This window comes from Sorangium sp. So ce176 (assembly GCF_051519835.1).
In the GTDB taxonomy this organism is placed as follows: Bacteria; Myxococcota_A; Polyangia; order Polyangiales; family Polyangiaceae; genus Sorangium; species Sorangium cellulosum_G.
The window spans coordinates 11,871,522-11,929,192 of the sequence record NZ_CP150371.1; the positions used below are offsets into that span (position 1 = coordinate 11,871,522).

The 57,671-nt window shown below is 71.1% G+C and carries 36 protein-coding genes and 1 CRISPR repeat array (2 of these 37 cut by a window edge); of the genes, 24 read left to right on the plus strand and 12 right to left on the minus strand.

Annotated elements, in window-relative coordinates; translation table 11 throughout:
* The 14 genes from cas3 to WMF42_RS44890 all read left to right on the plus strand — a co-directional run.
* A protein-coding gene (cas3, locus tag WMF42_RS44825; protein ID WP_437689422.1) for a CRISPR-associated helicase Cas3' crosses the window boundary here: on the plus strand, nt 1-2,431 show its 3' portion. 32 nt of this gene lie to the left of the window's left edge; 2,431 of the gene's 2,463 nt are visible here — the last part of the coding sequence; the start codon falls outside the window, past its left edge; it ends in the stop codon at nt 2,429-2,431.
* Nucleotides 2,416-3,969: a type I-MYXAN CRISPR-associated Cas8a1/Cmx1 gene (gene cas8a1, locus WMF42_RS44830; protein ID WP_061612232.1), complete on the plus strand. Its 1,554-nt coding sequence runs from the start codon at nt 2,416-2,418 to the stop codon at nt 3,967-3,969. The genes cas3 and cas8a1 overlap by 16 nt, the downstream gene beginning before the upstream one ends.
* A 3-nt stretch (nt 3,970-3,972) precedes the next feature.
* Nucleotides 3,973-4,989, plus strand: coding sequence for a CRISPR-associated protein (locus tag WMF42_RS44835; protein WP_061612233.1), 1,017 nt, complete (start codon nt 3,973-3,975; stop codon nt 4,987-4,989).
* Complete coding sequence (gene cas5, locus WMF42_RS44840) at nt 4,986-5,660, plus strand: type I-MYXAN CRISPR-associated protein Cas5/Cmx5/DevS (protein ID WP_437689425.1); 675 nt, start codon at nt 4,986-4,988, stop codon at nt 5,658-5,660. The genes WMF42_RS44835 and cas5 overlap by 4 nt, the downstream gene beginning before the upstream one ends.
* 148 nt (nt 5,661-5,808) lie before the next feature.
* A complete protein-coding gene (gene cas1 / locus WMF42_RS44845) occupies nt 5,809-7,545 on the plus strand; it encodes a type I-MYXAN CRISPR-associated endonuclease Cas1 (protein ID WP_437689427.1) in 1,737 nt (578 codons plus the stop codon).
* 8 nt (nt 7,546-7,553) lie between these two features.
* Nucleotides 7,554-7,850, plus strand: coding sequence for a CRISPR-associated endonuclease Cas2 (cas2, locus tag WMF42_RS44850; RefSeq protein WP_063815964.1), 297 nt, complete (start codon nt 7,554-7,556; stop codon nt 7,848-7,850).
* A gap of 247 nt (nt 7,851-8,097) precedes the next feature.
* Nucleotides 8,098-12,530: direct repeats of the CRISPR family, unit length 36 nt; unit sequence CCGATCCCCGCCGTGATGCCGGAAGGCGTTGAGCAC.
* A 479-nt stretch (nt 12,531-13,009) separates the two neighbouring features.
* On the plus strand, nt 13,010-19,738 hold the full coding sequence (locus tag WMF42_RS44855; RefSeq protein ID WP_437689429.1) for an RHS repeat-associated core domain-containing protein: 6,729 nt from the start codon (nt 13,010-13,012) through the stop codon (nt 19,736-19,738).
* Between the two features lie 4 nt (nt 19,739-19,742).
* A complete protein-coding gene (locus tag WMF42_RS44860; protein WP_061606511.1) occupies nt 19,743-19,973 on the plus strand; it encodes a hypothetical protein in 231 nt (76 codons plus the stop codon).
* A gap of 333 nt (nt 19,974-20,306) precedes the next feature.
* The gene (locus WMF42_RS44865) at nt 20,307-23,450 is read left to right on the plus strand and encodes an RHS repeat-associated core domain-containing protein (protein ID WP_437689431.1); all 3,144 of its coding nucleotides are present in this window, start codon (nt 20,307-20,309) and stop codon (nt 23,448-23,450) included.
* Nucleotides 23,451-23,463: 13 nt separating this feature from the next.
* Complete coding sequence (locus WMF42_RS44870) at nt 23,464-23,910, plus strand: SMI1/KNR4 family protein (protein ID WP_437689433.1); 447 nt, start codon at nt 23,464-23,466, stop codon at nt 23,908-23,910.
* Between the two features lie 645 nt (nt 23,911-24,555).
* Nucleotides 24,556-25,443, plus strand: a complete 888-nt coding sequence (locus WMF42_RS44875) for a PEGA domain-containing protein (RefSeq protein WP_437689435.1) — start codon at nt 24,556-24,558, stop codon at nt 25,441-25,443.
* 59 nt (nt 25,444-25,502) lie between these two features.
* Nucleotides 25,503-27,059 carry a hypothetical protein gene (locus WMF42_RS44880; protein ID WP_437689437.1) on the plus strand — a complete coding sequence of 519 codons (1,557 nt, stop codon included), beginning with the start codon at nt 25,503-25,505 and terminating at the stop codon, nt 27,057-27,059.
* A gap of 39 nt (nt 27,060-27,098) precedes the next feature.
* On the plus strand, nt 27,099-28,637 hold the full coding sequence (locus WMF42_RS44885) for a hypothetical protein (protein ID WP_437689439.1): 1,539 nt from the start codon (nt 27,099-27,101) through the stop codon (nt 28,635-28,637).
* 674 nt (nt 28,638-29,311) lie between these two features.
* Nucleotides 29,312-30,283: a DUF4142 domain-containing protein gene (locus WMF42_RS44890; protein WP_437689441.1), complete on the plus strand. Its 972-nt coding sequence runs from the start codon at nt 29,312-29,314 to the stop codon at nt 30,281-30,283.
* 83 nt (nt 30,284-30,366) lie between these two features.
* Here the strand turns inward: WMF42_RS44890 and WMF42_RS44895 are convergent, their stop codons facing one another.
* Nucleotides 30,367-31,818, minus strand: coding sequence for an aldehyde dehydrogenase family protein (locus tag WMF42_RS44895; protein ID WP_437689443.1), 1,452 nt, complete (start codon nt 31,816-31,818; stop codon nt 30,367-30,369).
* A gap of 80 nt (nt 31,819-31,898) precedes the next feature.
* Here WMF42_RS44895 and WMF42_RS44900 point away from each other — a divergent pair, with 80 nt between their 5' ends.
* From WMF42_RS44900 to WMF42_RS44930, 7 genes are all read left to right on the plus strand, one after another.
* Entirely contained in the window at nt 31,899-33,320 is a 1,422-nt protein-coding gene (locus WMF42_RS44900) for an aminotransferase class III-fold pyridoxal phosphate-dependent enzyme (RefSeq protein ID WP_437689444.1), read from the plus strand.
* Nucleotides 33,317-34,291 (plus strand): hypothetical protein, encoded by a 975-nt coding sequence (locus tag WMF42_RS44905; RefSeq protein WP_437689446.1) that lies wholly within the window; start codon nt 33,317-33,319, stop codon nt 34,289-34,291. Before WMF42_RS44900 ends, WMF42_RS44905 begins: the two co-directional genes overlap by 4 nt.
* A 147-nt stretch (nt 34,292-34,438) precedes the next feature.
* Nucleotides 34,439-35,299, plus strand: a complete 861-nt coding sequence (locus WMF42_RS44910; protein WP_437689447.1) for a formate dehydrogenase accessory sulfurtransferase FdhD — start codon at nt 34,439-34,441, stop codon at nt 35,297-35,299.
* Entirely contained in the window at nt 35,296-37,620 is a 2,325-nt protein-coding gene (locus WMF42_RS44915) for an FdhF/YdeP family oxidoreductase (protein ID WP_437689449.1), read from the plus strand. Before WMF42_RS44910 ends, WMF42_RS44915 begins: the two co-directional genes overlap by 4 nt.
* Nucleotides 37,621-37,654: 34 nt before the next feature.
* Nucleotides 37,655-39,061: an aminotransferase class III-fold pyridoxal phosphate-dependent enzyme gene (locus WMF42_RS44920; protein WP_437689451.1), complete on the plus strand. Its 1,407-nt coding sequence runs from the start codon at nt 37,655-37,657 to the stop codon at nt 39,059-39,061.
* On the plus strand, nt 39,058-40,026 hold the full coding sequence (locus WMF42_RS44925) for a histone deacetylase family protein (RefSeq protein ID WP_437689453.1): 969 nt from the start codon (nt 39,058-39,060) through the stop codon (nt 40,024-40,026). The genes WMF42_RS44920 and WMF42_RS44925 overlap by 4 nt, the downstream gene beginning before the upstream one ends.
* Before the next feature lie 117 nt (nt 40,027-40,143).
* Nucleotides 40,144-41,175: a GAF domain-containing protein gene (locus WMF42_RS44930; protein WP_061613395.1), complete on the plus strand. Its 1,032-nt coding sequence runs from the start codon at nt 40,144-40,146 to the stop codon at nt 41,173-41,175.
* Nucleotides 41,176-41,205: 30 nt separating this feature from the next.
* Here the strand turns inward: WMF42_RS44930 and WMF42_RS44935 are convergent, their stop codons facing one another.
* A complete protein-coding gene (locus tag WMF42_RS44935) occupies nt 41,206-42,630 on the minus strand; it encodes a hypothetical protein (RefSeq protein WP_437689455.1) in 1,425 nt (474 codons plus the stop codon).
* A gap of 57 nt (nt 42,631-42,687) precedes the next feature.
* On the opposite strand from WMF42_RS44935, the gene WMF42_RS44940 reads away from it, so the two are divergent.
* Nucleotides 42,688-44,040 carry an NAD(P)/FAD-dependent oxidoreductase gene (locus tag WMF42_RS44940; RefSeq protein WP_061608453.1) on the plus strand — a complete coding sequence of 451 codons (1,353 nt, stop codon included), beginning with the start codon at nt 42,688-42,690 and terminating at the stop codon, nt 44,038-44,040.
* 129 nt (nt 44,041-44,169) lie between these two features.
* On the opposite strand, the gene WMF42_RS44945 is transcribed toward WMF42_RS44940, so the two are convergent.
* Both WMF42_RS44945 and WMF42_RS44950 read right to left on the minus strand, forming a co-directional pair.
* Entirely contained in the window at nt 44,170-45,759 is a 1,590-nt protein-coding gene (locus WMF42_RS44945; protein ID WP_061608454.1) for an FAD-dependent oxidoreductase, read from the minus strand.
* A gap of 107 nt (nt 45,760-45,866) precedes the next feature.
* On the minus strand, nt 45,867-46,679 hold the full coding sequence (locus WMF42_RS44950; protein ID WP_061608455.1) for a helix-turn-helix domain-containing protein: 813 nt from the start codon (nt 46,677-46,679) through the stop codon (nt 45,867-45,869).
* Between the two features lie 97 nt (nt 46,680-46,776).
* Here WMF42_RS44950 and WMF42_RS44955 point away from each other — a divergent pair, with 97 nt between their 5' ends.
* On the plus strand, nt 46,777-47,862 hold the full coding sequence (locus tag WMF42_RS44955; protein ID WP_061608456.1) for a serine/threonine-protein kinase: 1,086 nt from the start codon (nt 46,777-46,779) through the stop codon (nt 47,860-47,862).
* A 52-nt stretch (nt 47,863-47,914) separates the two neighbouring features.
* Nucleotides 47,915-49,267, plus strand: coding sequence for a threonine synthase (gene thrC, locus WMF42_RS44960; RefSeq protein ID WP_061608457.1), 1,353 nt, complete (start codon nt 47,915-47,917; stop codon nt 49,265-49,267).
* A gap of 30 nt (nt 49,268-49,297) precedes the next feature.
* Here thrC and WMF42_RS44965 read toward each other — a convergent pair whose 3' ends face one another.
* The 8 genes in view from WMF42_RS44965 to WMF42_RS45000 are tightly spaced (at most 30 nt apart) and all read right to left on the minus strand, a layout consistent with a single transcriptional unit that may run on beyond the window.
* Nucleotides 49,298-51,139, minus strand: a complete 1,842-nt coding sequence (locus WMF42_RS44965) for an STAS domain-containing protein (protein ID WP_437689459.1) — start codon at nt 51,137-51,139, stop codon at nt 49,298-49,300.
* A 30-nt stretch (nt 51,140-51,169) separates the two neighbouring features.
* Entirely contained in the window at nt 51,170-52,471 is a 1,302-nt protein-coding gene (gene gspN, locus WMF42_RS44970; RefSeq protein ID WP_437689461.1) for a type II secretion system protein GspN, read from the minus strand.
* Entirely contained in the window at nt 52,468-53,067 is a 600-nt protein-coding gene (locus WMF42_RS44975) for a hypothetical protein (RefSeq protein WP_437689463.1), read from the minus strand. The genes gspN and WMF42_RS44975 overlap by 4 nt, the downstream gene beginning before the upstream one ends.
* Nucleotides 53,064-54,581, minus strand: a complete 1,518-nt coding sequence (gene pilM, locus WMF42_RS44980) for a type IV pilus biogenesis protein PilM (RefSeq protein ID WP_437689465.1) — start codon at nt 54,579-54,581, stop codon at nt 53,064-53,066. Before pilM ends, WMF42_RS44975 begins: the two co-directional genes overlap by 4 nt.
* Before the next feature lie 27 nt (nt 54,582-54,608).
* The gene (locus tag WMF42_RS44985) at nt 54,609-56,090 is read right to left on the minus strand and encodes a general secretion pathway protein GspK (RefSeq protein WP_437689467.1); all 1,482 of its coding nucleotides are present in this window, start codon (nt 56,088-56,090) and stop codon (nt 54,609-54,611) included.
* Nucleotides 56,087-56,812, minus strand: a complete 726-nt coding sequence (locus WMF42_RS44990) for a type II secretion system protein GspJ (protein WP_061608463.1) — start codon at nt 56,810-56,812, stop codon at nt 56,087-56,089. Before WMF42_RS44990 ends, WMF42_RS44985 begins: the two co-directional genes overlap by 4 nt.
* On the minus strand, nt 56,809-57,468 hold the full coding sequence (locus WMF42_RS44995; protein ID WP_437689469.1) for a type IV pilus modification PilV family protein: 660 nt from the start codon (nt 57,466-57,468) through the stop codon (nt 56,809-56,811). The genes WMF42_RS44990 and WMF42_RS44995 overlap by 4 nt, the downstream gene beginning before the upstream one ends.
* Nucleotides 57,468-57,671: the 3' end of a pilus assembly FimT family protein gene (locus WMF42_RS45000; protein ID WP_061608465.1), read on the minus strand. Its footprint extends 495 nt past the window's final position; only the last 204 of its 699 coding nucleotides appear in the window; its start codon lies beyond the right edge, outside the window; its stop codon occupies nt 57,468-57,470. The genes WMF42_RS44995 and WMF42_RS45000 overlap by 1 nt, the downstream gene beginning before the upstream one ends.

Here is a 57,671-nt window from a genome sequence, read left to right on the forward strand (position 1 = left end):
CCGCAAGGACTTCAAGCATGGCCCGCCTGATTTCGCGCTCCTGACCCAGCACAGCCGCGACGTGGCCGCCGCGTGCCGGGCGCTGGCCGATGCGATCGGTCCGGCCGCCCTGGAGGCGGCAGCGCTTGACGCAGGCGAGCTCGAGCGCTTCGCCACGACGCTGCGGCTGTGCGGCTGGATGCAGGACGTCGGGAAGGCCAACAGCGACTTCCAGGCGATGGTCCACGACCAGCCGCAGATCGAGCAGCTCGTGCGGCACGAGACCATCTCCGGCTTCCTCGTCTGGCTGGATCCGGCGATCCGTCGCTGGCTCGCGCCGATGGAGGAGGTCCTCATGGTCGCGACGTGGGGCGCGCTCGGTCACCACCGCAAGTTCGACGAGCAGGTTGGCATGAACCAGGGCGCCGCGCTGACCGTGCACGCTGCCCACGAGGACTTCGCCACGCTCCTCCGGGACATGGCGGCCGACCTCGGGCTGCCAGCACCGCCCAGGTTCGAGCGCGATTTCACGATCGGACGCAGCAGGCGGGACGGTGCGGATCGCGCCGCCGGGCCGATGCGACAGCAGATGGTCGACGACTTCCAGGACGCCGAGGCCGACTTCGAGGACGAGCGCCGGCGCCGCTTCGTCGCGCTGGTGAAGGGGCTCGGCATCGCCGCCGATGTGGCGGCGAGCGCAGTGGCACGGCGCCACGTCATGGCAGCGCGCTACTCCCTCCCGGAGTTCATCGCTCGCAGTTTGTCGACGCGGCTCACGCGTAGCGAGCTGACCGGACTGGTCCATCGCTGGGCGTGGAGCACCTACGACGGCCGTGCGCCGGTCGACCTCTCGCAGCTTCCACCCGGTTTCGGGTACCGGCCGTTCCAGGAGCACGTGGCGGCGTCCCCTTCGCTCGTGACGCTGGCGGAGGCGGGGTGCGGCTCCGGGAAGAGCGTCGCCGCCTACCTCTGGGCGCGCGAATGGTGCGCGCGGCGCGAGATCGCCGGCGCACCGGGCTTCCGCCTGTTCTTCTGCCTCCCGACCACCGGCACGACCACCGAGCACTTCAAGGACTACGCGCTCGAGGCGGACGTCCCGGCGGAGCTCGTCCATTCGCGAGCGTCGGTCGACCTGCACATCCTCGCGACGACCGCCGAGCAAGAGGAAGACGAGGACGCGGGACACGGCGCAGATCGTTCGAACGGCGCCGAGTCAGCGAAGAACGCGCTGAGAGCCGAGCGGGACAAGATCGAGGCGCTCGCGCTCTGGGACGCGCGCATCGCGGTGACGACCGCCGACACCGTGCTCGGGCTGATGGCGAACGCACGCCGTGCGCTGTGCGCGCTGCCGGCGATCGTGCAGTCGACGATCGTCTTCGACGAGATCCACGCGTTCGACGATCACCTGTTCGGTCACCTGCTGGTGTTCCTGAAGAACTTTCCGGGCATCCCGGTGCTCCTGATGACCGCGTCGCTGCCGGAGGCGCGCCGGCGCGCGCTGGCCGAGGTTCGCCCCGACGTCCACGTCGTGCCCGGGCCGGCCGACCTGGAGACGCTTCCGCGGTACTGCCTCGTCGAGGCCGAGAGCTCGGCGGCTTGCTGGCCAGAGATCGACGCCTGCCTGCGCGGGGGCGGCAAGGTGCTCTGGGTACGGAACCGGGTCGAGTGGGCGAACGCGGTGTACCGCGAGGCGATCGCGCGGTTCCCGGAGGTGGGCGTCGACGTGTACCACTCGCGCCTGCGGTACAGGGATCGCAGCCGCCGACACCGTCGCGTGATCGATCGCTTCAAGCGCGCGGGGACGCCGGCCTTCCTGGTCGCCACGCAGGTGGCAGAGATGTCGCTCGATCTCTCCGCGGACCTGCTGGTCACGGACGAGGCACCCGTTCCCGCGCTGATCCAGCGCCTCGGACGTCTCAACCGACGCGCCACGCCGACGTCCCCGGGGAGTCCGAAGCGGGCGCTGATCGTGCCCGTCGCGGTGAAGGAGGCGCTGCCTTACAGCGCGGAAGAGATCGAGGCGAGCCGCGTCTGGAGGAGCAACCTCGCGCAGCTCGGGCGCGCGCTGCACCAGCGCGATCTGTCGGAGCAGTTCGCCTCCCTCGACTCGGCGCATGCGATCGACTACGCCGCCGCCGAGGAGGCCGCCGTCTTCCTGGGCGTCCCGGAGCGCAGCGGCCTCTGGCGCACGCGCCCTGGTAGCACCCGCGGCGCCGGGTACACCGTCACCGTGCTGCTCGCGCGCGACGTGGGTGCGCACCGGCAGGACCATGGCGACGGCGTTCCGGCCGCCGAGTGGCTCCGCGAGCACGAGGTTGCGATCCCGATCAAGCAGGCGGTGCTCGGGTGGGCGCGCGTGGCCGGGCTGCCCGTCGCACCCGAGAACGCTGTCGTCTACGACTACGACGAATCCACCGGAGAAGGGACCGGCGCGCGATGGCGAGAGAGCTGATCTACCGGCTCACGAACCCGAACTACACCGTCTACCATCGCGCGGCGCTCGGAGGCCTTGCGTCGACGGTGCTCGCGTGGCGATCGAGGCGGGGCAGCGCCCCCGCCGGGATCGAGCACGACGTCCAGCGCGATGGTGTGAGGCTCGCGTGGGGCGACGACCTTGCCGATCAGGAGGCGCTGCAGCGGATCCTCGACGCGTCGTTCCGGCTCACCAAGGACAAGCTGATCGATCTCGTCGGCCAGGCCGTGGCTGAGGACAACGTCGAGCTGCGGGTCGCCATCCACAACGGCCTCTGCGCGACGTTCCTGCAGCACAACAAGATGCGCCCGTCGGAGAAGGAGCCGAGGCGCGTCGAGATCAGGAGCGCGGACGACGAGTCCCGCGGGTTGTTCACGTACAAGGCGATCACCTCGTACGCCCATCAGAAGGCGCAGGGGACCGGGCTGCTCGATCCGGCGAAGAAGGGCTCGGCGGCGGGGCGCTTCCCCGCGGTCGCGACGATCCCGCAGTCCGTGGTCCCGGGCGCTGTGGCGGGCATGCAGCCGCTCCAGACCGCCCCGGAGGAGGCGATCCTGCTGCTCTACCTGATGGTGGGCAGCGCGGTGTTCCTGCTGCGCCCGAGGACGTACAGGGAGAAAATGCAGGCGTGCATCGTCGTGCCGGACGTGCGCGATCTGGTCGCGTTCTCCAGGGCGCTGCGCGCCGTGGCGAGCGTCGACGTCAAGCGGCCCCGGTTGACCGGCGGTTATCTCGGACGCATTGCCGGCGGCGTCGAGGAGGCGGCGCTGCGGCTCCTCATCGATCTGACTGCGGACGACCTGCGCGACAACCCCGCCGTGGCGGGTCTCCACGCGATCGCGATGGGGAAGGTCGCGTGGGACAAGAACCAGATCAACCGGAGCGCCACGGTCCGGCTCGGGCTGACCTACGCCGAGCTCGATGTGTTCCTGCGCGCGAGCAAGCACCTCGGGAAGACGAGGATCGTTCCGGGGAGCAAGGGCGACGGCTACGCGGTGCCGATGAGCCCCGTCCCGGAGCTCGTCGCGGCGAACCTCGCCGCCGGCCGGCACTGGGCGGCGCACTTCCGCGACCTCGTCGGCGAGTCGAAGGATTTCTCCAGGATGCGCTTCGCGCGGAAAGGGCTGCAAGAGATGAAGGAGGCCATCAGGGACGGCGTCGATCAGGCCGTCATCGATATGTTCCACGAGGCGTGGCGGTGGAAGATGCGCGCGCTCGGGGAGCGGGCGCGCAGCGAAGGGGCGCCCTTCGAGTGGGCGGTCGAGCGGGAGCAGGAGCGGATCCGGAACTCGATCTTGCGCGCCAAGACCGCCGATGCGCTCGCTGGCTGGTTCCTACGTTTCTGTGCCGACGCCACGCAAGGGGGGACGCTGGCCGCGGCGAGGAAGGAGGCCGCGACGCTGCGCGAGTTCCTCTTCAACGAGCGAAACGCGAGCCGATTGCAGAACCTGCTCCTCTTCGCGCTCGTCAGCTACGCGAAGGACGACACCAAGGGGCAGACCAAGGGAGAGGCATGAACGATGGCCACGAACTATCTTTATGGCACGGTGCTGACGGGCGAGGCGGTCGCAGCCAATAACCGCGGCGAGAACATCGGCAACACGACGACCCTGCAGAAGGTCTTCCACCAGGACGACCTCCACACGAGCGTTTCCGCGGAGGCGATCCGCTTCGCGATCCGCTATCGATTCCAGCTCCAGGGGCTCCGGGTCAACCGCAGCTATGACGGCGGCTTAGGCAAGCTCGTCTATGTCGACGAGAAGCGCACCGGGTGGGATCCTTCCCGAGAGGTCTTTGTCGATGATGACCTCATGGGCTTCATGGATGCAGTGGCTGCGGCCAAGGAGCGAGAGGAAGAGGAGGGTGACGAAGCGGAGGATGACGCGGACGCCTCAGGAGCGAAGGCGACGGGCAAGAAGGGAAAGCAAGCCGCCAGGCCGAAGGCGAGGGGCAAGACCACGAAGCGCCCGAGCCCGCTCGCGGTCGGTCGGGCTGTTTCGCTGCGCCCATACCGCGGAGAGCTCTCGTACAATGCTGTCAGCGGCGACAAGACGGAGAACAAGCTCTCGCTCTACAGCGCCGAGATGCACACGACCGAGTATCAGTACTCGTTCGGCCTGAACCTCGGCGACGTTGTCGACAAGCGGAACATCGGTCACCTCGTCGACGCGATCCTCGATCCGCCGTCGGTCGCGGGCAACCACGCGCGCTTCGCGTACGATTTCTCGCCGGCGTCGATCGTCCTCCGGCTCACGCACGCGCACTCGTCCCGGATCCAGAACTGCTTCGATCACGACGAGGCCCGCCGGACCTACAAGGTCGATCGCCTTCTTCATCGCGTGCAGAGCGGCGACGTCCCCGCGGGCGAGCTCATCGTCGCGGGCGAGATCGCCGCGACGCAGGCCGGGTCGCGGCTGAAGGAGCTCGGCGCCACCGTCCTGCCCGGGATCGCGGCGGCGGGCGTGGAGACGCGGGCGCGCATCGCCAGGCTTGGGGGGCCGTTCGCGGCGGTCGCCGCGTCGGGCGCCGGCGGATGATCACCGTTCACGTCCAGGCGCCGTACGCGAGCTTCCGCAAGTCCTACGCGCGATCGTTCGCCGAGAGCTATCCGTTCGCGCCGCCGGCGACGGTGTACGGCATGCTCCTGTCGCTCGTCGGCGAGCGCTCGCGCGCGCGTCACGCCGGGGTGCGCCTCGCGTTCGCGTACGCGCGCCAGCCGGCCATCGCGACGACGCTCCGCAAGCTGAGCCGGTACAAGTACGGCGTGGCCTCCAAGCAGGAGAAGCTCGGCAACGCGCCCGATTTCGTGGAGACGCTCTGCGGGGTCGACTTCCTTTGCTGGATCGACAGCTCGGGCGAGGCTGCGCCGGCGCTGCGCGGCGCCGCCGCGACGCGCCTGGAGGAGCGCATCCAGCAGGCCGTGCTGTCGCCGGAGACGATCACGCGCAGCGGCATCGTGTGCCTGGGCCTCAGCGATGACGCGGTCGACGCGGTGAGCCTGGTGAGCCAGCCGGAAGGCCAGTGGCGGTGGCTGGTTCCAGACGAGGCCGGGGAGGTCGAGCTGCCCACGTGGGTCGATCACGTGGGCTCGTTTCACACGCGCTGGCGGCGATTTCGTTTCGACGCGGAGCCGCGGCAGGTATCGGGGTCGCCTCCGCCGGAGCGCTTCGTTCCGATCGACGATCCCCGCCCTGGGCCAGGCTCATGAGCGTCCCCGAGGGAGCCTGACGAGTGCCTGTTTCAGGCCATTCCGGGGTCGTGATTCTTATTTCCACTGGATTGTACGGACACGACTGCCGAAGATCGCTGGCAAGCGCTGGCGCGATGGTCATGCCGGCGCCCGTGAGCGAGCTGCCATGTCGTCGGAAAGCGCCGAGCCCTCCCTGCGCGTCATGTCCCTCCACGCGCTCGCGTACTGCGAGCGGCTCTTCTACCTCGAGGAGGTCGAGGAGATCCGTGTGGCCGACGAGGCCGTGTGGGCGGGCCGTCAGCTCCACGCGGAGCTCGACGAGCCGGGGGACATCGTCGAGATGACGCTCGAGTCGGCGACGCTGGGCATCCGGGGGCGCGTCGACGCGCTCCGCCGGCGCAGCGGCGAGCTGTTCCCGGTGGAGCACAAGCGCGGCCGGGCCCGGCGCGGGGCCGGCGGCGAGCCCGCGGCGTGGGAGAGCGACGCCGTCCAGGCCGCGGCCTACGCGATGCTCCTGGAGGAGCACGCTGGCAGACCCGTCGTCGAGGCGCGTATCCGGTACCACCGGGACAACGTGACGGTGCGCCTGCCGATCACCGAGGCGGAGCGCGCCGCGGTGGTGCGGACCATCGCGCGCGCGAGAGAGCTCGCCCGCTCTCCCGACCGTCCGCGGGTGACCGAGGACGAGCGCAGGTGCGTGCGCTGCTCTCTGGCGCCCGTCTGCCTCCCGGAGGAGTCGCGCTTCGCGGAGGCGGAGGCCCTCTCGTTACCACCAGCGGCGGACCGCGGCCCGCCGGGCGTGCTCGCGCCGGGCGGCGCCACCGCGGCGAGCCGTGCGGCGGTCGAGGCGCTTCCCTCGCCGGTGCGGCTGTATCCGCCGGACACCGAGCGGCGATCCCTGCACGTCGTCAGCCATGGCGCCCGGGTCGGTCGCTCCTCCGACGCGTTCGAGGTGACGGAGCGCGAAGGCGAGCGCACGCGCATCGGTGCGCGAGAGGTGAGCGACATCGTCGTGCACGGTCATGCGCAGATCACCACGCAGGCGCTCCGGCTCTGCGCCGCCGAGGAGATCGCCGTTCACTTCGTCGGCGCCGGCGGGGCGCACGTCGGCGTGTTCAGCGGCGGGAGCTCGGGGGTGCAGCGGAGGATCCGCCAGTTCCGCGGGCTGACGGACGACGCCTTCGCCATCGGGCTCGCGCGGCGGCTGGTGATGGCGAAGATCGAGATGCAGCTTCGTCATGTGCTCAGGGCGTCGCGCAAGGACGACGCGTTGCGCGCCGGCATCGAGGAGCCGATCGAGATGCTGCGCGGCAGCCTTCGCCGCGCGGCACGCGCCATGGATCGCCAGTCGCTCATGGGTCAGGAGGGCAACGCGGCGCGCGCGTACTTCAGCGCGCTCGCCGCGCTCGTGCACCCGGACGCCGGCGACGCGCTGCGCCCGCGCGGCCGTTCTCGCCGGCCGCCGGAGGATCGCTTCAACGCGCTGCTCTCCTTCGGCTACACGCTGCTCTACCGGGACGTGCTCAGCGCGATCCTCAGGGTCGGGCTGGAGCCCGGCTTCGGTGTGTTGCACCAGCCACGCTCCGCGGCGTTCCCCCTGGCCCTGGATCTGACGGAGCTCTTCCGGGTCCCGGTCGTCGACATGGCGGTCCTCGGCGCTGTCAACCGCCGGACGTTCGACGCGGGGCGCGACTTCGCGGTCACGGGCCGCCAGGTCTGGCTGTCCGACGTTGGCCGCCGCGCGTTCATCGACGTGTACGAGCGCCGCAAGCACGAGGAGTACCGGCACGACGTGCTCGGTTTTTCCCTGTCCTATGCGCGGATGATGGAGCTCGAGGCGCGCCTGCTGGAGAAAGAGTGGTCGGGCGAGCCGGGGCTCTTCGCACGCTTCCGAATCCGGTAGAGGTCACCATGCCCGAGCCCCGTCACTGGCATCTCGTCGTGTACGACGTCTCCGAGCCCAAGGCGCTGCGCAAGGTGCACAAGGTGCTGAGCGCGTGGGGAAAGCCCGTTCAGTATTCGGTCTTCCGCGTACGCGGAACGGCTCGGGAGCTCGCGCGTCTGCGCTTCGAGCTGACCGGGCTCATCGCCTCGGAGGACCGCCTGATGTTCATCCGCCTCTGCCCGGACTGTGCCACCAGGGTTACCGTTCAGGGCAAAGACCTGGCGCCGCTCGATCTGGAGCCACCGCCGTTCCGGATCGTGTGAGGCGGAGGATCATGCACCGGCGCGCGATGCCCCGCGCGCCCAGGTCCTTGACATTCAAACCCAGTAATTACGATAATTTACGTCGTGCCGAGGGCCGGGGAGGTGCGTGAGTGGCAGCAGATGCGAGTGAAGACGCGGCTGGACGAGGAGCGGGCATGCGCGCGGGGCGTGGCCGCCGGTTCGGGAAGGGAGGAGCTTGCGTGGGTGGCGCAAATGATGAACAATAACGGATGGTTACGCGGGCGGGCCGATCCCCGCCGTGATGCCGGAAGGCGTTGAGCACTCGCAGGGGGAGATCCTGGCCCGCATGCTCGAGCGGCCGATCCCCGCCGTGATGCCGGAAGGCGTTGAGCACTCGCCAAGGAATCTCGTGGCGCCGCCACCTAGGCGCCGATCCCCGCCGTGATGCCGGAAGGCGTTGAGCACGCGAAGATCCTCTCCCCGATGCGGCGATCGACTTCGCCGATCCCCGCCGTGATGCCGGAAGGCGTTGAGCACCGCGCGCCTTTCTGCGCGTAGAGGCGTCCATGCAGCCGATCCCCGCCGTGATGCCGGAAGGCGTTGAGCACAAGACCAGCGGGCCGGTCCCCTCCGCGGCTGCGGCCGATCCCCGCCGTGATGCCGGAAGGCGTTGAGCACAGGCAAAAGCCGTAGATCGTGCCTCGGTTATGGCCCCGATCCCCGCCGTGATGCCGGAAGGCGTTGAGCACTCCGCGTCCGCGGCCGGCGGGAAACCGATGTACCTCCCGATCCCCGCCGTGATGCCGGAAGGCGTTGAGCACAGATAGTATGCCGATCCTATTCTCCGGCGCTTTCCTCCCGATCCCCGCCGTGATGCCGGAAGGCGTTGAGCACATCCTCTCGCTCGACATCGAGACCATCCGCCACCCGATCCCCGCCGTGATGCCGGAAGGCGTTGAGCACAGCCCAGCGCGGTCGTCGTACGGGACGCCCTCGGCCGATCCCCGCCGTGATGCCGGAAGGCGTTGAGCACAGCGAGTCCGCGCAGAGAAGCGACTCGTGGCCAGGTCCGATCCCCGCCGTGATGCCGGAAGGCGTTGAGCACACGTGGAGCGCGTCAGGGTAGAGCCCGCGGAGCTTCCGATCCCCGCCGTGATGCCGGAAGGCGTTGAGCACGCCGCTCTCGATGTGGGACATGCGTTCCGCGGAGACCGATCCCCGCCGTGATGCCGGAAGGCGTTGAGCACTCTCCCAGCGACTCGGGAGCGTCGTCGACTCCTAACCGATCCCCGCCGTGATGCCGGAAGGCGTTGAGCACTTGATGAGCGTGCATCGCTCGAAGGGACTCGAGTCCGATCCCCGCCGTGATGCCGGAAGGCGTTGAGCACTCTTGGAGTCCCCGGGCTCGTGCTCGCCGCCACCCACCGATCCCCGCCGTGATGCCGGAAGGCGTTGAGCACGGAGGGCGTCTGGAACACGACGCGGCTCGTCTCGCCGATCCCCGCCGTGATGCCGGAAGGCGTTGAGCACCACCCGAACGAGGTGCGCGCGCTGGCGGCGTACCCCGATCCCCGCCGTGATGCCGGAAGGCGTTGAGCACAAGCTCGATTGGAACGCCATCGTCCTCGCCGCGCTCCGATCCCCGCCGTGATGCCGGAAGGCGTTGAGCACCCAAAGCCCTTCACTGTCGATCGCGTCGCCGATGTCCGATCCCCGCCGTGATGCCGGAAGGCGTTGAGCACTGCTCGCCGTTGTGGTGATGGGTGCAGATGAAGCCCGATCCCCGCCGTGATGCCGGAAGGCGTTGAGCACCCCTCGCCCCATGCTCTCGTGGCCCAGCGGGCGTCCGATCCCCGCCGTGATGCCGGAAGGCGTTGAGCACAGCTACCTGGAGTCGGTGTTCGGGCAGGGCGGGACCGATCCCCGCCGTGATGCCGGAAGGCGTTGAGCACAATTGCGCCGACCACGAAAGACGCTGATGCACCACCCGATCCCCGCCGTGATGCCGGAAGGCGTTGAGCACCCACCGCCGCCCAGGAGCCCCGCAAGTCCAAGGCCCCGATCCCCGCCGTGATGCCGGAAGGCGTTGAGCACCTAACGCACCATGTCAGTGGGACGCTTCCTGCCGACCGATCCCCGCCGTGATGCCGGAAGGCGTTGAGCACGTGGACGAGGCGTGCACCTGAACGCGGCTCGTGACCGATCCCCGCCGTGATGCCGGAAGGCGTTGAGCACGCGGATATCACCAAGGGGCCGGACCAGTTTTCGCGGCCGATCCCCGCCGTGATGCCGGAAGGCGTTGAGCACCTCAAGGGCGTTCCGCAGGAGCTTTTCGACGAGGTCCCGATCCCCGCCGTGATGCCGGAAGGCGTTGAGCACATCGACTACCGCCGGCGCTGGATCCGCATCACATGGCCGATCCCCGCCGTGATGCCGGAAGGCGTTGAGCACAAGGCGAGCTTCGCGTCGCGCAGGACCTCCTCATCCGATCCCCGCCGTGATGCCGGAAGGCGTTGAGCACATCATCGTGCTGACCTGCGCCGCGCTGATCGCGCCCGATCCCCGCCGTGATGCCGGAAGGCGTTGAGCACTCCCATGGTACCAGCCTCCCATTCACGATCACCGGTTCCGATCCCCGCCGTGATGCCGGAAGGCGTTGAGCACTGCTGCGTCGGCTTGAGCTCGCTCCGCGCCCCGACCGATCCCCGCCGTGATGCCGGAAGGCGTTGAGCACCCCTCACCCTCGACGGCGACTGTCATCTTATGGGTCCGATCCCCGCGGTGATGCCGGAAGGCGTTGAGCACTGCGACCAGATCTGCACCCGGCGATGCGCGTCGACCGATCCCCGCCGTGATGCCGGAAGGCGTTGAGCACATCGCATTCGCGACGCGGTTTCCGACTGACGTCTGCCGATCCCCGCCGTGATGCCGGAAGGCGTTGAGCACTTCATGTTCCTTTCAGCGCCAGCTACCCGACGCGGCCGATCCCCGCCGTGATGCCGGAAGGCGTTGAGCACCTTGCGGCGCTCGAGGCCTCCGAGGACGACGAGCCGATCCCCGCCGTGATGCCGGAAGGCGTTGAGCACATTCCGGGCACTTGAGCCACTTCCCGGGCTTGAGATCCGATCCCCGCCGTGATGCCGGAAGGCGTTGAGCACAAGGGGACATCGCCGCATGCGACCAGGTTGCACGCGGCCGATCCCCGCCGTGATGCCGGAAGGCGTTGAGCACAGCAGCGCGGCGATGACGATTGGGCGGACGACGGCCGATCCCCGCCGTGATGCCGGAAGGCGTTGAGCACCCGAAGATGTCGCCCGAGCCCGTCTGCGTCGCGCTGCCGATCCCCGCCGTGATGCCGGAAGGCGTTGAGCACTTCACATTCAGCGCCGCCCAGTACTGCATGTTCGGCCGATCCCCGCCGTGATGCCGGAAGGCGTTGAGCACCGTGTCACCGTCGGGCGTCGAGGCGTCCACCCCGTCGCCGATCCCCGCCGTGATGCCGGAAGGCGTTGAGCACAGCTTGCCCTCGCGGATGTTGATGAAGGTGCAGTCCCGATCCCCGCCGTGATGCCGGAAGGCGTTGAGCACGCCAAGCCCAGCATCTTCCTCACGCACCACAGCACCGATCCCCGCCGTGATGCCGGAAGGCGTTGAGCACTGGCAGTGCGCGCGCAGCGCGTCGGGCTCGCTGTCCGCCGATCCCCGCCGTGATGCCGGAAGGCGTTGAGCACATCCCGTTCGCGGGCACCGTGGCCGCGTCGGTCCCCGCTCCCCGCCGTGATGCCGGAAGGCGTTGAGCACCCGCCGAAGCCGCGGCCCGCGGGCAACTCTCCGGCCGCTCCCCGCCGTGATGCCGGAAGGCGTTGAGCACGTCGTCCTCCCCCTCACTCGAAGCACTGGATGTAACCGATCCTCGCCGTGATGCCGGAAGGCGTTGAGCACATCACGCTGTTCTGCAACAACCTAGCCGATGGCGACCGCTCCCCGCCGTGATGCCGGAAGGCGTTGAGCACCAGCGGCGAAGCATGTCGCGGGCGATCATGACGTTCCGCTCCCCGCCGTGATGCCGGAAGGCGTTGAGCACGCCGACAAGGAGTTCAACGCCATGTACGACAAGGCCGATCCCCGCCGTGATGCCGGAAGGCGTTGAGCACTTCGCCAGCGGGCGAAACAGCGACGAGTATCGCGCCGATCCCCGCCGTGATGCCGGAAGGCGTTGAGCACGTGCGGCGGATGCCTCGGCGCTGGTACTGCACCACCCGATCCCCGCCGTGATGCCGGAAGGCGTTGAGCACAGCGGCTGCGCGTCCACCGTGCGCGGCCTCTGGCGCCGCTCCCCGCCGTGATGCCGGAAGGCGTTGAGCACCGCCACCACCCGTCGTCGTCGTAGCCCATCACCGCACCGCCCGTCGCCGTGATGCCGGAAGGCGTTGAGCACGCGTGACGCTACTCCTTGGCCGGGGGCGCATCCGCCGCTCCCCGCCGTGATGCCGGAAGGTGTTGAGCACACGGCGGCCAGCGAATCCACCGGGATGCTCATCTCCCGCTCCCCGCCGTGATGCCGGAAGGCGTTGAGCACGCGTCCGCGGCGGCATCCCGCGCGAGGGGCTCCGCCCGCTCCCCGCCGTGATGCCGGAAGGCGTTGAGCACTGGCCGTACGCGTAGAGCGCCCCTGCCCGTGACCCGACCCCCGCCGTGATGCCGGAAGGCGTTGAGCACATCGATGGCTGCGCCGCGCCAGCGCCGCCGCGAACCCGAGCCCCGCCGTGCTGCCGGAAGTCAACTTGGTAAATCTGCGCCTCGTCGGCGCCGCGGATGGGTGCGACACGGACATGGCACCCGGGTAGGCGCGTCGCCCAGAACGCGACCAGCGGCCGCGCGCGCCGGGCCGCGCCACGAGCAGCAGAATTTCGTCGTGACGCGTCCGTGGCGGTCGCGTAGGGCGCTGGTCACCTCAGTACGGAAGAACATCAGCCGGCTGCCTCGTGGAGCGCGCTCGGTCTCGCCTTGCTGCGCTCCAGCGCGGACCGCGGAATGCGTTATCGACACAGCGTAATCCCAGCTGCGCGTGCATGCCGGCCGGGCACGGATGCCCTGACGAATGCCTTGAGCTCATCATAGCCAAGGGATATCGACTCCAGAACAGCGGTTGACTCGGGCTGCCGTGCCATGGCCTCCTCGGTGCGAGGGAGGCTGCGATGGCGCCCATTCTCCGACGCGTTCTCCGGACGATCATCCCGCCATTTATGTTTCTCGCGTGCGTGCTCGCGCAGGGGGGATGCCAGTGTATCTTCGACGGCCCGCCCCTGGAGCCGCCTCAGGGCGTCGTCGCCTGCCGGACCCAGGGCGCACACGGCCCTGCCACCCCCCGCCCGGCGCCGGAGGTCGAGACCGTCGCCGCCGGCACGATCCCGGGGACGTTCTCCATCTCGATCACCGGGGAGGCCGTGTACACGATGGACTTGACCACCGTGCCCTCCCGCGCGGGCATGGGACCAAGGCTCCAGCTCGTCTATCGCAGCGACGGAGGCGACGGCGTGCTCGGCGCCGGCTTCTCCATCGCTGGGCTCTCCGCGATCACGCGATGTCCGAGCACGCTCGCGCAGGACGGGGAGATCCGCGGCGTGAGGTACGACGGCGAGGACAAGCTCTGTCTCGATGGGCAGCGCCTCGTTCCGGTGGGAGAGGCGCCGGGGATCATCGAGTACCGGACGTTCCCGGATACCTTCGTCAAGGTGGTTGGGCACTATCCTCCAGAAGGGGCTGCGCCCGCCGAGGCGCTCTTCTTCGAGGCGCACCTGCCCGACGGCCGTGTCGTCGAGTACGGGCACACCGAGGGCAGCAAGCCGCTCGCTCGGGGTGGCGCTCCGCGCGCGTGGCTCGCCAACAAGGCGCGTGACGGCCGTGGGAACGCCATGACGTATGCGTACTGCGTCGCCGAGGCGGAGGACGGCCATGCCGCCGAGTACGCGGTGGACGAGATCCGCTACACGAGCTTCGAGGGCACGCCGTCGCTCGCTCCGTCGCGGGCGGTGCGCTTCCTGTATGGAACGAAGGACCCTGCTGCGATTCGCACCGGCTACTCGGGCGGCATGGCGCTCCAGCGCGCGCTTCGCCTGGAGGAGATCCAGATGCTCGGCCCGGGCGATACCCTGGTCCGGCGCTACGGGTTCGGCTACGAGCTCAGCCCGGCGACGCGCCGCACGCTCCTGACGCAGATCGAGGAGTGTGCGAGCGACGGGGTGTGCAAGCCCGCCACGCGGTTTCAGTACAGCCGTGCCACGCCCGGGTTCAAGCGGCTCACGACGGACATCGACGAGCCGGTCTCCGAGAGGGCGAGCCCGATGGTGTTCGACCTCGACGGCGATGGGCGCGACGACCTCGTGATTCCGGACATCGTCGCGGGGTTCAGCACACCGAGCAACCCGATCACCGCGTGGTGGGCGGCGCGGAACCTCGGGCCCCGCGCCTCGCCGTCCTTCCTCGCGCCGGCGGAGCTCGCCTTCCTCGAAGAGTGGCCCACGGTCGCCGATGCGAGTGGGCCCTCCGATCCGGCCCTTCTACAGCCGGAGCTCGGGACGGTCCTGGACTACGACGACGATGGGCGGGCGGACGTGCTGCTCCATGACGTCTACGGTTCCGAGGTCACGTGGCATGTGCTCCTGTCCCGCCCGGACTGGACCTTCGCGCTCCAGGACACCGGCATCCGCAGGCCGTTTCCGCTCCGGGTCACGCCCGCGCCGCCCAGCTTGAGCAGCCCCGGCGCGTCGATGCACCTCGCCGATCTGGACGGCGACGGCGTGCCGGATCTGATCCAGTGCGAGGACCACGCCCGCGACGCACAGGCACCGCTGCCGCTCTTTGCGGTGTGGACCGTCCACCTCTGGCGGCCCGCGCGCGGCGCGACGCCCGCGGGATTCGACCCCACGGGCGAATCGATCGAGCTGCTCTCCGGCTATCCTTGCGACACGGAGCTCCACACGCTCGATCTCGACGCCGACAGCAAGATCGATCTCGTCGTGCCGTCCTTGAGGCGGTTCGGTGACGGGTCGGTCCTCGCCGGAGCCAGCTACGACGCGATCATGCGCCGGAACGATGAGCGCTGGGAGGTGTTCGACACCGCGCTGCCTGTCGTCGGCCCCGGGGGCCGCGTCGTCTTTCTCGACGTGAACGGCGACGGCCTACCCGATGCCATCGAATCCGGCTTCAACCACCACCAGCTCACCACCTACTTCAACACGGGGCCGACCTTCGTGACCTCGCCGTTCCGGACCGTCGACGCGTTCAGCTTCGGCGATTTGCTGGGGTTCTCGGATCAGGACGCGTTCTTCCGGCTCGCCGTGCCGCTCGACTTCAATGGCGACGGGCGGCAGGACCTCTTGATGCCCGTCCCTCCGGGCATGCTGCTGGGCGGCTCCGATGCGTTGCCATCGTGGGCCGTTCTGCTGGCGACGGGCGACCGCGAGGGACCGCCGTTTGCGCTCGCCGACCCGCGGGTGCCGTTCGAGGCCAGCCTCGGCGATGCAATCACCCTCGCCGATCCACGCGGGCCGCGCACCGGCGACGTCAACGGGGACGGGGCCCAGGACGTGATCCTGACGCTCGGCGGCCTGTTCACCATCTTCCAGAGCCTCTCGGCCGATCAGGATCTGCTGGTCGCGATCTCCGACGGGATGAACGCCCGCGAGCCGTCCGAGCCAGGCTTCGTGCCCAACGTGAGCATCTCGTATGGGCACCTGACCGACGCGTCGGTGGCGGCGGACGACAGCGCGGAGGATCCGGCGCGGGAGAGCCCGCTCTACGTCGCGCGTTCCGGCGCGGCGGACGACTGCCGCCATCCGCGCCGCTGCGTCGTGGGCCCTCGCCGGGTGGTCAGCGCGTACGCGCTCAACAACGGCGCGGATCGACAGCGGCGCTTCGAGGTCAGCTACCGCGACGGGCGCTACCACCGGCTGGGCAGGGGATTTCTCGGGTTCGGGGAGCGGATCGTCACCGATCTGGACACGGGCGCCGCGACGCTCCATGCCTACGACCACGTCACATACGACGACGAGCTCCAGGTCTTCCCCTTCGCAGGGCGCGTCCTGCGGACGTGGCACTGGGCTCCGGGCCTGCCCAGCCAGCCCAGGCCGGAGCAGGTCGAGCTCGCGTTCGTCGACGTGAAGCGGACGCTCGTTCCGACGAACGACGGCGCGACGTACTTCACGCTGCCGACCGAGCGCCGGGTGAGGCGAGCGCAAGGGGTCTCTCCGCCCCCGCGCGGCGAGCCGCCCTCGATCGAGACGTACGTGCGGCAGGTCGAGGGCGGAGGCGGCGGCGCGATCCTGCTGCGCGACTCGGTGTCGAAGGTGACCGAGTTCGACGAGCTCGGCAACGTGCGCGCCGAGGAGGTCTCGACGAGCGGCGTCGACCTCACGTTCAACGTCACGCGGACGTTCAAGAACGACACCGAGCGCTGGGTCCTCGGCCAGCTCGAGACGCAGGAGGAGTGCAGCGCCGCAGCCGGGATATCCCAGTGCCGGACCCTCACGCGGACCACGACGATCTACGGCGAGGTCGACACCGAGTCCACCGAGAGCGACGACGGTCTGCCCGACACGAAGCTGAAGCTCACCTACACGCGTGATGACTTTGGCAACATCACCGGCGTCACCGCGGAGGATGCCTTCGACCACCGGCGGACATCCAGCACGGACCTCGACGACGAGGGCATCTTCCCCGAGAAATACGTGAATGCGGCCGGGCACACGACCATCGTGGAGTACGACGACGCGCTCGGCGTGCTCCTCAAGCGGATCGATCCGAATCAGCTCGTCACGGAGTGGCAGGTCGACGGCTTCGGGCGCCTCGGCGTCGAGACGCGCCCGGACGGCACCACCACGACGGTCGCGCTGTCGCGCACCAAGGACGGTGGACCGAACCAGGACGCCTGGCGCGTGACGGAGCGAAGCACTACGACCGGCGGCGCCGACGACACGATCGAATTCGACAGCCTCGGTCGCCAGATCCGGCGGTGGTGGTACGGGCCCGAGCCGGAGGCGGCGCAGGGCTCGGGCGAGACGAAGCGCATCATGCAAGAGATCGGGTTCGATGCGCTGGGCGAGCACATCGCGCAGCGCTCGGTGCCGGTCAGCGAAGATACGCCCGAGCGCGAGAGGCTGTACGAGCGCTACGAGCACGACGCCGTGGGCCGCGAAGTGCGCGTCACGACGCCGTGGAACGCGGTCACGACGACCGAGTACGATGGCTTGCTCGTGCGCGTCACCGACGCGCTCGACCATGTGACCGTTACCGCGCAGGATCCGCTGGGGCGAGCCGAGTCCATCACCGATGCAGCCGACGGGATCACCCGTTACAGTTACGGCCCGTTCGGCATGCTGCACACGGTCACCGATCCGGGCGGCGCGGTGACGCGCATGACGCGCGACGCATTCGGCCGCATCCGGCAGCTCGACGACCCCGATCGGGGTACGACGCGCTCGATCCATGACGGCTTCGGCGAGCTGATGTCGTCGACCGATGCGCTCGGGCGCGAGACCACGTGGGGCCATGACGCGCTCGGCCGGCCCGACACGCGCGTGGACCGGCACGGCGCCGAGCTTCGGACGACGAAGTGGACCTGGGACACGGCGGCGCACGGGATCGGCAAGCTCCACACGCTGACGAGCCCGGATGCCGACAAGACGTACGGGTACACCCGCTTCGGCCAGATCGAGACGATCACGCTCCGCATCGACGGAGAGGGTGCTCCCCTGGAAGCCAGGCTGGACTACGACGATCTCGGTCGTATCGATACGGTCACGTATCCTGCGCCTTCCGGCGCGGCGTCGTTCGTGGTGGCCCACGATCACGACGCGCACGGCCACGTGCTCGCCGTGCGCGACAGCCAGACAAAGGACGCGTACTGGCGCTTGACGGAGGTAGACGACGCAGGGCGCTTTCGAGAGGAGGTGTTCGGCAACGGCGCGGTCACGACGCGGAGCTACCACGCCGACAAGCAGCGCCTCGGACACGTGGTGACGCAGAGCGGCGCGGCCGAGGTGCAAGACCTGGACTACGGGTATGACGATCTCCTCAATCTCACGCGCCGCACCGACGCGCTCCAGCCCGAGAACACGACGGAGCGCTTCCGGTACGACCCGCTCCAGCGGCTGAACTGCGCGTACTTCGGCGAGGTCGAGCGCGCGTCGGCGCCCTGCGCGCTCCGGTACGACTACCACCCGAACGGCAATCTCACCTTCAAGTCGGACGTCGGAACGCTCTCCTACGATGACCCGCTGCACCCGCACGCGGTCACCGGCGCAGCGCTCGTCACGGGCAGCTTCGGCTACGACGCTGTCGGAAATCAGATCGCGCGCCCCGGCGGCACGGCCGTGCGCTATATGCCATTCGACCTGCCGGAGCGCATCACGCAGGGCGCGAGCACGGTCACGTTCGCCTACGACGGCGACCAGCAGCGGATCCGCAAGACAACACCCGAGAAGGAGACGCTCTACCTCGGCGATCTGTACGAGCGGGTCACCGATGCGGCGTCGGGCATTGTGGAGCACCGGTACCACGTGCACTCGCCGGAGCGGGTCGTGGCGATCGTGACCCGGGGAGGCTCGGACGACGGCACACGGTACGTGCACGTCGACCACCTCGGCTCGGTCGATGCGCTCACCGACGAGGACGGCGGCGTGATCGAGCGGCGGAGCTACGATCCGTTCGGGCAGCGGAGAAACCCCGTCTGGGGAGAGCCCGCGCCAGCGTCGTTCGCCAGCAAGACGACGCAGGGGTTCACCGGGCACGAGAGCGACGACGAGCTCGGGCTCGTGAACATGAAAGGCAGGCTCTACGATCCCAGGGTCGGGCGGTTCTTGACCACGGACCCGATCGTGTCGCTCCCGTCCTTCGGGCAGAGCTGGAATCCGTACAGCTACGTGCTGAACAACCCGCTCGCCTACGTCGACCCGGGCGGCTTTCAGGAAGCGCTCCCGGAGGACGGGGCTCGCTCACCGCTGCCGGCCGGCGCGGAGTTCACTTCGGACGAGCTCGGCCTGCCGCCGATCGAAATCGAGCTGGTCCTTCCATCCTCGGAGCACGAGGCGCGCGCCGACGCCGATACAAACACCATGGCTGCCGAGGCGGGCGGCGCCGTGGCGCCGATCGACGTCAGCGTGGTCGGGACCAGCTCGGGCTTCGTGCCCGAGCCGGTGCTGTCGTCGGCGGAGGCCACGAGCCCCGCCAGCCTGGTCGGCGGCACCTTGCTCGGCGCTGCCGCGGGGACGGGCGAGCTGGCGCTCGGCCTCGCACAATCGCTGGTCCTGAATGCGATGACGCTCGGCGGTTACGGCGCCTACCAGCACGGCCGCGCGATGTGGGACGGCTACCAGGCAGCCGGCGTTCTCGGCGCGATCAACGCCGTCAACCCGCTCTACGAGATTGGGCGCAACGGGGCCGACACGGCGCTCGCCATCGATCGGGGCGACTATCGGGCGGCGGGCTCGGCGGGGGTGAAGGCGATCCTCCTCGGCGCGGCAACGGTATACGGTGCGGGCAGGGGGCTGGGAGCGCTCGCAGAAGAGTCCGCGGCTGCGGCGGGAGCCATAAGGGGAGGAGCAAGCGCGAGCTCCTTCGTCTACCAGCTCGTGGACGATCTTGGGCAGCCAGTCTATTATGGAATTTCCAAGCACCCCGTGAGCCGGCTTGGACAGCATGCACGAAAACCGGAAGGCCCTTTCCGCGGCATGCAAGTCATCTCGGAGCCGCTTCCCTTGCCGCAAGCACGAGCGCTGGAAACTTCCCTGATTCAGCAAGCGCACGCCGAAGGGAGATTGATCTACAATACGGCCGGCTCGTCGATTTCGTCTACCGCGCCGATTGCGACACCGACTATGGTCCAAGCCACAGAAACGATGCTCAGCCCACGGCTATATCCGAGGTAGATCTATGGGATGGTGGAAGGTCGAAAATACGCAGGATGTAATTGGTGACGGTCCGCTTGACGCTCTGACCGACGCGATGGCCGAGGTGGTCTCGCAGTACCAGGTCGAGTTTAAGCGACGGCCGAGTAGAGCTGAGTGGGAAGCGTTGCTCACCGCGGTGCTCGGGGAAGAGGAGCCCGAAAAACGGCCTTCGGACGATGGTGTCGTAAAGCGGGTTTTGGTCGAGCTTGCATGATCGCGACACGGCAACAGGTATTCGACTTCCCCGCGGAGTTGTGCCACGTCGCAGGGTCATGGGGCCACCCCTTTGCAGGGTCATGGGGCCAGGGGGAGACGACGTGATCGGCCTCGACCATGCCCGAGACCGCGAAGCGTGTCGAGGTCCCCGGAGTCGGGCGCGAAGCGACCGGCGACGTCCCTCTTTTTTGCAGGGTCATGGGGCCACCCGGGCCGCCTGGTAGGTCCGGCGCAGGACGCCTTCGGACACCGGCGGACATCCACCACAGAGCTCGACGACGAGGGCATCTTCCCCCAGAGCTACGTGAATGCGGCCGGGCACACGACGATCGTGGCGTACGACGACGCGCTCGGTGTGCTGCTCAGGCGTGTCGATCCGAATCAGCTCGTCACGGAGTGGCAGGTCGACGGCTTCGGGCGCCTCGGCATCGAGCGGCGCCCGGACGGCACCACGACGACGGTCGCGCTGTCGCGCTCCAAGGACGGTGGCCCGAACCAGGACGCCTGGCGCGTGACGCAGCGAAGCACCACGACCGGCGGCGACGACGACACGATCGAATTCGACAGCCTCGGCCGCCAGATCCGGTGGTGGTGGTACGGGCCCGAGCCGGAACCGGCGCAGGGCTCGGGCGAGGCGAAGCGCATCCTGCAAGAGATCGGGTACGATGCGCTGGGCGAGCACATCGCGCAGCGCTCGGTGCCGGTCAGCGAAGATACGCCCGAGCGCGAGAGGCTGTACGATCGCTACGAGCACGACGCCGTGGGCCGCGAAGTGCGCTCTACGACGCCGTGGAACGCGGTCACGACGACGGACTACGATGGCTTGCTCGTGCGCGTCACCGACGCGCTCGATCACGTGACCGTCACCGCGCAGGATCCGCTGGGGCGCGTCGAGTCCATAACCGATGCAGCCGATGGGATCACCCGGTATGGTTACGGCCCGTTCGGCATGCTGCACACGGTCACCGACCCAGGCGGCGCGGTGACGCGCATGACGCGCGACGCGTTCGGCCGCGTCCGGCAGCTCGACGACCCCGATCGGGGCACCACGCGCTCGATCCACGACGGCTTCGGCGAGCTGATGTCATCGACCGATGCGCTCGGGCGCGAGACCACGTGGGCCTACGATGCGCTCGGCCGACCCGACTCGCGCGTGGACCGGCACGGCGCCGAGCTTCTGACGACGAAGTGGACCTGGGACACGGCGGCGCACGGGATCGGCAAGCTCCACACGCTCGCGAGCCCGGACGGCGACAAGACGTACGGGTACACCCGCTTCGGCCAGATCGAGACGATCACGCTCCGTATCGACGGAGAGGGTGCTCCCCTGGAAGCCAAGCTGGGCTACGACGAGCTCGGCCGTGTCGATACGGTCACGTATCCTGCGCCTTTCGGCGCGGCGTCGTTCGTGGTGGCCCACGATCACGACGCGCACGGCCACGTGCTCGCCGTGCGCGACAGCCAGACAAAGGACGCGTACTGGCGCTTGACGGACGTCGACGACGCGGGGCGCTTTCGAGAAGAGGTGTTCGGCAACGGCGCGATCACGACACGGAGCTACCACGCCGACAAGCAGCGCCTCGGACACGTGGTGACGCAGAGCGGCGCGGCCGAGGTGCAAGACCTGGACTACGGGTATGACGATCTCCTCAATCTCACGCGCCGCACCGACGCGCTCCAGCCCGAGAACACGACGGAGCGCTTCCGGTACGACCCGCTCCAGCGGCTGAACTGCGCGTACTTCGGCGAGGTCGAGCGCGCGTCGGCGCCCTGCGCGCTCCGGTACGACTACCACCCGAACGGCAATCTCACCTTCAAGTCGGACGTCGGAACGCTCTCCTACGATGACCCGCTGCACCCGCACGCGGTCACCGGCGCGGGGACCGACAGTTTCGTGTACGACGCCGTTGGCAATCAGATCGCGCGGCCCGGCGGCACGACCGTGCGGTATACGCCGTTCGACCTGCCGGAGCGCATCACGCAGGGCGCGGCCACCATCACCTTCGGCTACGACGGCGACCAGCGGCGGATTCGCAAGACGACGCCGGAGAAGGAGACGCTCTACTTCGGCGACCTCTACGAGCGGGTCACCGATCGGGCGTCGGGCACCGTGGAGCATCGGTACCACGTCCACTCGCCGGAGCGCGTGGTGGCGATCGTGACCCGGGGAGGCTCGGACGACGGCACGCGGTACGTGCATGTCGATCACCTCGGCTCGGTCGATGCGCTCACCGACGAGGACGGCGACGTGATCGAGCGGCGGAGCTACGACCCGTTCGGGCAGCGCAGGAACCCCGTGTGGGGGGAGCGCGCGCCGGCGTCGTTCTCCAGCGAGACGACGCAAGGATTCACCGGGCACGAGAGCGACGACGAGCTCGGGCTCGTGAACCTGAAGGGCAGGATCTACGATCCCAGGATCGGACGGTTCTTGACAACGGACCCGATCGTTTCGATTCCGTCCTTCGGGCAGAGCTGGAATTCGTACAGCTACGTGCTGAACAACCCGCTCGCCTACGTCGACCCGGGCGGCTTTCAGGAAGCGCTCCCGGAGGACGGGGCTCGCTCACCGCTGCCGGCCGGCGCGGAGTTCACTTCGGACGAGCTCGGCCTGCCGCCGATCGAAATCGAGCTGGTCCTTCCATCCTCGGAGCACGAGGCGCGCGCCGACGCCGATACAAACACCATGGCTGCCGAGGCGGGCGGCGCCGTGGCGCCGATCGACGTCAGCACGACCGGGAGCGCCTCCGGGCATGTGCCGCAGCCGGTGACCACGGCGCCGATCGACTGGTCACAGAACCCCTATGTGCAGATCGAGGGAGGGTTTGTCGCCGGGTTGCTGCTCGGGGCGGTTCCTTTCGCCGGCGTGGGTCACGAACTGCTGGACGCCGCGGGCGTGCTGGCCCATGGGACGCCGGAAGCCAGGATGGGCCTGGCCATCGGGCAGATCGTCGGCGGGATTGCCCTCACGATCGGGGGCTTGACGGGGGAAGTCTTCGGCGGCGTCACGAGCGCCACCGGCATCGGCGCGACGATCGGTGTGCCTGCGATGGTCGTCTCGGCCGGGCTGGTCGTCGGTGGGGTCGGGAACATCGCGGCGGGGATCCAGGGGCTGTCACAGGCGATGATGTCAAGCGGGTCGGGCAGTACCGCTCCGCCGCGGGCGACACCTACTGAAGCGAGAGGTCGAGTGAATGGTGAAGCTCTCAGAGTCGCAAGAGCGGAGTTCAGCCAAGTGAAAGCAAAGTTCTGGAGGAACGAAGCCGCGACTAACCCGAGCAAATACTCCCATGAGAACCTGGCTCGGATACGTGCAGGCAAGCCCCCGATCGGCCCTGATGGCCATCCCATGGAGCTACATCACCGGACTCCACTCGCCGAAGGAGGCACGAACGCCTTCGATAATTTGCAGCCGTTGTCGCGCACCGAACACCGACTTGGATCGAATTACAAGTTGAACCATCCCGACCTGCCGTAGTAAGGAAACCCCGATGACGAAGTATACTGATGTTGCCGCGCGCTTGATTAAATTCGATGATCGCGAACTGGGGACAGGTGCGAGCGAAGATCAAATTGCGGCTGCAGAACGGGTTCTAGGCGCTCAAATCGTGGGCGGATACCGTCTATTTTTGAAGCAGTTTGGATGGGGTGGCGTTGGACACTTTGAGATCTATGGTTTGGGCCCAGACACGCCGCCGCATCTGGATATTGTGCATATTACACAAAGCGAACGTCATGAAATGGAGCCTCGGTTGCCACGTCACTTGTTGCCTATTATGAACGATGGAGGCGGCAATCTTCACTGTCTCGATACCATGAAAAAAAACGAGCCTAATGTCGTGCTGTGGGCTCATGAGCGAGCATCTGATCAAGAACCAGAATCGGAGGCGGAGGATTTTGCCTCATGGCTGGACCACATGCTGGATTCTCTAGAATAGACAATGTTGATATGTGAAATGATATATTATGCTACGGCCTGAATTCGCGGGACGTAGCGGGAAGCGCGCCGGGCTTGTCCGGAGGCGTGCGGCTCGTTCCGCGCAGGCGTTCACGTTGCTCGGGTGGCTACAGAATGCGCCTGAGGAGCGGGCAGAGCTGCGGCAGCCGACTCGCGGAGCGGCGGATGGGAGACGGATCGCCTTCCGGCACCACGGCAGCGACGCTCCGTGACGTTGCCGTGTCCAGCGGAAAAAGCGCGGTCGATGGGGCACCTCGACGCGCGCGCACGGTCGCCGCCGCCAGGGACGGACCACGTATTCCGCCATCGGGCCGTCTCTTGTCATCCAAAGCGTTGATTTGTGGCGATTTCCAGTCGTTGACACCCTCCGGCGGGCGTACGTACCGTTCACGCCATGCGTCGCGTCGCGCAATCGCTGTGGATGTGCCTGATGCTTGGCGTCGCGATCGGCTTCGCGCCTCCGATCCGCGCGGAGGATCGCGCTCCGGCGCCCGCACGAAGCGACGGTCCGGCCTTCAAGGAGCACCTTCGCAGCGCCAAGCGCGCTCGCGCCCAGGGACGGTGGGCCGAGGCCGCCGGCGCCTACAAGGCTGCTCTCGATGCGGCCGACGCGGCGTCCGCCACCGTGAGGGAACGCGCGGAGATCGCCGGGGAGCTCGGGCTCTGCGAGCTCGCGCTGCGCGAGCACCGTGACGCGGCGGAGCACCTGGCGTGGAGCCTTGAGCAGGGCCTCGAGCACCACGATGCGCTGTCTCCTGCGCAGTACGAGCGATTCTCGAAGGGGCTGCGCAAGGCAGAGGCGTTCGTCGGGACGCTCATCGTGGCGGTGGATCCACCGGACGCCGAGGTGATCGTCGACGGCACGCCCCTCGACCGGACCGCGCGAGCCCACCGGCTGTTCCTCGAGCCGGGCCAACGTACGGTGCGGCTCCTCGCGACGGGCCGGGAAGAAGCGCTCCACGTGATACAGGCCGTGGCGGGCGCGCGGCACGAGATCGCGGCGGTGCTGCCGCGCGCGACGGCGAGCAGCGCCAAGGAGACCGCGCCGGCGAAGCCGATGCCCGTGAGCGCCGCGCCCGCCGCGCGCGCCGAGGCGCCCGGGCCGCTCTCGTCGTCGTCGTGGCCGGGGGTGCTGCGCATCGCCGGCATCGGCCTGACCACGGCGACTGCCTCCTTCGGCGTCCTGTTCATGGTCCACGCGAGGGGAGCCGACGGCGATCTCGCGGAGCTCAACGGCAAGCTCGACGATCTGGGGGTGACGTCGTGGGCGTGCCGGGAACCATCGCCCCCCGCGACGTGCTCCGAGCTGTCGCGCCTGCGGCGGCAGCGAGATCAGTTCGCCGCGCTCGGCACGGGGCTGGTGATAGCAAGCGGCGTCCTCGGGGCCGCGACCATCGCCTCGTTCTTCACCGATTTCGGCCTCGGCCAGGCTGCGCCCAGGAGAGACAACGTCGCGCTGTCACCGATGGCCGCTCCGGGACAGATCGGCCTCGTGGCGCACGGGGTGTGGTGATGATGAGGAGCAAGCAGGTGCGTCTTCTCCCGTGGCGACGCGGCGTTCGGCTGTGCGCCTTGCTGGCGTTCTCGACGGGCGGTGCGGGCGGGCTCTCGGGGTGCACGTACGCGGAGGACTGCGTCGACGAGCGGATGTGCCTCGCACCGCCGAAGTCGCGGTGCGAGGTGATCGAGCCCGGCGCGGGTCCCGTGATGGACGAGTGCGGGGTGTTCGTCAGGGCGAGCGCGCCCGACGACGCCCCGCGCGCTGGCACGCGGGCGGAGCCGTTCACGTCGCTGCAAGACGCGATCGTGGAGGCGCGAGCGCGGGGCCTGCGCCACGTCTACGCGTGCGGCGAGACGTTCCAGGAAGAGGTCACCCTGCCGTCGGGGATCCACCTCTGGGGCGCCCGTCGCTGCGATGACGGCGACTGGTCGTACGCGTGGGCGTTCGACGGGCCGAACGAGCCGACGGTCATCGCGCCGCCGGAGGGGATCCCGCTGCGGGTCGTCGGGGACGACGCCGCGACGTCGGTGATCTTCGGCGTGCGCGCCGTGGCGGCCGACGCCTCGGCGCGCGACGGCAAGTCGTCGATCGCGATGATCGTGAGCCAGGGGGCCAGGGCGATCGTGCGGGAGGGCGCGATCGTCGCGGGCAACGGCGAGGAGGGGGAGCCGGGCGAGGACATGCCCAGCGAGCGGGCGACGTCCGGCCTGCTGGGGAACCACGGCGTGGACGCCTGCACGGCCGACGTCGCCACGGGTGCCCTTCCGGTCGTGACCGCATGCGACGGCGGCATCGAGTCCGTGGGAGGCTACGGCGGTGACGGCGGGCTCGAGTCGGGGAGCGACGGGGAGCCGGGACAGCCGGAGCCGGCGGAGAACCCGGAGGGCAACGGCCGCGCAGGGCTCGGCGCGGATCTGACGGAGTGCAGCGACGGAAAAGCAGGCGCAGACGGCGCCAGCGCCGATCGCGCGGGTGGCGCTGTGGGTCCAGGCCACATCGACGTCGACGGCTGGATCGGCGTCCAGGGCGAGCATGGGAAGCGCGGCGGCGCGGGTCAGGGGGGCGGCGGCGGCGGTGGCAGCAAGTCGCGTGGCCCCATGATTGCCTGCCGGGCAGGCGGCCCGCAGGGGGGAGCGGCGGGCGGCTCGGGAGGCAGCGGCGGCTGCGGCGGTCGCGGCGGCGGCGGCGGTGGTTATGGGGGGGCGAGCATCGGCATCATCGCTTTGCAGGGGAGCGTGCTCACGCTCGAGGCGACAAAGGTGACCGCGGCCCATGGCGGCCGCGGTGGGGTGGGCGGAATCGGCCAGCCGGGCGGCAAGGGTCACGAGGGCGGGTACGGTGGAAGGCACCCTGTTGATAGGTTGTGGCATGCGTGCCACGGCGGCAAGGGGGGCAATGGCGGCCGCGGAGGGGATGGCGGCGGCGGTCTCGGGGGCCCCTCGATCGGCGTTGCGTCCCTGGGCGCGACCGTGACCATCGCCTCCGGTGCGACCCTCGACCACGATGCCGGCGGAGATGGGGGCCTCGCAGGGAACGCAGCGCCGGATGACGACGAGGGCAAGGGAGAGGTTGGCGCCGCCGTGCCCTACCGCCAATTCGATGGCCCCGACCCCTTGCCACCCCGTTGAGCGCGCCAAGGCGAACCACCCAACCTCCAGGTAGCAACGATGCGAATCGCGAGAACGACGGACCTGGTCCCCGCGCTGCTGCTCGTCGTGGCCGGCTGCGGCACGACGCCTGGCCCCCTCGACGTCGGGGCAACGGGGTGCGACGCCGGCTCGTCGTGCCCAGGCGAGCCGCCGCCGGAGTCGGTGTGCCTCGAGCGCCTCGCCGCCGATGTGCTGGAGGACGGCTGCGGCGTGTTCGTCGCGGGTTCCTTCGGCAACGGGAACGATGCGAACCCCGGCACGAGGGACAAGCCCGTGCGCACGCTCCAGCGCGGTGTCGAGCTCGCGCGTACCGGACGAGGACGCGTCTTCGCGTGCAACGACGGCTTCTTCGATCCGCTCACGCTGCCCTCCGGCGTCGATCTCATCGGGGGATTCAGTTGCTTGTGGTGGCACCGTGAGCCCGGCCTCCGCCCGATGCATCAGGTGACGGACAAACCAGACATCCTCCTGACCGTCGTTCCGGCGAGCGAAGGAGACACGGGCGCCGGGGACGGGGTATCGACGATCGTCGACATGCGGTTCACGGCGCGCGGGCCGACCGCCCTGCTTGTGCGCTCGGGCGCGGCGGTGGAGCTCATCCGAGCCTACATTCGCGCGCCGCGCGGCTGGGGAGGGGGAGACGGCGAGAAGCGGACCTGGCCGTACACGGCCGAGCAAGGCCCCAATGGGGTGTACGGGGGCGACGCGTGCTCCGCGAGCACTGTCCCCGGCGGCGCCGAGGCGGTGAACCCGTGCGAGGGAGGGCTCCCGAGCACCGGCGGCAAGGGAGGCGACGGCCTTCCCGATGGCGCCGGCGATGGGGACGACGGGCAACCCGACGCGTCGTCGGACCCGGGCGCAGGGAGCGGGGGACGCGGGGACGTGACCGGTGTCGGTTGCTCCAGCGGAGCCCCCGGGGACCCCGGCGCGCCCGGGAACGTCGGCGCACCTGGCCAGGGCATCGGGCGCCTCGGCGATACCGGATGGGAGGGCGACAAGGCCGGCGACGGCACCTGGGGTATGCCGGGCCAGGGCGGGGGCGGCGGCGGCGGGCGGCGAGGCGGGGTGTCCGCGTGCGGCGTGGCCTCGAAGGGAGGCGCCGGCGGCGGCTCCGGCGGCGCCGGCGGCTGCGGCGGTCACGGCGGCCGTGGGGGCGGGAACGGCTACCCGAGCATCGGGATCATCGCGCTCCACGCGAAGCTCACCGTGCGGGAGAGCGTGATCGAAAGCAGCGGCGGCGGGCCGGGTGGCGACGGAGGCCAATCCCAGGCAGGCGGCGACGGTGGTCGAGGCGCGTCGGGGGGCGCCGTGGGGGACGGCACGTGGTCGTGCCGCGGGGGCGACGGCGGCCGAGGAGGCGACGGCGGCTACGGCGGCCCAGGGCGCGGCGGCGACTCGATCGGCATCGCCTACCTCGACGAGGACCAGCTCACGCTGGAGGGCGTCACCTTCGAGCTGGGCCCGCCGGGCGAGGGCGGCGTGAGCTGGGACTGGGCTGGCAACGAGATCCGAGCAGAGGACGGCAACGCCGTCGAGGCGCTTCGATTCCCTGAATAGTCCAGATCGGCTCGGGAGGACGACCCGGGCCGCAGACGATTCTGCCTCGCGAAAATTCCCTATCGTTACGCCGATGGCTACAACGGTGGATTCGAATGAACATGGCAAGCCCTCCAGCCCTTCCGGGGGCGACGCATGTCGCCCTCGGGATCGTTGCGGCCGAGCGTCGTGAGCGCCTCGGTGCGACCCGCGTGGCGCGGGCGTGCGACTGCCTCCTCGTCGGACCGAGCTGCCGGGATGCCGCGGCGCATGCGCGGGCGCGACAGGCGTGGTGGAATTCGTCCGAAGCGTGGGATGTCGATTGATCCGACGTGTGCTGGCAGCCGCCCGTCGTCGTGTGGGTGTCGGCGAGCCTCTGGGACACTTACGTTGATGATCCGACGGCAGCTCCCAACAGCGCATGCTCCGAGCTGCGATCGGCCAGGCAGAGCCCCTGTTACCCTGTGTGCAGTGGTGCTACCCCGTCGCAGCCAGGGCGACGGCGGCGCGCGGGGGAAACGGCGAGATCCGTATCCAGGCGGCGCCTGCTGAGGCAACTTCGCTCCCGCTGTGGCGATTTGCGACAGTGAGGCGCCCCACGGATCGCGCGGATCGCGGGAAACCCACGATGCCGCCCTGTGCACCGATCTTGCAGTCGGCCGGGCACCCAAACCCACGTGAGGAGGTCTCGATCTATGGTCGCATCGCGCAACGTTCTCGTCGTCTCGCTCGGTCTCGCCCTCGGCGTTGGCTGCTCGAACCAGCCCCCGGCGAGCGATCCGAGCTCGGCGAGCGGAGCAACGCCGCCGCCGACCCAGCCCGCCGTCACGCCGCCGCCGCCTGTCGACACGCCGCCGCCGGCGCCGCTGCCGAGCGCGGACGCGCAGACGGAGGCAACCACCACCACCACGCCGAGCGCGCCGCCCGAGGCCCCGCTCACCGACGAGCAGATCGTCGCCGTGCTCGACGCCGCGAACAAGAAGGAGATTGACGAGGCCACGCTCGCGCAGACGAAGGCCAAGCACAAGGACGTGAAGGCCTACGCCAGGGTCATCACCCAGCATCACACCCAGGCCAAGGCGAAGCAGGCCCAGCTCGTGAAGAAGCTCGGCATCACGGCGGCGGAGTCGGACAAGAGCAAGCTGCTCACCACCGAGACGCAGCAGGCGGTCGACCAGCTCAAGGCCCTGCAGGGCGCCGATTTCGATCAGCAGTTCGTGGCCACCATGATCCAGGACCACCAGAAGACGCTCGATCTGCTCGACAGGCGGATCCTGCAGGACGCGAAGAACGCCGATCTGAAGGCGATGATCGAGAAGGACCTCCGCCCGACGATCGAGAAGCACCTCAAGGACGCCGAGGCGCTCGCGCAGAAGCTCGGACCGGCGGCCGGCACGACCGGCGGTACGGGCACGACGAGCGCGACGGGGACGCAGGGCGCGACCGGCGCCGGGGCGCAGGGCGGCGCGACGACCGGAGCGACGGGCGCGGGGAACCAGGGCACGACCGGCGGGCAGCGCGCGGCCGGCGCGCAGTCGGGGAACCAGGCCGGGCAGACCGGCGTGACGGCGGGGAGCCCGGGCGGCCAGGGCGGCGTTCAGCCGCCGGCGGCGACCCCGGCCGCCGGGGCCGGCGCCGGCACGAAGGGCGCCGGGACGACGAAGTAGTCGACAGGGGGCGTCGAGCCCGAGATGCGGAGAGCGTGTGTCTCTCCGCATCTCGGCGATTCCCCCGCTGCGCGGCGCTCGGGTCAGCCGAGCGCGACCCAGACCGACTTGAGCTGCGTGAGCTCGTCCAGCACCGCGCGGCCGTTCTCCCGCCCGTAGCCGGACTGCTTGTACCCGCCATAAGGGCTCGCCGCGTCGAACCGGTTGTACGTGTTGATCCAGACCGTGCCCGCCGCGAGGCGCGAGGCGAGCGCGTGCGCCTTGCCGATGTCGCGCGTCCAGATGCCGGCCGCGAGGCCGTACTCGGTCGCGTTCGCGAGGCGCGCGGCCTCCTCGACGCCGTCGAAGGGGATGACCGCCAGCACGGGGCCGAAGATCTCCTCGCGGGCGATGCTCATCGACTCCGAGACAGCCGAGAACACCGTCGGCTCGACGAAGAACCCCGGGCCCTCGCGCCGCCCGCCCGCCTCGCGGCGCGCCCCCTCGGCCGCGCCGCGGTCGATGTAGCCGAGCACCTTCGTGAAGTGCGCCTCCGACACAAGCGGGCCCATCTGCGTCGACGGGTCGAGCGGATCGCCCGGCACGAGCTTCCGCGCGCCGCGCGTCACCGTCTCCAGCACGCGGTCGTGCACCGCCCGCTCCACGAGGAGCCGGCTCCCCGCCGTGCACAGCTCGCCCTGGTTGTAGAAGATCGCCGTCACCGCCGCCTTCGCCGCGCTCTCCACGTCCGCGTCCGCGAAGACGATGTTGGGGCTCTTGCCGCCGAGCTCCAGCGACAGCTTCTTCAGCGTCCCCGCCGCCGCGCGCATGATCGCCCGGCCGGTGTCCGTGCCGCCCGTGAACGAGATCTTCGCGACCCCCGGGTGCTCCACGAGCGCCGCGCCCGCCTCCTCGCCGTGCCCGGTCACCACGTTGACGACCCCCGGCGGCACCCCCGCCTCCGCCAGGATGCGCGCGAGCTCCAGCGTCGTGAGGCTCGCCTCCTCCGGCGGCTTCACCACGACCGTGTTGCCCACCGCGAGCGCCGGCGCGACCTTCCGCGCCGCGAGCAGCAGCGGGAAGTTCCAGGGGATGATCGCGCCGATGACGCCGAGCGGCTCGCGCACCGTGTAGTTCAGGAACGGGCCCCGCACCGGGATCGTCTCGCCGCCGAGCTTCGTCGCCCACCCGGAGAAGTAGAAGAACGTGTCCGCCGTGCGCGGCACGTCGATCGTCCGCGCCGCCGTGATCGGCTTGCCTGTGTCGACCGCCTCCAGGCGCGCGAGCTCCTCGCACCGCGCGAGGATCAGCTCCCCCGCCTTCCACAGGATGCGCGCGCGCTCGTTCGGATCCATCGCGGCCCAGCCCGGGAACGCCGCGCGCGCGGACGCCACCGCGGCGTCCACGTCCTCGCGGCGGCCGCGGGCGAGCCGCGCGAGCGTCCCGCCCGTCGCGGGGTTCGCTGTCTCGAACGTCTCGCCGGAGAGCGCCTCCCTCTCGGCGTTGTCGATCCACAGCTTCCAGAGCTCCTTCACGGTCTCACGCGTCTCGGACATGCCTCCGTCGTAAACCCGCGCGCCCGGGCTCGGCAAGCGGCGATGACACAGGCCCTCGCGTGCGGGATACTCATCCACCCATGGACTTCTCCGATCGTCCCACGCTCCCGTCCGTCCCTCCGCGAAGAGTCGTCACCGAGCTGCCCGGGCCGAAGGCGCGCGCGTGGATGGCGCGCGGGGGCTTCGACATGCAGTCGCGCTACCGCGCTGTCGTGATGGACGACACGGCCAGCCGGGGGTGCTCGCTTGTCGACGTGGACGGCAACGTGTTCCTGGACCTGTTCGCGAACTTCGCGCTCGGGGCGCTCGGCTACAACCACCCCGCGCTCGTCGAGGCGGCGCACGGCGAGGCGTTCATCCGCGCCGTCGCGAACCCGACGTCGACGCCGTTCGTGACGACGCCGGCCTGGTTCGAGTTCGTGGAGGCGCTCGAGCAGCGGTACGCCCCGCGCGGCATGGCGCGCGTCTTCTGCGTGGACGCGGGCGGCGAGGGCGTCGAGTCGGCGCTCAAGGCCGCGTTCATCCGGCACGGCGAGCGCCGGCGCGAGGCGGCGGGGCTGCCGAAGAACCCGCTGGAGCTCCCGGAGGAGCAGCAGAAGAGCATCCTCGACAACGCGGGGACCGACGCGGTGGTGGTGTCGTTCGCCGGCGCGTTCCACGGCCGCGGCCTCGGGCCGATGTCCGCGACGCACTCGAAGGTGATCCACAAGGCCGACCTGCCCGCGTTCCCCTGGCCCACGGCGCCGTTCCCGGCGAGCCGGTTCCCGCTCGCGCGTTACGCCGCCGAGAACGACAGCGCCGAGGCGGAGGCGCTCGCCGCGCTCGAGCGGATCCTCGACGCGCACCAGGGCAGGGTGGCCGCCTTGATCGTCGAGCCGGTGCAGTCCGAGGGCGGCGACAGGCACGCGAGCCCTGTCTTCTTCCGCCGCGCGCAGGAGCTCGCCGGCAAGGCGGGCGCGGCGTTCATCCTCGACGAGGTGCAGACGGGCCTCGGGATCACCGGCACGCTCTGGGCGCACGAGCAGCTCGAGCTGCCGCGCCCGCCCGATCTCATGTGCTTCGGCAAGAAGATGCAGATGGGCGGGTTCTTCGCGACGTCGGCGTACGACGTCGCGCAGTTCGGGCGCATGTACCAGACGCGCAACGGCGACCGCGCGCGCGCCGCTGTCGCGCTGGCGACGCTCCGCACGATCGAGTCCGAGGACCTGCTCGGCAACGTGCGCACGACGGGCCGCCACTTCCTGGCCCGGCTCGAGGAGCTCTGCGAGCGCTACCCCGCGCTCGCGAGCGAGCCGCGCGGCCGCGGCTTCCTGCTCGCCTTCGACCTGCCGACGACGGCGGCGCGCGACGACTTCCTCGGGCGCGCGCTGCGCCGCGGGGTGTTCGCGAGCTACACGGGGACGCGCTCGGTGCGGCTCCGCCCGCACCTCATCACGACGGTCGCGGAGGTCGACGAGGCGGTCTCCGTCTTCGACGCGGTGCTGCGCGAGATGGCCGGATGATCGTCGACCCGCGCGACGTCTGCCCGGGGGAGGGGCCGGAGAAGGTCGCGCGGGCGCTCGCGCAGTTCTCGCTGGACGAGGCGCAGGGCGACGCGGCGTTCGACGAGGGCTACAGGGCGCTCGACGCGTTCTTCGGGCCGAAGGGCGAGATCGAGCGCCGCGAGGTGCTCTGGGCGTGGCTCGCCGGCAAGCACACCGACCGGGCGGCGCCGATCTCGGCGACGTACCACATGCTCCTCGCGCGGGGCGTCGACGACGGGCGCCTCGCCGGCGCGCGCGACTGCTTCGTCACGCTGGACCGCGCGGCGCGGCGCTGCGTTGTGCTGCTCTCGCACGCCCTCGTCCTGCCGGACTTCCGCCGCACCGGCCTCGCCGCCCTGCTGCGCGCGGCGCCCGTCGCGCTCGCGCGCCGCGCGCTCGAGGCGGCGGGGATCGCGGCGGGGCAGGCGGAGATCCTCCTCGCCGCCGAGATGGAGCCGGTCGATCCGGACGACAGCGACACGGCGGTGCGGCTCTTCGCCTACGGCCGCGCGGGGTTCTGGGCCGTCCCGCCGGCGGTGCTGCCGTACGCGCAGCCCGATTTTCGCGACACAGCGGCGCTCGGGGTGACGCCCGTGCCGGTGCCGCTCGTCGCCGTCGTGCGCCAGGTCGGCGAGGAGGACCGCGCCGACATCTCGCGCGCCGGCGCGGCGTCGTTCCTGCGCCACTACCAGGCGGTCCACGCCCGCGAGGTCCCCCCGGGCGACCTCGCCCCCATCCGCGAGCGCGCGCTCGCGGGCCTCGCGGCGCTCGAGGGCGAGCGCGTGCCGCTCCTCCGCGTCCCGCGCGGGCCCGCCGAGATCGCCGGCTTCGCGCCGCTGCTCCGGAGCGCGGTGATGCCGCTGTTCCCGCCGGCGTGGCGCGGCAAGGCGCCGCTCGACGCGCCGGAGCGGGAGCTCGGGCGGCTCGTCGCGGCGTGGTCCGCGGGGTGAGCGGTGAGCGAGATCTCCGCCCCGGGCGCCACGGAGAGGCCGCGGGGGCGGCGGGCAACGTCGCACGGCGACCAGGCGAGCGCCGCAACGCCGGTCCTCCCCGGCGCTCGGCCGCGGGCTAGGATGGGAGGCGCGGGACACGCAGCCATGACCTCGACAACGACCCCCGTTTCGATCCGCAGGATCACGGACGACAGCGCCTTGGACGCGGAGGATCTGCTCGCGGTGGAGGAGCCGCTCGAGATCGTCGTCGTCGCGCGCGCCCGCGGCGCGCAGCAGGACCGCGCCGAGCGCCGGCTCGGGATCACGATGCGCACGCCCGGCCACGATCGCGAGCTCGCGATCGGGCTGCTGTTCGCCGAGGGCATCATCGCCGGCGCGGCCGACGTCGTCGCTGTCGAGGAGGGCGAGGGCCCCTCGGGCGGGCTCGTGCGCGTCGCGCTCCGCGACGAGGTGACCGTCGATCTCGGGCGCACCGAGCGCGCGCTCGCGGTCGCCAGCGCGAGCTGCGGCGTCTGCGGCAAGGCGTCGATCGACGTGGCGTCGTTCGCGCCGCCCGCGCCGCTCGCGCGGGGCGCCCCGCGGCTCGCGCCGCGCGTCGTGCACGGCCTCGCCGCGCGGCTCCGCGAGGCGCAGCCGGTGTTCGGGCGGACCGGCGGGCTGCACGCGGCGGCCCTCTTCGACGCGAGCGGCGCGCTCGCCGACCTCCGCGAGGACGTCGGCCGCCACAACGCCGTCGACAAGCTGGTCGGCGCCGCGCTGCTCGCCGGGAGGCTGCCCGACCCGGGCGCGGTGCTCATGGTCAGCGGGCGCGCGGGGTTCGAGCTCGTGCAGAAGGCGCTCCGGGCGTCGATCCCGGTGATGGTCGCGGTGGGCGCGCCCTCGAGCCTGGCCGCCGAGCTCGCGTCGGCGCACGGGATGACGCTCGTCGGCTTCGCGCGCGACGGCCGGTTCAACGTGTACGCGGGCCGCGAGCGCGTCGCCGTCCCGGCGGAGGCGGCGTCGTGAGCGCGCGCGACGTGCTACGCGACGTGCAGGCCGAGCCGCCGCCCGAGCCCGAGGCGCCCCGGATCGGCGAGCGCAGCGCGGCCGCCGGCGGGCTCGCGGCGATCGGCGCGACGCTGCAGCACGCTGTCGGCGAGATGGGCGTCTCGCGCGCGGTGCGCACGCTCCTGCGCGTGAACCAGGGCGAGGGCTTCGACTGCCCCGGCTGCGCGTGGCCCGAGCCCGAGGAGAAGCGCTCCGTCGCCGAGTTCTGTGAGAACGGCGCGAAGGCGGTCGCCGAGGAGGCGACGCTCCGGCGCGTCACGCCGGAGCTCTTCCGCAAGCACAGCGTCGAGGAGCTCTCGAAGCAGTCGGACCACTGGCTCGGCAAGCAGGGGCGGCTCGTCCATCCGATGCTGCTCGAGGAGGGGGCGACCCACTACCGCCCGGCGTCGTGGGACGAGGCGCTCGACATCGTCGCCTCGTCGCTGCGCGCGCTGGGCTCGCCGGACGAGGCGGTGTTCTACACGTCCGGGCGCACGAGCAACGAGGCGGCGTTCCTCTACCAGCTCTTCGTGCGCGAGCTCGGGACGAACAACCTGCCCGACTGCTCGAACATGTGCCACGAGTCGAGCGGCGTCGGCCTGCGCGAGGCGATCGGGGTCGCCAAAGGTACCGTATCTCTTCAGGATTTCGAGATCGCGGACGCGATCTTCGTCGTCGGCCAGAACCCGGGGACGAACCACCCGCGCATGCTCTCGGCGCTGCGCGAGGCGCGGCAGCGCGGCTGCGAGATCGTGACGGTGAACCCGCTCCCCGAGGTCGGCAGCGAGCGCTTCCAGCACCCGCAGCACCCGCTCGATCTCGTCGGCCCGGGGGCGCCGATCTCGACGCTGTTCCTCCAGGTGCGCATCAACGGCGACGTCGCGCTCTTCACGGGGCTCATCAAGGAGATGCTCGAGGAGGAGGAGCGGCGGCCGGGGGCCGTGCTCGATCGCGCGTTCATCGCGCGCCACACGGACGGCTTCGAGGCGTTCGCGGCCGCGGTGCGCGCGACGCCGTGGGACGAGATCGTGGAGCAGAGCGGGGTCCCGCGCGACAGGATCCGCGCGGCGGCCGAGATCGCGATGCGGTCCGAGCGCACGATCGCGTGCTGGGCCATGGGCCTCACGCAGCACAAGAACGGCGTGGCCAACGTGCAGCAGGTCATGAATTTCCTGCTGCTGCGCGGCAACATCGGCCGGCCCGGCGCGGGCGCGTGCCCGGTGCGCGGGCACAGCAACGTGCAGGGCGACCGGACGATGGGCATCTGGGAGCGCCCGCCCGCCGAGCTCCTCGACCGGATCGAGAAGAACTTCGGCTTCTCGCCGCCGCGCCGCCACGGGCTCGACACTGTCGCCGCGATCGCCGCGATGGCCGACGGGCGCGCCCGCGTCTTCTTCGCGCTGGGCGGCAATTTCCTCTCCGCGACGCCGGACACCGCGTTCACCGCGCGCGCCCTCGCGCGGTGCGACCTCACGGCGCACGTGTCGACCAAGCTGAACCGGGCGCACCTCGTGACGGGCAGGCGCGCGCTCATCCTGCCTTGCCTCGGGCGCACCGAGCGCGACGTGCAGGCGAGAGGGCCGCAGTTCGTGACGGTCGAGAACTCGATGGGCGTCGTGTCGAGCTCGCGCGGCAACCTCCCGCCGGCCTCGGAGGTGCTGCGGAGCGAGGTGGCCATCGTGGCGGGGCTCGCCCGCGCGACGCTGGGCGCGCTGTCGCGCGTGCCGTGGGAGGAGCTCACCGCCGATTACGACAGGATCCGCGACCTCATCGAGCGCACGATCGACGGGTTCGACGACTTCAACGCGCGGGTGAAGGACCCGCGCGGCTTCGCCCTGCCGAACGCGGCGGCCCGGCGCGAGTTCCGCACGGCGACGGGCAAGGCGAACTTCATCGCGCACCCGCTGCCGCGGCACGAGCTCGAGCCCGGCGAGCTGCTGATGATGACCATCCGCAGCCACGATCAGTACAACACGACAATCTACGGGCTCGACGACCGCTACCGCGGCGTGCGCGGCGGGCGCCGCGTCGTGTTCATGAACGCCGAGGACGCGGCCGAGCGCGGGCTCGAGCAGGGGGACCTCGTCGACGTCACGAGCCGCTTCTCCGACGGGGAGCGCGTCGCGCGCGCGTTCCGCGTCGTGCTCTACGAGATCCCCCGCGGCAACGTGGCGGCGTACTTCCCCGAGGCCAACGTGCTCGTGCCGCTCGGCAGCATGGCCGAGAAGAGCCACACCCCCGCGTCGAAGTCGATCGTCGTGCGCGTCAGGGCTTCCGACGCGCGCGGCGGATCCGCGTGACGCTCCGCCGCCCCCGTTGCAATGGAGTCAGACAATGAACGCCCAGCCCAGCATCTCCCCGCCCATCCCCGGTGAGCCCGAGCGCGCCGCCATGCGCACCGAGATCCCGGGGCCTGCGTCCGAGGCGCTCCGCGCCCGCCACCACCGCCACCAGGACGCGCGCCCGATCCACTTCTACCAGGACGCGCGGAAGAGCCTGGGCAACTACATGGTCGACGTGGACGGCAACGTGCTGCTCGACGTCTACGGGCACATCGCCGCCGTGCCCATCGGCTACAACCACCCGGATCTGCTCGCCGCCTGGCGCAATGGACGCTTCGACTGGTGCGCCGGTTACCGCTCCGCGCTCGGCGTCGCGCCCGCGCCCGAGTGGGTCGACATCGTCGAGAAGACGCTGATGCGCGTCGCGCCGAAGGGGCACACGCGCGTCTTCACGTTCACGACCGGCGCCGAGGCGGTGGAGAACGCGCTGAAGGCCGCGTTCATCCGGCTCGCCCGGCGCCGGCGCGGCGGCGCACAGCCGAGCGACGGCGACCTCGCCGCCTGCATGCTCAACCGGCAGCCCGGCGTGAACGCCTTCAAGGTGATCTCCTTCGAGGGCGGCTTCCACGGCCGCAGCATGGGCGCCCTCTCGGCGACGCGCAGCAAGCCGATCCACAAGCTCGACATCCCGGCGTTCGACTGGCCCGTCGTGCCGTTCCCCGCGAACCAGTTCCCCGAGGCGGAGCACGCCGAGCAGAACCGCGCCGCCGAGGCGCGCTCGCTCGAGGCGGTCAAGGCGGCGATCGACGCGCACCCGGACGAGGTCGCCGCGCTCATCGTCGAGCCGATCCAGGGCGAGGGCGGCGACCGCCACGCCAGCCCGGCGTTCTTCCAGGCGCTCCGCCGCCTGACCGCGGAGCGCGGCGTCGCGTTCGTCGTCGACGAGGTGCAGACCTGCGGCGGCGGGACGGGCGTGCTCTGGGCGCACGAGGCGTGGGACCTGCCCGAGCCGCCGGACATGGTGACGTTCTCGAAGAAGATGCAGCTCGGCGGCTTCTACTGCCGCGAGGAGCTCGCGCCGGTCGAGGCGCTGCGCTTGTTCAGCACCTGGCTCGGCGACCCGCTCCGCGGCGCGCAGCTCGAGGTGATCCTCGAGGTCATCGAGCGCGACCGGCTCCTCGAGAACACGCGGGCGACCGGCGAGCGCCTTGTCGCCGGCCTCGAGGACCTCTGCCGCCGCTACCCCGGGGTGCTCTCGGGCGCGCGCGGCATCGGCACCTTCGCCGCTGTCGACTTCCCCCACGCCGCCCGGCGCGACGCGGCGCTCACCGCGCTGCGGAACCGCGGCCTCGAGGTGGGCGGCTCGGGCGATCGCACGCTCCGCTTCCGGCCGGCGCTCGTCTTCGCCCTGCGCCACGCGGCCGAGGCGCTCGACGTCCTCGAGTCGGTCTGCAAGTGACCGCCGGCGCGGCCGCCCCGCCCCCGATCCGGGTGTTCCACTCGCCGCGCTACTTCGCGGACATCGGCGAGCACGTCATGCCGATGCGCAAGTTCGCCCTGGTGCGCGAGGCGATCGAGCGGAGCGGCCTGCCCGCGCGCATCGAGGAGCCCGGGCCCGTCAGCGACGAGGATCTCCTGCGCGTCCACGCGCCCGGGTACCTCGCGGCGATCGCGACCGGCGAGCCCCGGGCGCTGGCCGAGTCCCAGAAGTTCCCGTGGTCGGCGGCGCTCGCCGAGGCGGTCCGCCACACGAACGGCGGCTGCATCGCCGCCACCTTCGCGGCGCTCGAGGACGGCATCGCGGGCAACCTCGCGAGCGGCTTCCACCACGCGCACGCCGATCACGGCGAGGGCTTCTGCACCTTCAACGGCCTTGTCGTCGCCCTGGAGCGCGCGCGCGCCGAGGGGCGGATCCGCCGCGGGCTGGTGGTCGACATGGACCTCCACTACGGCAACGGCACCGCGTCGCTGCTCGCGTCGCGGCCGTGGGCGTTTCAGCTCTCGATCTATGGCAACTGGTACAAGCAGAACCGCGCGTACCGGGACGTGGAGGGCGAGCGCGCGCCGGACACGGACAACAGCTGGTCCGTCCCGGTCCCGGGCGGGAGCGGCGGCGCCGCGTACATCGAGCTCCTGGAGCGGCACCTCGGCCCCGCCATCGACCGCGCGGCGCCCGACCTGATCCTCTACCAGGCCGGCGCGGACCCGTACCGCGAGGACCCGTACTCGCCGCTCGACCTGACGCACGACGACCTGCGCGCGCGCGACGAAGTCGTGTTCCGGGCCGCGCTCGAGCGGCGCATCCCGATCGCGTGGGTGCTCGCGGGCGGCTACACGCCCGACGTGAGCCGGGTTGTCGAGGTGCACCTCGGCACGTTCGTCGCGGCGGTGCGGGCCCGGGAGACGGCGGCGCGCCGGGGGTGACGTCGGTCGCCGCGGCGCAGGCGCATGCCCGTCGCGCGGACGGCCGCGAAAGACGCCGCGCCGCGCGCTCCGCCGGCGCGGCGTCTTCGTGCCGCCTTTGCTGGTAACCTCCCCGCCATGGCCGACCTGAACGACCCCGCCCGCCTGGCCGAGCTGCGCGGCGCCATGTTGCGCACCGAGGCGGACGCCCTCCTCGACGCCTGCGTGGCGCGGGCGGCCAAGCTCGCGCGGGCGCCGATCGCCTTCGTGAGCCTGGTCGTGCGCCACATCCAGCTCCTGCGCGCGCACCACGGCCTGCCGCTGGAGCTCGCGGTGAGCTGCGCGACCTCGCGCAGCAACTCCTTCTGCCAGCTCGTCGTGCGCGACGAGGCGCCGCTGCTCGTCGAGGACGCGCTGCGCGACGAGCGCGTCCCGAAGGAGCTCGTCGAGAGCTACGGCATCCGCGCGTACGCAGGGGTGCCGGTGCGGGTGGGCCGGCACGCGATCGGCTCGCTCTGCGTGCTCGACGTCGTGCCCCGCCGCTTCGAGCCGCCCGTCGTCGCCGGCCTCGAGCAGCTCGCCATCGAGGTCGCCGACCGGCTCTCCGCGCTCGTCGAGCGCGACGCGCCGCTCGGCAGCGCCGACGTGCAGGAGCGCCTCGTCCGCGTCGAGCAGGCCACGCGCGTGCTGGAGCGCGCGCTCCTGGCCCTCGCGCCGGTCATCGCCGCGGCGCAGAGCGCGGCGGCTGTCCGGGCGCACGCGCCGCCGGTCGAGGCGATGCACGCGACGCCCTCGACGCTGGTGACGCTCGCCGGCCTGCGCGCGGCGGTCGGGTGCTGGCGCGACGTGGGCTCCGTCGCGGAGGAGCTGTGCGAGGAGGCCGCGGCCGTCGCGATCTCCACCCCCGCGGCGTCCGGGCTCGTCGCGGCGGCCCGGGGGCTCGCGCGAGGCCTGGCCGAGGTCGCCCCGCTCGTTCGCCTGGCGGAGGGCGTGCTCGAGGGGACGCTCGATGAAGTCGCCGCCGATCGGGGGAGGGCGCTCGTGCTGCGCGGCGCGCTCGACGCGCACGAGGCCGCCTCCGCGGCGGTGGGGGAGATCCGCGCGGGCGCTCTGCGCGTACGGGCCGCGACGAGCGGCTCCGGCGGCGCCCCGGTGCCGTGTACGCCCTGAGCCACCGCCGCGCCGCCCGGAGCGTCGTGATCACCGCGACGTAGCGGTCGACGGCGGCGTCGCGGCCGGCGGCGTCGCGGCCGGCGGCGGCGTCGCGGCCGGCGGCGGCGTCGCGGTCATCGCGGCCGGCGGCGGTGCCGCGGCCGGCGGCGGTGCCGCGGCCGTCACGGTCGACGACGGCATCGCCGCCGTCGCGGTCGACGGCGGCGGCGCGGTCGACGGCGGCGCGGCCGTCGCGGCCGACGGCGTCACGGGTAGCTCGCGGGTGATCTCGCCCGCGTCGATCCCCTCGGGCGGCGGCGGCTCCGACCCGGGCGTCACCGGCGTGCCCTCCCATGTCGCGCTCTTGTCCCGGCTCCCGTAGACGAACGGCGGCCGGCTCTCCAGCTCCCGCGCGATGCGGGCGAGCTCCTCGTCGAGGTAGCGCGGGTTCGCGAGCCGCTCGCGGATGCCGCTGTTCAGGTAGCCGCGGATGTCGGGGCTGTGCGGGTAGTACTTCGTGTACACGTTGTACCGGAAGAGCGGCTTCAGTCGGTGCAAGTCCCTGGGCCCGGTCGGCAGGGGCAGGAGCTCGACGAAGCTCTTCCGCTTCGCCCGCTCCTCCAGCCGGTCGAGGACGAGCTGGAGGCTGCTCTCGAGCAGGTGCGGCGCGCAGTGATCCGCGAAATCGTCGTAGAGCAGCCGCATGAGCGCCCTCGCCTCGTCGATCGGCAGCTGCGCCTGCCGCTCGCGGCCCATGCGCCGGACGAGGACCATGAACGGAGAAGGCTGGTCGCCCGTCGCGCGGATCTCCTCCGGGTCGCGGAAGTCCGGTTGCCTGTAGGGAAAATGGCGCGGGTTGATCGCGTCGAAGCCGCCGCGGCCGTAGAACAGGATGCGCTGCCACGACAGGCGCTCTTCCGGCGTGAAGAACTCGACCTCGGCCGCGAGATCCATGTTCATCCCGAAGTACTTGCCCGGCGACGCCGGCGCGGGGAGCGTGATCTTCCCCATCGCGTGGAGGTCGGCCAGGTACTGCATGGCGAGCTCGACCGGCGCGATGCGCAGCCAGTACGACAGCACCGTACCGCGCGCCTCCGGGATCATGAAGATATGGGCGAGGTAGATGACGCAGAGATCCGGGGCGTACGCCGGATTGACGAGCACGGTGCCGTCGCGGACGCCGCGCACCTTCCCGTCCGAGTCCCGCGCGACGAGCAGGAAGTAGCGCATGTATGTGCCCGACGGCTCGGGCGCGTACGGGTCGTCGCGCAGGAAGGCCTCGATGGCCTCCTTGCGCTCCATCTCGCCATGAGGACCGAAGCTGTCCCAGAGGATCTGATACGCCGCGTCGAAATCCGGGTCGGAAGGGTCCTCGATGGACCAGATCTGGTATCTGCGGGTTTCGCGCTCGATCATCTCCACCACGTCCTGGTGGAAGAGATCCTTCATGCAGAGCCGGACGCGCTTCTTCAAGGATGGCTCCCGGGGTCCATGGTGTCAGACGGAGCGTTCATCTGATAGGTAATCATCGTGGCTCGCGAAACGCTCGTCGACACGCGTACGGACATCGATTCCGCTCGCTCGGTGTGGAGCGACGCGGCCCCGGCCTATGAGCCCGTCCCGCCGCTGCGCGAGGACGCCGTGGCGGACGTGGCCATCATCGGGGGCGGGTTCACCGGAGTCTCCACGGCATACCATCTAATCCGTAGATTTCCGAGCCTCCGCGTCATGATCCTCGAGGCGCGTCACCTCGCGAACGGTGCGAGCGGCCGCAACGGAGGCATGATGCTGAACTGGATCAACGGGGTGAGTTACCGTGATCCGGAGCTCACGCGCCGCGTCCACGAGGCGACGCGCGAGGGGATCGACGGGATCGTCGGCCTCATCCAGGAGCACGGCCTCCCGGTGCGCTACCGCCGCGACGGCTGCATGGAGGTGCTCACCGACGCGCGGCGGGCCGAGCTGGCCCACGCGCGGGTGGAGCAGCTCGCTGGCTGGGGCATTCCGCTACAGTACCTGGACAGCGCGGCGCTGGCGCAGCGGCTCGGTGTCCGCGGGGCGGCCGGGGCCGTGCTGGACGCGACCGAGGGGCAGCTCAACGGGGTCGACCTGCTGCGCAGCCTGCGCCCGCTGCTCCTGGCCAGGGGGGTCGCCCTCCACGAGGACACGCCGGTGCTCCGGATCCGCGAGGGGCGCACGATCGAGCTGACGACCCCGGGCGGGGTCGTCCGGGCCGCGGCCATCGTGCTCGCGACGAACGGCTACACGCCGCGGCTCGGCTACTTCAAGACCGGCGTCTTCCCGCTGCACTCCCACGTGATCGCGACCGAGCCGCTCGACGCCGAGGCGCGCGCCGCGCTCGGCTGGGGGCAGGTCGCCGGCTTCAGCGACGATCACGACCGGATTGCGTACGCCAGCATGACCCCCGCCGGCGAGATCGTGTTCGGCGGGGGCAGCAACGCGGCGTACGCCTATCTCTACGGGAACCGGACCTCCTACCCGGGCTCACCCGGCTCGGCGGGGCCGGCGTTCGAGGCGATCCGGCGCCGGATGATCGGCTATTTCCCGGCCGCCGAGCGGCTGCGGATCGCGCACCGCTGGACGGGGACGCTCGGCATCACGATGAGCCGCCTCTGCAGCATGGGGGTGCGCGGCGAGCACCGGAACGTCTACTACGCCCTCGGGTACAGCGGCCACGGCGTGACCCTGGCCAACCTCGCGGGCCGCGTGCTCTGCGACCTCTACGCGGGCGACCACGCCCGGTGGCGGGAGCTGCCCTTCTACATGGCCCCCCTCGGTGGCGTCCCGCCCGAGCCGCTCCGCTGGCTGGGCTATCACGCGTACACGAAGCTGACGGGCCGCTCGCCGCGCCAGGCGGCGTGAGCGCGGCGCGGGGCCGCTGCGGACCGGGGCTCTCCCCGGCGTGTGGGGGCTCGATCGGCGAGGTCGGCGCGAGGGGCTCGCGCCGCGATGAAGGCCGCGTCGAGCGCGCGTCGGGCTCGAGCCGCTCGATCAGCGGTGCAAGGCCGCGTCGAGCGCCTCGGCGAGCGCGCGCGTGAGGTCGCCGCCGGCGTCGGGCCAGCGCGCGGCGACGAACCCGTCCGGGCGGACCAGCGAGGCGCCGGTCGCGCCGACGCCGTACGCGGCCTGGAAGCCGTCCACGCGGTGCGCGCGCAGCGGGAGCCCGGCGCGCGCCGCGACCTCCTCGGCGGCGCGCTCCCAGGCGGGATCGCCGGCGAGCAGGGCGAATCCGTCGCCGAACAGGTCGATCGTCGAGGCGTTCCGGTCGCCGCGCGCGAGCCAGACGTGCGGCGCGCGCGTGCCGGGCTCGCCGGTGAGCGCGAACGCGCGCGGCATGGGGTCGTCGAAGCCGTAGCGGTGGCCGTAGACCACCGCGGTGAAGTCCAGGATCTCGCCCTGTACGTCGGGCGCCGCGTCGCTCCCCGGCGCGTCGAGCCGCATCCGCAGCGCCAGCAGGGCCGCCTGGTTGGCGGTGGCGACGCCCACCGGGCGGCGCTCGGCGTCGTACGTGGCGAGCAGGCCGGGGCCGGCGTGGCCGCGGACCACGGCGGCGAGCTTCCAGGCGAGGTTGGCCGCGTCCTGGATCCCGGTGTTGGCGCCGTGCCCGCCGGTCGGCGGCATCTGGTGGACCGCGTCGCCGGCGAGGAAGACCCGCCCCGCGCTGAACCGGTCCGCGACCCGCTCGGCCACCTCCCAGGGGAAGGTCCCCCCGATGGTGACCGCGAGATCCGGGACGCCCGCCGCGGCGCGGATGCGCCGGATCCAGCGCTCCTCCGTGAAAGCGTCGGGGGTCTCCTGCGCCGGGTCGTAGTGCGTGCCGTAGATCCAGCGGTCCTTCACGTCCGTGCCGACGATGATGCCGGCCCCCTCGGGGTGCGTGACCGTCGCGACGATGAACCGGTGCTGCTGCTGCAAGGGCGACAGGTCGGCGTCGAACAGGGTGGAGATGGCGTGCCCGAGCGAGCCCCGGCCGCTGCGGGAGATGCCGAGCGCCTCGCGCACCGGGCTCTGCGCGCCGTCGGCGCCGACGAGGTACTCGGCGCGGACGCGGTACCGCTCGCCCGTCGACAGGTCGTCGACCTCGGCCGTGACGCCGCCCTCGCCTTGCTCGAACGCGACGACCCGGTGGCGGAACCGCACCTCTGCGCCCTGCGCCCGCGCGCCGCGCAGGAGGATCGGCTCGAGGCGGTCCTGCCCGAGGGCGACGGTCGGGCAGGGGCTGAGATCCGCGCCCCTCGCCGCCCGGTCGATCGGCTCCCACGCGAGGACGGGGCCGGCCAGCGTCACCGCCTTCAGCATGCCCACGGGGACCGCCTCGCCGACGGAGTCCGCCGCGAAGAGGCGGAGCCCCTCGCGCTCGATCTCCTCGCCCAGGCCGGCCGCGCGGAGCAGCTCGATGGTGCGCGGGTTGAAGCCGCGGGCGCGCGGGTGGATGGCGGTGCCCGCGTGCTTTTCGAGCACCAGCGGGCGCACGCCGCGCCGCGCGAGGAACAGGGCGGTCGAGAGCCCGACGAGGCCGCCGCCGACCACGAGGACCGCGACGCGCTCCTCGCGCGCCGGCGGATGATTTCCGGTTTTCATGGGCCCTACGCTGGGTCCGCGCGCCACGGGTGTCTCGGCGGAAAGATCCCGGATCCGTCGATTCGTGCTCGATTCGAACGAGCGCGCGGTGCGCGCGCGGCGGGCGGCTACCTGTCGGCGCGGTACGCGCGCGGCGTGCAGCCGTAGCGCGCGCGGAACAGGCGAGCGAACCGCCCTGGCTCGCGGAAGCCGCACGCGAGCGCGATCTCGAGGACCGTGCCGTTCGACCGGCGGAGCCGGTCGGCCGCGTGCTGCAGGCGCACGGCGAGGAGGTGCTGGTACGGGCTCTCGCCGACCTGGGCGCGGAAGGCGCGCAGGAACGGAAACCGCGTCATGCCGGCCGCGGCGGCGAGGTCATCGACGCTGAGCGGGCGCTCGTACCCGGCCTCGATCGCCTTGAGCGCCCGGCGGATCCGCCGGTCGACGCGCGCCGGCGCGACCGCGGGCGAGGCGGGCCGCACGAGCCCGAACGCGAGCGCGTCGAGCAGCGCGGACAGGCCGGGATCCTCGGGGGCGAGCCCGCCCTCGACCTCCCGCACGATGAGGCGCATCAGCGAGGCGATGCGCTCGTCCGCGCCGAGGACGACCGCCTCGCCGGGCACGCGCGCGGTCGGGCCGAGGGCGTCGGCGGCCTCCGCGAGGACCTCCGGGCGCACGGTGAGCATGTGGCACGCCACGCTCCGCGCCTGCGGCGTGTGCTCGATCCCGGGCGGAACCACGACGCACGCGCCCTGCGCCCCGGCGAGGGCGCCCTTGCCGAGCTGGAAGTCGATACTGCCCCTCTCGACCCACGTCACCTCGACCCCGCCGTTCGCGTGGGTCGGACCGTGGATGACACGGGGCGCCGTCCACCGCCGGGAAACGAGGACCGCGCCCTGCGCGAGGCGCTTCAGCTCGGGGAGCGCGATGGCGAGAGGCACGGCCGGAATCTTACCGGATCGCGCGGGGAGATGCCGCCAGGCCAGCACAGGCCGGGCTTGCGTGTCCGGAGCGCGGGGCGCTATTCGATGCAGGGCCATGTTCTGCGCGCGCTGCCACCGGGAGTACGACGCGGGCCATCGGTTCTGCCCCTACGACGGCGCGGAGCTCGCCGAGGCGCGGCGCATCGAGCTGTTCCGGTTCAAGCCGACCCGGCTGCGGGGCGCCGTCCTCGGGCAGCGCTACGAGGTGCGCGGCTACCTCGGCAAGGGGGCGATGGCGCGCGTCTACCTCGCCGTGGAGCTCGAGACAGGGCAGCCCGTCGCGATCAAGGTCCTGGAGGCGTTCGCCGCCCGGGCGGAGCGGACGCGCGAGCGGTTCGTGCGCGAGGCGCAGAGCGCCGCCATCATCGGGCACCCGAACATCGTCCGGGTGCTCGACGCCGGCACGCGCGACGTCGACGGCGCGCCCTACCTCGTCATGGAGTACCTCTTCGGCGAGTCGCTCGGCGACTGGCTCCGGCGCGAGCGCCGCATGGACGCCGACCTCGCCATCCCGGTGCTGTCGCAGGCCGCGTCCGGGCTCGCCGCCGCGCACCGCGCCGGGATCATCCACCGCGACGTGAAGCCGGACAACATCTACCTCGTGGGCGCGCAGGGCGACCCGTACGCGGTCAAGGTGCTCGACTTCGGCCTGGCGAAGATGCAGGCCGCGGACCACATCACCGCGACCGGCACCGCGGTGGGCACCCTCGAGTACATGGCGCCCGAGCAGGTCGTGAGCGACAGGCCCGACGCCCGCACCGACGTCTACGGGCTCGGCGTGGTCATGTTCCGGACCTTCACCGGCGAGCTCCCGTTCCCGCGCTCGGAGCAGGCGGAGCTCCTCGCCCGGCAGCTCGTGACCCCGCCGCCCCGCCCCTCGGAGAAGCGCCGCGGCATCGACCCGCCGCTCGAGGCCGTGATCCTGAAGGCGATCCGGAAGCACCCCGAGAACCGCTATCCCTCGATGGAGGCGTTCGTCGAGGACCTCGAGCGGCTGGCCGGCGACCGCGACGGGCCGCTCTCGGCGGAAGAGCCGCTCCCGGAGCCGAACGACGTCTATGTTCCGCAGGGATCGTTTGCCAGGAACGCGGCGATCTACTTCTATAGGCGGCTCGGGATGGAAGCCCCACGCTTCGACTGATCAACACCACCTCCCGCGGGCGCTTCCCGCCACCCAGGAGATCCGTATTGCCATGGCCTACACTGCTGCATTCCGATGTCTGACCGGCTGTCCCGGGAGCTACCCGCTGACGCAGCCCCTGTATCGATGCCCCACCTGCGGCGGCCTGCTCGACGTCGCCCACGACATCGACGCGCTCCGGGACCGGAGCCCCGCCACGTGGATGAAGCTCTTCGACGAGCGCTACAAGCGCACGGTGTGGCCCTACGGCTCCGGGGTGTGGGGCAAGCGGGAGTGGGTCGCGCCCGAGGTGCCGGACGAGGCGATCGTGTCGATGGACGAGGGCGGCACCAACCTGTTCTGGGCGGACCGCTACGGCCGCTCGCTCGGGCTGGATGAGGTCTGGGTCAAGCTCTGCGGCAACAGCCATACGGGGTCGTTCAAGGACCTCGGGATGACGGTGCTCGTCTCGGTGGTGAACAAGGCGATCCGCGAGGGCCTCGAGGTGCGGGCGATCGCGTGCGCGTCGACGGGGGACACCTCGGCCTCGCTCGCCGCGTACGGCGCCGCGGCCGGCCTGCCCGTCGTCGTGCTGCTGCCGCGGGGCAAGGTGTCGATGGCGCAGCTCGTCCAGCCGATCGCGTCGGGGGCGCTGGTCCTGTCGCTCGACACCGACTTCGACGGCTGCATGGCCATCGTGCAGCGCCTCTCGGCCGACGGCGTTGTCTACCTGGCGAACTCGATGAACGCGCTGCGCCTCGAGGGCCAGAAGACCGTGGCCATCGAGATCGTGCAGCAGTTCGACTGGACGCTGCCCGACTGGGTCGTCCTGCCGAGCGGCAACCTCGGCAACGCCTACGCCCTCTACGCGGGCTTCAAGATGCTGAAGGACCTCGGCCTGACGACGCGCTTCCCGCGGCTGTGCGTGGCGCAGGCGGCGCGGGCCAACCCGCTCTACCGGGCGTGGTCCGAGGGGCGGAGCGAGGTCGTGCCGATGAAGGCGGGAGAGACGCTGGCGAGCGCGATCCAGATCGGCAACCCGGTGAGCGCGCCGCGGGCGATGATGGCGCTCCAGGCGATGAACGGGGTCGCGGAGGAGGTGACCGAGGACGAGCTCTGCGACGCGGCGGCGCGCGCCGACCGCACCGGGATGTACACCTGCCCGCACACGGCGGTCGCCCTCGCCGCGCTGGAGAAGCTCGTGAAGAAGGGCCTCGTGGAGAAGCGCCAGCGGGTCGTCGTTGTCTCGACGGCGAACGGCCTCAAGTTCACGGAATTCAAGGTGAAATACCACGAGCGCGCGCTCCCGGACGTGACGAGCCGGCACGCCAACCCGCCGGTCGAGCTGCCGCCCGACTACGACCGCGTCCTCGCCGCCCTCGACAGGCACGCCGCGCACGCCGCGCGAGCCGACAAGGATCGCTGAGCGCGCCCGATCGCCCCGCGCCCGCCGCCGCTACCTGCGCCTCGCGCGGCGCCGCCCGCGCTTGCCGCGGGCGGCCGCGGAGGTCATCGCGGAGGCGATGCCGTTTTGCAGGGTGTTGTGCGTGGCGATCCCGCTCATGTCGACGCCGAGCTCGACGAGCGTCCTGGCGACGTCGGGGCGCAGGCCCGTGATGATCACCTCCGACCCGAGCAGGCGCACCGCGACGGCGGCGCGCAGGAGCTCGTCGGCGCACTGGCCGTCGATCTGCGGCACCCCGGTGATGTCGAGGATCGCGGCGTGCGCGCGGCGGGACGCGACGCCGCGCACCAGCGTCTCCTGCACCCGGCGCACCCGCTGCGCGTCGAGCGCGCCGACGAGCGGCATCACGACGATGTCGTCGCTGATGGGGATGAGCGGGGTCGACAGCGCCGCGAGGATCTCGTTCTGCGCCCGGAGGGCCTCCTCCCGGGCGCGCCGCGCCTCGGCCTCCGCCTCGGCGCGCTTGCGCTCGGTGATGTCGCGCACGATCACGACCGCCTCGGCCTGGTCCCTGCCCGCGATCCGGACCTCGTACTCGCGCGTGCCGTCGCTCTGCTGCTCCTGGTACTCGAAGACGTGCGTCGCCTCGTCGGTGAGCGCGCGCGCCACGCGCTCGCTGATCTGCTCGGCCACGCGGGCAGGGAACACGTCGGAGACATGCCGGTGCAGGAAGTCCTCGGCGCAGAGCGTCGGCCGCGACTCCCTGGACGCCTTGAAGCCCAGGCAGGTGCCGTCGCTGCTGATCCGGAGGATCGTGTCGGGGATGGCGTCGAGGAGCGCGCGGTTGTTCGCCTCGCTCCGGCGCAGGGCGGCCTCGACGCGCTTGCTGCCGATGAAGTGACCGGCCTTGGCGGCGATGGCGAGCAGCACGTCGAGCAGCCTCGGGTCGGGCTCGCGCGGCTCGGCGTCCATGAGCTCCAGCACGGCCGCGACCTGCGCGTCGGCGCGGACCGCGATGGGGAGCTCGACCGCGAAGCGGAGGCCGGCTCCACGCGCCGCCTGCGCGCGCGGGTCGTCCTCGACGGCGTCGAGGTCGACGAACCAGCTCGGCTCACCCTGCGCGTGCGCGCGGCCGGGAAGCCCCGCGTCGCGGGCGAACCGGGCGCCCCGCGTCGCCGCCTCGAGCGCGGCCGCGTCGTCGGGCGCGGCGCTCCACGTGTGCTCGCAGCGCAGCCCGTCGCTCTCGTCGTCGCCGAGCCACAGGGCGCCGAACCGGAAGCCGAGCGTCTCCCCGAGCGCGCCGAGGAGGGCGAGGGCGCCCTCCGGCAGCGTGGTCGCCTCGACGAGGATCCTGGTCACCGTGTACTGCGCCGACACGTTGTAGTTGGCCTCGGCGAGGGCGCGGCGCTGGTTCCACTTCTCGGTGAGCGCGATGGCCATCTGCCGGACCTCGCTCGGGTCGAACGGCTTCGCGAGGATGAGCAGGTTGTCCGTGTGGCCGAACCGCGCGGAGATCTCCTCCCATGAATAATCCGAGTACGCCGAGCAGATGACGGCCTGGATGGCGCAGTCTTCCTTCCAGATGCGGGAGAGCGTCTCGAGGCCGCCCCACCCCGGCGGCATGCGCGCGTCCACGAAGACGAGGGCGTACGGGGCGCCGCGCTGCAGCGCCTCCCGGACCTTCTCCAGCCCCTCCGCCCCCTGGGTCGCGGACGTGAGCTCGAACCGCACGGGCGCCCGGCCGGGCGGCTCGCGGAGCAGCGCCGACTCGAGGCGATCGAAGGCCGAGGTCTCCGCGTCGCACCGGAGTATCCTCCGGAAATCGTCGTGGATGGCCGCGTTGTCGTCGATCAGCAGAATGCGCCGGTTCTGCTGCCGGCTGGGGTCCCGCATGGACGAGTCCTCGGAGCGTGAGGTGAGGCGCTACTCGACCGGAGGCGCGCCCTCGCCCTCGGCGGGTGGAGACGGCGTCGGCCGCGACCGCGGCTCGGGCGACTCGTCCTCGGTCGACGGCGGGGGCTGGATGGGCGGCGGCGGTGGGGGTGGGCTCCCCTGGTCGTCGCCGTCCCGCGCGGCGGGCTCCGAGGCGCCGGGCGACTGGGTCAACCCGGCGGGCTTCCGCGCTGTCGTGGTCGGGCTCGACCCCGGCGAGTCGCCCGGCTTGCTGCGGCCGCGCGCCGCCGGCGAGTCCGCGGCGTGCGGATCGAACCGCGGCCGCTTCAGCGCGCCGTGAATGTGCCAGCCGTAGAAGCCGTCGGCGCGCTTCGACCGCTTCATCTTGGGCTGCTGCATCTCGATCAGCCCGGGCATGTTCGAGCCCGGCGCGCCGAGCAGCGACTTCGTGAGATCGTTCTTCGACCGGTAGGCGTCGGTGAACTTGAAGCGGACGTAGAGATCCGCCGTGGAGTTGTTCCACGGCTCGCGCATGTTGACCTTGCCGTCGCCGTCGAGCTCGAGGTCCGAGCCGTTCGCTGTCATCTTCGTGATCTTGAGGACGCCCTCCTTCGCCTCCGCCGACAGGACGAGCTCGCCCAGCTTGGCCTCCGGGAGCGCGATGAGCCCCTGGATCTTCGTCTTGCCGTCGCCGACCGAGACCTCCTTGGCCGAGACCTCGAGCGTGCCGTTCGCCTTGTTGAACTTGCCCTCCGGCGCGTCGAGCTCGAGGGTCGCGCTCAGCGTGCCGGCGATGGGCAGGCCGAGGATGTCCCCGAGCGGACCCACCTTGGCGAGCTCCACGTCGGAGACCTCGACGTGCATGTCGCCGCCCGATTTGCCCATCGGGACCACGCCCTCGACCTCGCCGCCGAAAACGCTCGCCCAGAACGAGACCCGCATCCGCCCGATCAGGAGGGGGAGGATCTTCATCCGGGCGTGCGCCTCGTCGATCTCGACGACGCTCGGCTTCGGCGCGCCGTCCTTCGCGGCGTCGCCCGAGGTGAAGGCGGCGGCGCTCGTCCTGCTGCTCGATCCGGCCTCGTTCGGCGGCAGGATGAGGCGCACGCCCCGCATCTCCACCCCCGTGAACCAGTAGGCGTCGAGCTCGTCGATCTCGAGGCGCTGCGCCGGGCCGGAGCCCCGCTTCTGCTGCGCGCGGTCGAACTCGGCGATCAGCCGGTCCTTGAGCCGATCATAGGGGAACGTGAGGTAGCCGAAGAGCCCCAGACAGAAGAGGTAAAAGAGCGGATAGACGGCCCATTTCGCGATCTTGAGGAGGCGCTCTTTCACGGCTCTTCCTCCTCGACGTCGCCGGCGGGGGCCGCGATCGGCGCGGGGCTCGCCGGCTGGGGATCGCCCTTCCGGTCGAACGCGGAGATGCCGAGCTCCACCTCGTAGGAGTCCGGCTCCCCGGCGCGCGGCTTGAGGTTCAGCCGCGTCACCGCGACCGGGTGGCCCGAGCTCTCGACGCGCTCGAGCATCTTGGCGAGCCCGAGCATCCCGATCCGGTGCATCTTCACCACCGTGACGCGCTCGGTGTACTTCTTCCCGTGCGGGACGTCGGGGCGATCCTGCGACTCGGCCGCGGTGAGCCCCTGCTGCTTCGCCGCGTCCTCGATGAAGCCGGCGAGGGGCGGCGCGGGCCGCGCGTAGCGCGCGAGCAGGGCGTCCCGCTGCGCCTTTCGCTCGTTGACCTTCCCGGAGGCCTCGTAGATCGACTGCAGCAGATCGCGCATCTCCTGGTTCTCGGTGCGCTTGCTGGAGGCGACGCTCGCGAGCCCGATCGGCACGAGCAGGAGCACGCACACGGCCACGAAGCCGAGGAGGATGGTGAGGAGCCGGCGCTCGCGCGGCTCCAGCTTGTCGAGTCGCTCGCGGAGCGTCATCGCGATCCCTCCGGTTTGTCCGCCGCGCCCGCGGCGGCGCTGTCCACCGCATCAGCGGCGCCGGTCTTCTTCTTCTTCTTGTCCTCGCACTTGAGATCCAGCTCGAGGACGTACTTGTGCCTGCCCTCGGTGAACTGGCTCGTCCGCGAGATCTTCACGTCGCGGAAGCAGCGGTGTTCCTTCATGTGATCCGCGATGATCTGCGCGTCGGACACCGACGGGACCACGCCCTGGATGGTCGTGTGGCCGCGGTTCACGTCGAGCTCGAGGACGTCGTGGGTGATCTCCTTCGGCACCGCCTTCGAGAGCTGCACCATGACGTCGAAGGCGTCGACGCGGGGCATGGGGTCCTCGTCGGCCGCGCCGGGGCCCTGGTCGAGCAGCTCGCGGGCCTTCACGGGGTCGCTCGTCTCCTCGCCGAGCACGTCGCGGGACGCGGTCGCGAGCGAGGCGAGCAGGAGCTCCCGCTCCGCGTCGAGGGTGCGCATCTCCGCCACGACGGAGAACCCGAAGCTCAGCGCGATGACGGTGCCGAGGCCGGCGAGGATCGGGATCTTCTCGCGCAGGAACGGGTAGCTGCGCTCGGCCTCGAGCGCGCCCTTCCTGAGGTTGAACCCCTTGGTCTTCGGCGTGAGCCCGAGCGCGAGGCCGAGCGCCTTGGCGAAGCGGGGCAGCGCCGCAGCCTGCTCGGGCGTGAGCCCTTCGAGGCGAGGGGTCGGCAGCGGCAGGATGGTGAGGCCGAGCTGGGTCGACAGGAACAGCTCCGCGCCCTGTGCCGTCGCGCCGCCGCCGACGAGGTACAGCCCCGCGAGCGGCTCGCCGCCGAGGTTGCGCCACGCCGCGAGGGTCTGCCGGAGCTCGCGCGCGAGCGCCGGCGCCGTCCCGGGGAGGCCGGCCGTCCCCCGCGACAGCGTGCGGGCGAAGACGGGCTCTCCGCCGGAGAGGATCACGATCTCGGAGGTGAGGTAATCGAGGTCGAGGATCGCGATCGGCCCGCTCGCGCCGGCGGTGGGCGGCGCGGCGAGCTCCGGCATGACGGCCTCGAGGTTGGCGAGCGCCACCGCCCCGAGCGCGACGCGCTCCGGCTCGAAGCCGAGCGCCTCCTTCACGACGGCGATGCGCTCGCGCACGTCGTCCGCGCGCGCGACCGCGGCGAAGACGGGCAGCGTCTCGACGCCGTGCGGCCGCTTCAGCATGCGGTAGTCGAAGACCGCGTCCTCCATCTCGAACGGCACCGTGGCCTCGAGCTCGAAGCCGAGGATGTTCTCGACCTCCTTCTGCGCGGCCGCGGGCAGGTCGAGGCGGCGGTAGAACGACCGCTCCCCGGAGAGCGCGATCGCCGCGCCGTCGGGGCGGTGGAGCCCCACCGCGGCGCGGATCGCCTCGGCCTCGGAGACGCCGTCCGTGACGGCCACCTCGCCGAGCGCCTCGACGAAGACCCTCCTGTAGGCGGTGCGGATGAGCACCGCCCGCACCACGGATTTTCCAGCATCTATCCCGAGCAGCCTGTGCATATCCGCGCTTCTTCCCGGAGGGGTGTCCTATTCGATGCGATAGTAGACGATCGTACCGGCGGGGTTCGATCGGACCTGTTGTTCGTACGCATCCGGCGTCGCGGGGGAGATGGCCCCGTTGGAGCCGGGACGGCTGAGCTCGTTCGGGTTCGGCGTGACCTCCTCGAGCTTTCCTGCCCCCGTGAGATCGACGACCGCGTGGATGCGCACGCGCGTCTCGCGCTTGTTCCCCGGGACGATGCCATCGGCGTAGATGCTCAAGAAGCTGCTCCTGTTGCCGAGAAAACTCGAGGGCTTCGCCTTGAACTTGACGGGCTCGACGCCCATCGCCTTGAGCTGCTGCCCGATCATCGTTCCGAGCACCGAGGATTTGTCCTCTTTCTGCGTCATCGCGATCTCGAATTCCTTCACGGTGGGAAAGAGGAGCCCCCCGGTCAGGCTCTGCACGAGCGACGTCACGGTCAGGAACGACGCCATCTGGTTCGGATCGGTGCAGAGCGGCGTGGCCGGACGATCCACCACGTTGTCGTTGCACGTCAGCGCCCAGAGCGTCTGCGCGCTCGCGGAGATCACGTTCGTCTTTTGCTTGCGGCTCCCCCAGACGGTAAGGACCCTCTTGTCGGGGTTGCTCGGCTCGGGATCGACGAATGTCGCCCAGAAGTCGTCGCTCATGCCCCGGACGAGCCGTAGCTCTTCGACCGAGTCGTACGGGGCGTTCTTGCGCAGATACGGGAGGCCGACCGTCTGGTAGAAGCTGTCCTCGGCCCCGGTGGAGCTCGGTGCTTCCATCTTGAAATCGCAGTTGAATGTCTGGTCGCCTGGATCGGCCCAGTCGACGAGCGCGCTGCAGATGGTCATGCGGTCAGAGAACTGGCCGTCACCGTCGCGCTCCTCGAAGAGCGGATTGTATTGCTCGGGGGCGATGAGGCCGGAGAGCTGGCCTCCGACGATGAGCTGGTCCGAGACGGCTACATCGTCCGCAGCGCGGTTGATGTTGATCTTCGAGCCCTCGTCGACGACCTTGAGCTCGAAGCGGCCGCCGCCGGTGAGCCCCAGGTTCTTGCCCGCCGCGCTGCCCTCGCCCGCAGGCGCGGGCGGCGGCTCCACGCCGGGCTCGACGAGCTGCGCGTTGAAGGGGCCGAGGAACATGTCGGTGAACTTCCAGACCGGCACCTGGATGTTCTTCATGCCCATCATCCCGAGCATCGGCCCGAGCGCCGTGCTCACGCTCGGCTCGGCGGCGATCAGCATCCGCGACAGGTTCACGGCGCTCTTCGCGTAGTACTCGGCCCGGAGCGCGTCGCGATCGGCGAGCGCCGCCGAGAGCTCGGTGGAGGTCTCCTCCTGGAGCTCGGTCAGGAACACGGTGAGCACCGTGATCGCGCCGAGCACCATGACCAGCGCCACGCCCCGCCGGTCGCCCCGCGCCCGCAGGCGGCGGCGCGCGCGCCCGCCCGCCGCGGGGTGGGAGGCGCGCCTCCCGGCGTGATGGCGCCCGGGGCGGCTCATGGCGTCGTGTTCCCGAAGGCGATGGGCACCTGCATCGGGATAGGCACCTTCGTCTCGAACTTGATGGGCTCCCCGCCCGGCCCGCCGTTCAGGACCAGCGTCACCCACACCTGCGCGGGGAGCCGGTCGGGCTGCGCCGCCGGCTGCGTCGAGTCCCACGAGTCGGTCCACTCCCCGGTGATGGGATCGAGGTACTGGATGTTGAAGCTCTCGATGTCCTCGGCGAGCACGTTGACGATCCCGCCCCTCGTGGGCTCGGTATCGATGGTCTTCGCCTCGCGCCGCACGAGATCGAGCTTGTCGCGCTCGGGGTCGCGCGAGCCGAAATAGCCGATCTCGCACTGGTCCGACTCGTGGACGTTCCTGAGGAGCCTCCGGTGGGCGAACGCGGTGAAATCGATGCGATCGGCGGGCGACGCGTCCTCGCCCGTGAAGGCGGTGAGCCGCACCGCGACGTTCTTGTCGGCCGGCTGGTGCCGGGACAGAAAGGCCGCCTGGAGCTCGCGCGAGATGCGCGCGATCGCGCCGCGGCCCTGGTGGTAGCGGTCGCTCATCCGGGAGATGCCCGAGCGCGCCCGGCTCATGCCGTCGAAGGCCCCGTAGATGAGCGTCCCGATGAGGGCGAGGATCCCCACCGAGACGAGGACCTCGAGGAGCGTGATGCCGCCTGCGCGCCGGCGGCGCCGGCGCCCCGCGAGGGCGCTCGCGCGTCGCGCCGTCATGTTCCTCCCCCCTGTCCGCTGCCCTCGGCGCCCTGCTCGGGCTGGCCCATCTGGGGGATCGTGACCCACTGCACGAGCTCGAGCGCGTGCTCCCGCGCCCCTTGTTTCCAGGTCAGCTTGACCGTCACCCGCCGCGCGCTCGCCTCGAAGATGGGCTGGAGCGTCGGCGCGAGCATGTCGATGAACGGCTGCAGGAGCCCCGCGACCCCGCCCGCCGCACTGCCGCCCCCCGCGCCGCCGCCGGCGAACGACTGCGCGAGGTCGCCGAGCTCGCCGCTCGGCGGGGCGGTGCCGCTCGGCTCGCCCGGCTTGAACCCGAGCCCCTCCAGGCCGGTGTCGAGGTCCAGGTCGCCGTAGTTGGGCTCGGGCATCTCGGGCTTCTCGATGCGCCACTCGCACTTCACGTTGGGCGACTCGTCGCCCTCGCAGCACGGCCCGCTGTCGATCTCGTCGAGCGCCGGCAGGCCGTCCCTGGTGAGCCGCTCCTCGATCTCGGTCATCTTGCAGCGCGCGAGCCCGTTCGCGAAGCTGATGCTCCTCGCGTGCGCCGCGGCCGAGAAGGCGCCGGCCTGCGCCGACAGGATCGCCGTGAGGCCGAGGCCGAGGATGGCGACCGCCACCATGACCTCGAGCAGGGTGAAGCCGCGGGCGCGCATCAGAACCCCGTGTCCTCGCGCTCCGACTCCTCGGCGTCGTCGCGCGGCCTCGGCATGCTCGCCTTGCCCTTCTTGAGCTCCGTCTTGCCGGTCAGCGGCGAGACGAGCACCGTCATCACCGAGTCCTCGGTCTCCGCGCCGCCCAGGCTGAGCTGGATCGCGGCGCGCTCGGTCTGGCCGCCGGGCCAGAAATAAAGATAGGC

What these genes read in the sequence shown, in the direction of transcription:
- cas8a1 (WP_061612232.1), top strand. Translation starts at nt 2,416, where the DNA reads ATGGCGAGAGAGCTGATCTACCGGCTCACGAACCCGAACTACACCGTC.
- WMF42_RS44835 (WP_061612233.1), top strand. Translation starts at nt 3,973, where the DNA reads ATGGCCACGAACTATCTTTATGGCACGGTGCTGACGGGCGAGGCGGTC.
- cas5 (WP_437689425.1), top strand. Translation starts at nt 4,986, where the DNA reads ATGATCACCGTTCACGTCCAGGCGCCGTACGCGAGCTTCCGCAAGTCC.
- cas1 (WP_437689427.1), top strand. Translation starts at nt 5,809, where the DNA reads ATGTCGTCGGAAAGCGCCGAGCCCTCCCTGCGCGTCATGTCCCTCCAC.
- cas2 (WP_063815964.1), top strand. Translation starts at nt 7,554, where the DNA reads ATGCCCGAGCCCCGTCACTGGCATCTCGTCGTGTACGACGTCTCCGAG.
- WMF42_RS44855 (WP_437689429.1), top strand. Translation starts at nt 13,010, where the DNA reads ATGGCGCCCATTCTCCGACGCGTTCTCCGGACGATCATCCCGCCATTT.
- WMF42_RS44860 (WP_061606511.1), top strand. Translation starts at nt 19,743, where the DNA reads ATGGGATGGTGGAAGGTCGAAAATACGCAGGATGTAATTGGTGACGGT.
- WMF42_RS44870 (WP_437689433.1), top strand. Translation starts at nt 23,464, where the DNA reads ATGACGAAGTATACTGATGTTGCCGCGCGCTTGATTAAATTCGATGAT.
- WMF42_RS44885 (WP_437689439.1), top strand. Translation starts at nt 27,099, where the DNA reads ATGCGAATCGCGAGAACGACGGACCTGGTCCCCGCGCTGCTGCTCGTC.
- WMF42_RS44890 (WP_437689441.1), top strand. Translation starts at nt 29,312, where the DNA reads ATGGTCGCATCGCGCAACGTTCTCGTCGTCTCGCTCGGTCTCGCCCTC.
- WMF42_RS44895 (WP_437689443.1), bottom strand. Translation starts at nt 31,818, where the DNA reads ATGTCCGAGACGCGTGAGACCGTGAAGGAGCTCTGGAAGCTGTGGATC.
- WMF42_RS44900 (WP_437689444.1), top strand. Translation starts at nt 31,899, where the DNA reads ATGGACTTCTCCGATCGTCCCACGCTCCCGTCCGTCCCTCCGCGAAGA.
- WMF42_RS44905 (WP_437689446.1), top strand. Translation starts at nt 33,317, where the DNA reads ATGATCGTCGACCCGCGCGACGTCTGCCCGGGGGAGGGGCCGGAGAAG.
- WMF42_RS44910 (WP_437689447.1), top strand. Translation starts at nt 34,439, where the DNA reads ATGACCTCGACAACGACCCCCGTTTCGATCCGCAGGATCACGGACGAC.
- WMF42_RS44920 (WP_437689451.1), top strand. Translation starts at nt 37,655, where the DNA reads ATGAACGCCCAGCCCAGCATCTCCCCGCCCATCCCCGGTGAGCCCGAG.
- WMF42_RS44930 (WP_061613395.1), top strand. Translation starts at nt 40,144, where the DNA reads ATGGCCGACCTGAACGACCCCGCCCGCCTGGCCGAGCTGCGCGGCGCC.
- WMF42_RS44945 (WP_061608454.1), bottom strand. Translation starts at nt 45,759, where the DNA reads ATGAAAACCGGAAATCATCCGCCGGCGCGCGAGGAGCGCGTCGCGGTC.
- WMF42_RS44955 (WP_061608456.1), top strand. Translation starts at nt 46,777, where the DNA reads ATGTTCTGCGCGCGCTGCCACCGGGAGTACGACGCGGGCCATCGGTTC.
- thrC (WP_061608457.1), top strand. Translation starts at nt 47,915, where the DNA reads ATGGCCTACACTGCTGCATTCCGATGTCTGACCGGCTGTCCCGGGAGC.
- WMF42_RS44965 (WP_437689459.1), bottom strand. Translation starts at nt 51,139, where the DNA reads ATGCGGGACCCCAGCCGGCAGCAGAACCGGCGCATTCTGCTGATCGAC.
- WMF42_RS44975 (WP_437689463.1), bottom strand. Translation starts at nt 53,067, where the DNA reads ATGACGCTCCGCGAGCGACTCGACAAGCTGGAGCCGCGCGAGCGCCGG.
- pilM (WP_437689465.1), bottom strand. Translation starts at nt 54,581, where the DNA reads ATGCACAGGCTGCTCGGGATAGATGCTGGAAAATCCGTGGTGCGGGCG.
- WMF42_RS44985 (WP_437689467.1), bottom strand. Translation starts at nt 56,090, where the DNA reads ATGAGCCGCCCCGGGCGCCATCACGCCGGGAGGCGCGCCTCCCACCCC.
- WMF42_RS44990 (WP_061608463.1), bottom strand. Translation starts at nt 56,812, where the DNA reads ATGACGGCGCGACGCGCGAGCGCCCTCGCGGGGCGCCGGCGCCGCCGG.
- WMF42_RS44995 (WP_437689469.1), bottom strand. Translation starts at nt 57,468, where the DNA reads ATGCGCGCCCGCGGCTTCACCCTGCTCGAGGTCATGGTGGCGGTCGCC.